A 57,384-nucleotide genomic window follows, 5' to 3' on the forward strand; every position below is an offset into this window, starting at 1 on the left:
GCGGTGTTCGGCTTCGACAGCGAGGAAGAGGCCGTGCGGCTGGCCAACGACAGCGAGTACGGCCTGGCGGCCGGGGTCTGGAGCCAGGACATCGACCGCATCATGCGGGTGTCGCGGCGCCTCGAGTCGGGGCAGGTGTTCGTCAACAACTGGGCGGGGATGGACCAGACGGTGCCGTTCGGCGGCGTCAAGCAGTCGGGCAACGGCCGCGACAAGTCGCACCACTCGCTGGAGGAGTACTCCGAGCTCAAGACGGTGTGGCTGTCGCTGACGCCCGCCCCGTGATTGCCTCGCCGCCGAGCGTCGGGTGCGAGACGTCTCATGCTGGCCGGCCGCCGGAATCGTTACCGGGGGCCGGTTTTTTGATGGGGCTTTTCAGACACGCCGCCCCGGCCGTCGCGGTTAGTATCGTGGGATCGATGGGCCGGAGGAGTCAGCCATGGGCGGGAGCAGGACGTTATCGGGGCGGTTCGGGTGGCTGACGACCCTGGCCGGGATGGCGCTGTGCGCCTGGGGTGCGGCGGACGCTGCCGGGCCGGACGCTGCGGCGTCGCGTGGCGCTGCCTCGGGGGGCATCGATCTGCTGCAATACGACTGGTCGCATCTCGACGGCGCGACGCCGAGCGTGGCGGGCGTGCGGATCGACGGGTTGGGGTGGGGCATCGTGCCGCCGGCGGACGAACCCGACGAGCCGGTGATCGACAATCCGCCCATCAACCTGCGTGGCCCGGCGCTGCAGGTCACCGGCGATTTTGCGGTGTCCGCCCGAGTGCGATTGCCGGCTGGCGCGAGCGCCTATCTTACGCTCTACGGTCGCCCGCCGCTGATCCAGGACGAGTGGCGTCAGGAGGGCGAGGCGGTGACCCTGGCGTTGAGCAAGGATCGGCTGCGCGTGGAGCTGCAGGACGGCATCGGCCGCTCGCGTCATCACGAGTATCCGGTGGCAGTGGGGGAAAAGGCACGTGTGACCCTGTCGAGGGTCGGCCGGCAGCTCGTGGTCGATGTCGACGGCCGAACGGTGGCAAGGGTCGACGATCCGGGGCTGTTCGACTCGGGCCGGGTGCTGTTCGGTGCCCATGGCGACGTGGGCGAGGACTTCTGGCTGACCGGGCTCTCGGCACAGCCGCTGACGGCGAGCGCCGACGTCAGCGTGGACGACTCGCCGCTGCCGCGTGTCTCGCCGCCTGCGGATTCGTTGCGCGCCCTGGCCGCTCGCAACGTGCCGCATCTGGCGATCGGTACTGCGGTGGCGGCGATCCCGCTGGTCAGTGACCCGAACTATGCGCGAGTGCTGGCCCGCCAGTACAGCATGGTCACCCCCGAGAACGCCATGAAGTTCCAGTTCGTTCACCCGCGCCCCGACCGCTACGCCTTCGCCGAGGCCGACGCCATCGTCGATTTCGCCGAACGCAACCACATGGCGGTGCACGGGCACACCCTGGCCTGGGGCGAGGCGCTGCCGCGCTGGCTGACCCGCGGTGATTACAGTGACGGGCAGATTCGCGAGATTCTCGCCGGCCATATCGCCACCGTGGTGGGGCGTTACAAGGGCCGCGTCGCCTCCTGGGACGTGATCAACGAACCCCTCGAGCCGTTTGGCCCCGACCTGCGTCGCGACTCGCCCTGGTATCGGGCGATGGGCGCCGACTACATCGCCTTCGCCCTGCGTGCGGCGCATCGCGCCGATCCCGACGCGAAACTCTACATCAACGAGTTTGCCTGCGAGTCGCGTAATGCCAAGTCGGACGCACTGTATCGGCTGGCCCGATCTCTGCTGGCGCGGGGCGTGCCGCTGGATGGCATCGGCTTCCAGCTCCACGAGGACATGACCGACGATTACGACCCGGTCACGGCCGCGGCCTTTCGCGACAACGTGCAGCGCTTCATCGATCTGGGGCTCGCGGTGCGTATCTCGGAGATGGACGTCAATCTGCACGACGACGATTCGCCCGAACGACTTCGCGCCCAGGCGGACTACTATCGTTCGATGCTCGAGCTGGCGCGCGACATCCCCGCCTTCACGGCGTTTTCCACCTGGGGGTTTACCGATCGCTACTCGTCGCTGCAGGAGTGGTGGGACGCCGATGGGCTGGGCAACGGGCTGATCTTCGATCCCGAGCTGCAGCCCAAGCCCGCCTACCGGGCGTTGCAGGCCGCGCTGGCCCGCTGACTAGTGGATCCGGCAGTTCCTAATGAGGTACGAGATCCTCCATAAACTCCGATGCCACATCGCCGCTGGTCACCAGTAGATAGTCTCTGGCTCGCGTACAGGCCACGTAGAGCAAGTGACGCTCAGTATTATAAACCTCTTCCAAGTCAGCACTGTCAGATACTGATTCTATCCGCTCCTGCGCCGGTAGAATCTCGTCATCACAGGCCATCACTGCGACGGCGCGGAACTCCAGGCCCTTGGCGAGATGCATGGTGCTGATTGTGACCTTGGCCTCTGCTGCAAGCATGTGCTCATCAAGTTTATGGTAGGGAAGCTCTGCCAGCGTTACGGCGTCGCAAGCACGTTCTAGTTCCGCTTCCGAGCGCACCAACACTGCCATCTCGCTGGCACTTACACCTTCGGCTTGGCAATGCCGTAACCAGTTTGCTACCCCTCTAGTCTCATCATTCTGGCTATCGAACGTCTGGATGGTCGGAATGGGGCCGTTGAATACGGAGATGGTGCCGCTGCGCTCTTCGCTGTTGCCGTCCACATCGGTGATCTCTGGGTCCAACAGCAAATCGGCCTGACAGCGGATCTGGTGCGAAGTGCGATAGTTGATACGCAGGGTACGCGAGCGTCCCTGGATATTCACGCCTAGAGTCTTCCATGAGAACGGCTGCTGGAAGATGCGTTGACCCAAGTCACCGGCAAAGAACAGGCTATTCAACCGGTTACTTCCTAGCGCCGCCAGGAACCGCAGCTGCGGCACCCGGATATCCTGCGCCTCGTCGATAATCGCGAAGTCATAGGGTGGGGTAGTGCGCTTTTGGATGGCGGTGGCCAAAGTACTGAACAGGCCGGCGTGAGTGATCAGTCCGCGTTGTTTCAGTCCCTCTCGAACCCTGTCGAAAATAGACCAAAGGGTTGCACGCTGAACCTCGGGTAGGCGTGTTCTCCTGCCAAGGCGTCGAATATCGCGATAGGCTTCCCAAGAATCCAGCTGCCAGGCATCGACGATGTCTTCCCACTCGGAGCGTAAGAATCTTGCCGAGAAGGCATGCTCTTGCTGTGCCTGAGCCGCTTCGTTCAGTAGGGTCTCGACCACCTCGCCACTGGCGAGCCGCATCGGACCATGTCGCAGTTCATACAATCGCTGACCGAGGGCATTCATCGAGTAGACATCGATGCGCTCACCCAGGCGCGGCTGTTTGCCGATCAATAGGATCAGCTTGGCCTCGAGCATTTTGGCTAACGAATCGGAGAAGGTTGCCAGTAAGATACGGGCATTGGGGTTAGACTTAGCAAGATACACGGCACGATGTAAGGCGACCACTGTCTTGCCGGTGCCGGCGGAGCCGGAAATCCTGGCCGGGCCGTTGTAGTCACGCTCTACCCATTGCCGCTGCTCCGGGTGGAGAAAGATGCTCCACTTCTCCCAGGGCGCATCCAGTGCACGCGCCAGCTCCTCGACATCGGTCATTATCCTAAAACGCCGCTGTGAATCGGGATGATCGAAGGGGCTTGTACCAGACTGTTGCTCTGCTGGCTCAGGTGTGCCACCTGTCGCCAGCTCAAGAAGAGCCTCGGCTGCCTCGGCAGGAAGGTGTTCTGCTAGGTCCAAAAGCGAGTCTTCATCTGCCTGACGAACGTCATCGAGCCAGTCGGTGGGTATGCCATAGCTCAGCAGTGTATCTTCAGCAATACCCTCGAACAGTTTGGGCTTGGAGGAGTGGTGTGACTCTGGTTGTATGTATTCAGGTACCCTAATTTCCTGTACCGTTTCTCTGACCTGTACAATCTGGGCCGCCCCGGTTCTTGGGTGTACCTCGAGTTTTCTGCTTTCGGCCCAACGGTACGCCTTATCATGATGGTCCACATAGCAAAGGAGCAGACTGTCGTGGCTCTTGTGGACAATCAACCTGATGTCACGGCTGACTCTGACGGACCAGAAATGCTTGTCTCTGGCCTTGTCAAGCTTATGGAATTTCATGCGAGGGTTGGCAGGGTTCATCTGGAGGTCGAATGCCGTTGTCTTGACGGATTTCTGTTCCTCACCTGTGAGGCGTGCTAGGCTGCTGGTGAATGTTTCAGATATAAGAAATTTCATTTTTTGACCTTTTAAAACCCTTTGATATCTATCCTCAAACATCACCTGTTGGCATCTCGGTCTTCAATTTCGACGGGGTCAGGAGGCATGATATACTCTATGTCACGCGTAGGTGTAATGGCGGCCAAGTTTCTAGGTAAAATGCTTAGGCCATAAGCTACTGAATATCTGTGAAATGATGCTGCCTTGATATCGCCAACGACATTTTTTGGCAACGGTATTTTCTTATAGGATATGCTCAAGGACTTTCTGTCTTTTATTGATGTCTTGTAAAAGGATATGTGGGAACCACCGCCACAAAGAAAGAAGGGGAATTCGTTTTGTTTTTTCCAGACTGGTGCGTTGGGGTACAGCTGATGGGTGCTTTTTAGTGCCTTGCTTAACCCCTTCTTAAGGTGCTCCTTGAAAATAGATGCTCTTTTTGAAACTTGTTCTCTAATTTCTTCCGTTCGTTCGGAAAAAAAGGAGAAAGCTTTGGAAGCGTCAGAATCCTCCCATTGGAGGGACTGACCTGCTCGGCCACTGAGTGTGGCAATAAGATAGTGAGACCCTAATGGGGCAACATTGTCGCCGAAGATAGGGATCCTGTCAGAATCCTCGACTCTGAAAATATTGAATAAGACAAAGTCTATCGTGCCTGCTCCTATGTCTATGAGCCCATGCAAGCCTTCCTGACTTTGTGAGGATTTCAGGTAAGGATGGAGCTGGGCTAGGAACTCCGGGACTACCTTGATAGGTATTGTGTGTTGTCGTGAAGAATGGCTATAAATCTTCGTGACGACAGCGCGCGAGATCTGCCCCTGATAAAAGCTTGCTGACCAAGCATTCTTCGCTATTCTGTATAGCCTTTCCTGGATCTTCTCACTCTGGAACGGTGACGCAGGTAGACCGAGATGGAGTCTCCAGCGAAGCGTTGTAGCCCCCATGTCCTTGAAGGTTCTTTCTGCCCATCCACGAATATGCCGTGTAACCAATGAGATGAAAATGGTTGCTTCAACATCGGAAGAAAAGTTGTCGTCTGTATTCTCGATAATTGATATCTTTAATCCTTTCCTCGATGTCCAGCCTACCTCACTGACGTCACCAAGCAAGACGATGCCTGAATCATGCTCACTGAAGGAGGATGGAAGAAGGTAGGGATCTTCGCTATCGATTATTTCTTTCCAGTCAACGATGTAGTGGCGGTTTCTCCAATGTATGACGGCCTTGGTGAAGGCAGTGCCAAAATCAAGTCCGATGACGGCTGGTTCTCCATCACTCGCTGTCATGTCGATGTTAGGGTCAATGGAGGGGGAGGCTATGGCATTAGCAGTGGGAAGGCGTATATCTAGGTGCTCTACGTCGGCAGAAATCTCATGGAGAGGAGGAGTCTCTGCAGGTGGGGAGACGTCGTTGCGTGATCTAGCAACCTTTCCTGGGTTATCGTAGCACCTAGTGTCAACTTTTTTGACCTCAACGTATCTTTTTTTTCCCTTGTTCCGAGGTTTGCTTTTTACAGCTGCTTCATGCTTGATGTTTTTCCGTCGCGATTGCCTATCTCTCTGTTCTTTTTTAGGTTTTGCATTTTTGTTTTTTTGACTTGAAGACTGGGGGTGGTCAAACTTGGCCTTAAGGGTGTCAAAGACCTCTGAAAATTGACTTCCGAGTGTTGGTTTGTTCTTGTGCATCATTCCACCTTCAGTATCCCGACTGCGACAGGCTCCCTGGAGTCTTTGATTTTTTTCTTTTTATTTATTTTTTCCAGTAGCATTTCTGTTTGATTTTTCAGCGACTTGAGTCGACCCCGTGTCATTTTTATATAACGAGAATTTCCAATGTTGTTGTTGATTGCCTGCTCAAGTTGCGATCGCTTTTTTTCATGGCTTTTTCTTACCGACTCTTCTTGTATCCTTATCCGATCGTTGTTTTCAGACTGCTTTTCCTTGAGTTCCTTTCTGTACTTGCGAGCCAGAAGCTTCTCAACAGTATCGATGCTTTGCCTTATTTTTTCATCGGAACCCAGTTGGGTTGGGGCTTCCAGCCAGTCTGAAGCATGAGAGCGAATGCAACCCATGATTTCACTTGCATCATTTCTTGAAACTTCATTCAGCGTGTTGCAGTTGACGAATGACGAGCGTAGGAAATCCTCTTCCTTGCTGCCTGAGAAAGACCAGTTTTCTACCTTGAAGGCATAGACTTCTCCTGTTTCTAGCACAGGAATATTCGATGCATTCACTTTAAGTGCGAGTAGCGGAGTATGTGGTTCCTCCTGCAGGGACTTCAGGCTGATGTATTTTATGAAAGGGTGGAATTGGTTGATAATCTCGTGCTTTTGCTTGCCCCCACTTGCCACTTGGTTGTTGATGATAAAGGTTTGTTCATGGCCGATTGACAGCCTTGATGGTGTTAGTTTTTCCTTTCTCGTGAAATCACCAAAATCAACGGCGATATTGGGAGGGAGCTTTATCGTGAACTGATGGTCCTTTGCCAAGTTGTTTATTGTGTGCCCAGGAGCATGTCTGTCAAGAAAGTCTGTGATGTACTCGATCAGATCTTCGTCTGATATCTTTCTGTTGGAATTATGTGCCTCGGTTACCTGAGACTGAATGTAATCACCCAGCGCAACAAGGCTGGATGAGCTTTCGTCGACGATTTCCTCATCTCGACGCCGCTGTTCTATGGCATCTGCTGTCTGTTCAATCTGGGCTTGTTGCTGCGCGGGGGTCAGTTTTCCAGATAGCAATCTCTTGCTCATCACCGAAATACTGTCACCGAGAATGTCTTCTGCGCCACCAAGTGAATTTTCAAAGAGGTTGAGACGATCGAACAGGCGACTCAATATCTTGTCGTCAATGGTGCCCTTGTAAACAAAACTGAGAATGTTGATCTTGGGTGATTTCTGTCCGATTCTGTCTACTCGGCCTATTCTCTGCTCGACTTTCATGGGATTCCATGGAAGGTCATAGTTTATGATAAATCTCATGAATTGGAGATCGACACCTTCGGATGCCACTTCCGAAGACAGCAGGACCTGTTGTGTGTTGCTGTTCCTGAACTCATCAATGATGGCTTTCTTGTCCTGGCCGCCCTGTACGATGATAGAGCGGATGCTATCCTCCTTCAGGCGTGAGTTCAGATAGCTCAGTGTTTTTTTGAAGTAGCTGAATACAATGACCTTTTCATCAGGATGTCGCTTCAGGAACTCGGACAATGCCGCGTTGAGTCTTGAATATTTAGAGTCGCTGCTCCGAAGAGCGCTCAGGTCAACTTTCCCGGCAATATGACGGCCGATATATCCGATCAGGCGAGATGATGATTCCAGAAGACCCCTGCCATCTTCCCCCGTGTCCTCATAGAACTGGCCATCATCTCCCTCGACGAGTCCACTTTTATTGAGCCAGTGATCGACCGCGGCATAGATGCAACTGGACATCTGGCGCTGAGGCATGGCCAAGAGAAAACCTTCGGGAGAATCGTTCTCTTCGGCGTATCGTGCAATCGCTTCGGTCGCGATATCATAGGCCGACTGTTCCTCTGGGCTCATCGGCACCGGGAGATGCTTAGCCTCCCGGGTGGCGCGGTTGACCATCACCTCACGCTTGCGAGTCCGCGTGATGATGTGGCTCAGCAGGTTCAATCGTTCGACGCGTTCCCTGAGCCTGATACGCTGTGAAGAGTTGGGCGTCGTTGACAGGTCATACCCTTCCAGCTCTTGGATCAGTTCCTGCAACTGCTCACTTCTCTTCAGCACCCAGTGTTGTTGTGCATCAGCAAGGTGTTCCAGCACGTTGCCATATGTCGAGGCTTGTAGCTTTAGGGCATTGGACGCCTTGACCAGTGGTCGGTTGGCTTCCAGTATCGATTGGAACTGCTCCGCAAACTGGAATTGGTCGGGGTCTGCGAGCTTGACCAGGCTATGCAGGTCACGATTGCTGGTATTGACCGGGGTGGCGGTCAGCAGGGCGATGTGGTCAGACACCCTTCTTAACAAGTTACCGAGCGTGGCAGAAGCCGTCTCCGGGTTCCTCAGGTAGTGCGCCTCATCGATAATGGTCATATCGAAGACAGGGTCTTCTATTGACAACTCATTCAAGCGGCGTGCAAGGCGTGCTGCGGGTGACGAGGTCTCCGCTTTTTCCCATTCGCTTGGTGGGCGTATTCCCTGCAGGCTGCAGATGATGCATTGGTTGTCCACCGTCACCTGATCCGGATGCTCGAGGATCTTCAATAACCCTGCGGCGTCAGTAATTGTCCCCGCCGTGCCAAAACGGTAGCGCAACTCGTATTGCCATTTTTCTGTCAGCATGGCGGGGCAGACCACCAGTAGGCGCCGTGCCTGCTTTCGGAATCTTAGTTCTGTCCAGATCAGACCTGCCTCAATGGTCTTGCCCAGGCCAACCTCATCGGCAATCAATAGGCCCTGAGAAGGGGAGTCCAGCATGGCCAGGACAGGCTTGAACTGGTGGGGCATGAACTCCGTATGGGTCGTGTCCATGCTATAGAAGATTTCAGACATCTTCCCGCCCAGCTGTATCCGGGCAAAGGCGCGCTTCAAGGTGTCAATCGTATCGGTTCTCCCCGTTCTTATGCGGGTGATGTCATCTTCGACTTCTTCCTCTAACAGCTCAAGTTGATCTGCAAGAAACCAGTCCGGACGTTTTCCATTGAAACTGACCTGTACCAGGAAGTCACCGTCGTCGTCATCGGCCTTACCTGTACATTCGCCTATCTGGCTTGGGTCGTACTTCATCCGGACCTTTGTGCCAGCCTGGCTCAAGGCTTCGTGTTGTTGAACTGTCATGGCATCCATCATCCGTTCAGCATGCGCTGAATGTTGGCTTCGATTTCCTCTGCGCTGAGCCCCTTGCCTTGATTTTCTTCCGTCACAAGCAGGATGCCATTTTCACCACCGCCCTCTGAAAACGGGAGTATGCCCTGTTGTCGGTAGGCCTCAAGCTTGCGTTCCCAGCGTTGACGATACTCGTGGTTATGCATCATGCCATTATGTTCCCAGAACCATGCTGTGCCGCTGTCGTCGTCCTTGATGGTGAAGTCGGGAAAGCGCTCAACACCGTTGAGCATCAACGGCTGCTCATACTGATAGTCAATGCCTGCACGGTGTAGCTTGTCGGCAATGATCCATTCCGACTTGGAGCGAACCAGTTCTCCCTGCTCTGTCCGGTAGACCAAGTTGTCGTCGAGAAACATGGATCGGTTTCCGATCCTGACTTCAACTGGCTTTGACGTTGAGAACAGGTTGGTCATTCGGCGATAGATTTCTGATGCCTGACTATGGCTGAACCTGTGCAGGTCTCTGAAATCGCCCTGGTGTAGAATGACTACCCTCTCTCGATGGCGAGTCAACGCCGTATAGAGCATCTCGCGCGACAGGAGGCGGCAGGGGTTGGGGATGACCAGGAAGGTCGTGCCGAATTCGCTGCCCTGGGTCTTGTGTATGGTCAGCGCGTAGGCGAGTTCCAGTGGTGACGACTTTTCCTGACCATCGAACTCCCATGGCTTATAGTGGTATGTAAAGCCGAGTTGACTGGAGAGTTCGACTTCAAGGTCTCTCGGGAATTTGTTTCTTGTTCTTGTTTTTCTGTGTCCCACAACGATGCCGATGTCTCCATTGGCTACGTACTTGTCATCCTTTGCAGGGAAGACATGGCGGTTCTTGTTGTTCTGGATGTTGATGACCTTGTCACCGTAGATGATGCCTTCCGGGCCTGCAGGGCTGGGAATAACACGCTTGTACCCGGTGGTACTTGCTTTTTCGATGAAAGCCTTGCGGAACTGTTGCTGTATGGCTCTGTTGAGGGCGAGCACCCCGACCTGGCTTTGCCGAACCGGGGACAGGATCTGCCATGCTTCGGCCTTCTCTGCTGCCCCCGGGCGATCCTTGTAGCGGTTGTTGAAGAAGACGTTGGTCTGGCCATTGAAGTCCGAGCAAACACCGCCGATGGACTCCTCGAACCCGATTTGATCATTGATGGAGTCGAGTTCATCCAGCTCTGTCACCATCTCTTCTAGCAGCCTCGCCTGCAGCTGATCCGGCTCGTTCCAGCGCACCAGTTTCACGTAGGGTGACTCGCCACCTGCGAGGGTGTGCCACACCTCATCGGCACCGGCATCCAGGGGGCGACCGCTGAAGGCATTGGCCAGGAGTAGGTCGGTGCGTACGTTTTCCGCATGGCCCTGCTGTCGCATCGTTATGGTGAGTTCGGCATAACCCGGTGCCACCCGAGGGAAGAGGCTCTCGACATTATCCGGCTTCAGGTGTTCCACGATATCCACATAGGGGCGGCCGGCACCGATAGGGGGAAGCTGCCGAGGGTCGCCGACCAGGATCAGCCTAGCCACGCCCTGTGTGGCATCGAGGAGGGCCGCCAGCTGCTCCTCGGTCAGCATCGAGCACTCATCGATCACGACGGTCCTATGCACCGAGGACTTTGGTGCCGATTTGTTGATGTAGTAGCGCCCGGTCTTGCCATCGTAGCGGTTCAGGCCATTGAGAAACTGGGCGATGGTCCTGCCCTCGCCGGCCATCCCACTGGCCTGCTCGAGCCTCACACGCGCCTTGCCAGTAGGTGCCAGCAGCAGCACGCCTTCCTGAGTGACTGATTCGATGGCGCAGAGGGCCTTCAGCAGGGTGCTCTTGCCGGTACCGGCAGAGCCCAGCAGTACCGATACGCGGGACCGATAGATCTGCTCCAGGGCGGCGGCTTTCTCCATCCTAGCTTGCTTGTCGTCATCGTCGAGCGCCGCTGCCAGCTCATCTCCGTCAATGGCCCGGTTGACCAGTCCCAGCCAGTCATGCTCGCCGCTATTGGGGGTACCCTTGCGGCGCTTGTTGATCACGCTTCTGATCAGTTGCGAGGTCTCTGTGAATCGCCGCAGTTGGTAGGCCGGCTCTTCCGCCATGGCGGTGCCGGCGATCTCCGGCGTGAGACACTCCTCGACGACCGCCAGGGTATCGGCATCCAGCGGGCAGTCAGGCTTCATCGGCTGCTGACGTACACGCCTGATCAGCCAGCTGGCGGGCAGCAGGGTATGGCCGTCGCTGGCGGCTTCCTCCAGCACATGGATCATGAGGGCACGCACTCGCCGTTCGTCGATGGCCTCGTGTACCCGGCTGGGTTCCGGTATCGGGAATGCCTGGCGCAGCGTCTCGGGCGGAAAGAGCCCGCGATCGATGACCGAGAAGGCGATGGGGTCTTCCTGCAGGCGGTCCTGTTCGTAGACGAGATAGGGGTTAGCCAGTATCTCCTTGTCCGACAGCCCGATCCCGGCGGATTCACGCTCGGTGGCCTGATACCAGCGCAGCGCCTGATCGTTGGTCAGGTTGAAGCGTGCCAGCAGCATCAGCAGATCACGGCGTTCGTTCGGCAGCTTTTCCCACTTCTGGCGCTGGGTCTTGCCGATCCCCTCGCTCAGGTAGTCCGGCAGGCTGTCGGGGTGACTCAGGGCCTCGCCGAGCAGCGGCCAGGGGTCGACCGGTCGTTCGCTGTCGCCCAGCAGGTGCCAGGCCAGCAGGTTGCCGTTGGGGAAACCGAAGGCATGCAGAGCGGCCCCCAGGCCCGGAAAGGCGCCACGCACCTGCCAGAGTCGGTTCAGCTCTCGGTCGATCCACTGCAGGTAGTCGTCCCAGGGGGCCTCCAGGAGGTGACGCATGGCCTTGATGGCCTTCTCGAGGGCCAGCAGGGAAGCGATGGCGCCATCCTGTGGGAGGAGCTCGCTGCCGAAGGAGTACTTCTCGAAGTACTCGTCAGGGGCGAAGGCGGCGCAGACCATCAGGTTGATGGTGTCATCCTGCTCCGCCAGTGCCAGCAGCTCCTGGTACGGCAGCAGAAAGCCATCGCTGCCATCCGGTCGGATGGAGTGCGTGATGTTGCGCTCCCAGAGATAGCCGGTGATACGGTCCGTTGGGCGGGACTCTCCCGTATAGCGATACTCCTTGGGTGCGCCCACGCTCTTCACCCGGCCCACGCCGACGATGACGCGGCGAGGGTCTTCCGCCAGGGGGGTGCGCTTGGCGTAGAAGAACACCAGAGACTGCTCGGGTCTGGCCGCGCTGAAGAAGGTATCCAGCAGGATTCGCTGATTGGTGCCTTCCTGTGCCCAGCTGGTGGGAAAGCCAAGTTCCGGCTCCCTTTCGCCCTCATAGCCAAGCCGCAGGGCCTCCGTCCGGCTGGCGATCCCGGTGCGGTCGTTCCCCTCCGCCTGCACCTTGAGCATCCAGTGGAAGGGAATCGCGGCGGCCGAGTAGGGCGGAATGGTGTAGGGCGTCGGGGCGAAGTGACCGTGTGTGGTTTCCGACGTCCTGGCATAGGGATGGTGCTTGAGCATCGACTGCGGAAAGGGCGCCATGATGGTGCCGTGCTCATCCACGCAGGGGGGAAACTGGTCACGCTCCAGCCCCTCGAGGCTCTCGCCGGCATGCTCGGTTTCATGGTGGTCGTCACGCCCAGTGGCGATGCGGGGCAGGATGGTGCAGCTGGTATTGCCACAGGGGTTGCGGCAGAAGGTGCCCTGCCAGCCGGTGTCGTGCCAGGGCACGCGGATGGTCAGGTGGTGGACGGGGAGCCTCCTTGCGCCTTCTATCATGTCGTCGTCTCCTTGTGCTTATACCCGGAACACCTTCATCACCTCATCGCCGAGGTGGTTGATCACCTTCACCGCGATGCGGCCCGCCTTCGGCCTGGCGAAGGGGCGCGAGGTATCGCTGTGGAGTGTCGCCCAGGCGTCCTCGTCGATCTCCGCCTTGAGGGTGGTCTTCAGCGACTTGTAGGGGTCGTTGGCACCGAGGAAGTAGGCCTGGCGGACGAAGAAGCTCTCCTCGTTGTAGTCGGTGTCGATGAACCAGCAGGCGATGCCCTCGGCGCCATCGGAGCGGACCTCGCCGGTGTTGGGGTGGAAGACGTCGACCCCGTTGACCTTGACCTGAATCTGCCCCGGCTCACCGTCATGCTCGGTGGCATCGAGGATATCGATGTCCGGCTCGCCGAAGATGACGAAGAGGTTGCCCTTGCCGGTGTTCTTGAGGTCGTCGGCCATGTGCAGGTCGGCATTCATCCGTGCCTTGAGTACCGGGATGCGACCGAGTTTCTCGAACTCGCTGGAGTGGGCGTCATAGTTGAAGGCGCAGGCGATCAGCACGTCGAAGTCCGCATCGCCTGCTTCGCGGGCGGCGGCCACCAGGTCCGGGCGGGAGACGGTGCCGAATTCGGGACCGATAAAGATGGCGGCGCGTTTCTCCTTGTCGGCTTCTTCCTCGTCTCCCTCGACGTAACGTCCTTCGGCGCAGACCAGGTCGCCCGGCCAGGGGGTGAGGGAAGTGAAGGAGATCCTGTCTTCCTTATGGGCCTGCTGGACCCCGGCGGTCTTGAGGTTCTCCAGGATGATCTTCACGAAGTCGCGCTCTTCCGCGTAGTCACCTTCGCTCTCGGCAACGACCGGGTCGATCAGCTCGTCGTTCTCGTCCACGCCCAGTACCCGATGGGGGGAGAGACTCTCCACGGTGAAGGGGCCGGCGACGCGGACCTTCTTCTTGTCCTCGTAGGGCTTGTCGTAGAGGAACTCCTGGTCGGCCTTGGCGGCGATGGAGGCGTCGATCTCCTGCTGGCGGGCGATACGCTGTTCCCACCAGCGGGCGTGAATCTTCTTGGCCTCTTCCGGCCACTCCTCATCCGCCTGCCGGGGAATTTCCCACTCCTCCCAGTTGGCCGCCACGGCGTCGTTGAGTCGCTCGCGCAGCGGTTCCAGGGCTTTCTGAAAGCTTTCCCAAATAACATCGATCTCGGTGTTGCTGGCGATATCCTTTAGGGTGATATGGGGCGCTCGCTGATAGACGAAGCCATGTCCGATATGGCCTCGGGTGGACTGGCTCGAAGGTGCGCTGCGTGTGATTTCCGCCTCTTTCAGTTGGCCGTCGCGGCTGTCGGCCAGCAGGTAGTAGGGGTAGCGCGCTCCCATGATGCGTGCACGAGCCAAGGCCAGGGCTACGCGAGAGGTATCGATGGTGATCCAGCGCCGGCCCCACTGTTCAGCAACGGTGGCAGTGGTGCCGGAACCACAAGTAGGGTCGAGCACAAGATCGCCTGGATCTGTTGCCATTAAAAGGCAGCGTTCTACAATTTTTGTATGTGTTTGAACTACATACGTCGGATCATCCTCACCACGTGTGTCATTCCAGACATGAGATCGCTCTCGATAAGGAAAATCGTCGTAGTATCTCTTGTAAATTCTTAGGCCAGACTGCTGTAGTAGTCGCCCGATACTCCAGAGTCGTTTTATACCGTCTACTTGCGTTTTCCAATGACGGTTTGGTTTGCAGGAAAGTGTGTATTTTATGCCGCGTGAAAAAACTTCAATATCTGGGTCATTGCCGCCTTTGGAAACAATGCTGTCCGTGGTTAGTAGTTTTGCATTATTGGGTAGCTCCAGTTTCCCGTTTTTTATGAAATTGCTTATTGGTAAGATTCGTCCGTCATCTAGTTCGACGCGTTTATATTCTTTTGCACCACTCTCACCTGGAGTGGTTTTCTCATAAGACTTTCTGTATTTCAGGTTTTCGATGTTTTTTGCGTAGAAAACAATATAGTCATGTGTGGTTGGTAGTGTTTTTGTTGTGGACCCACTTGTTTTTTGAACTGCTATTAGCGAGCAAAAGTTTTGCTCGCCGAAAACCTCATCCATGACAGCTCTGACTCTATGAACATTTTCATCCCCAATCTGTACAAAGATCGAGCCGGAGTCGGTCAAAAGGTCCCGTGCAACGGTCAGTCGGTCCCGTAGATAGCTCAGGTAGGTGTTTATGCCATCCCGCCAGGTGTCGCGAAACGCCTTGACCATTTCCGGCTCACGGGTGATATGGGCGGCACTCCCATCTATTACGTCGCGGCTGGTCGTGGACCACTGGAAGTTGGAGTTGAATTTGATGCCGTAGGGCGGATCGAGATATATGCACTGCACCTTGCCGCGCAAGCCCTCGCGCTCGGCGAGGCTGGCCATCACCTGCAGGCTGTCGCCTAAGATCATGCGATTGGTCCAGTGGGCATCATGCTGATAGAACTCGGTCTTGGCAGCTTCGTTGCCCACGCCATTGAAATCGGCGAAGAGGTCGGCCTGTTCGTCGCCTGCCTGTTGATCGGCTTCGCTACGCTTGCGCAGGTCGTCGATCAATACCTTGGGGTGCACCTTCTCCTGGATATAGAGCGGCGGGGCATGCACCACCAGATCGGACCAGTCCTGCTGGTCCTTGCCACGCCAGACCAGCTGCGGATCCAGATCGGGGTTGCGGTTCTCCTTTTCCTCGCGCAGCTCGCCGTTGCCACGCGGGTAGCTGACCGGGACCGGGACCTGGTCGTCCTTGCGCATCACCGACTGGTATTCGGCGGTGGGGATGTTGCGGCGCGTGGCCTCGTCGTGGGTGAGAGACTCGACGGACTTGGGGGTCGTGGATTGCGTCTTTCTAGCCATGGTAAATCCCTTACGCTGCCGGCTCGGCGGTCACGCGGCTGATCATGTGGTTAAACTCGGACTCGACCTTGCTGGCGAAGTCGTCTTGCATCTGGAACACATCGGTGAATTCGGCGAAGGCCCATCGGCCGTAGCTGCCTAGATGGTTCACCCCCGGCACCCAGTAGGTGTCCATAGTGGTCTTCTTCTCCTTGGCATCCTCGCCGCGGTAGCCCTTGATCTCGACGATGAGGTTCAGCGGATCGTCGTGGCCGTCGTCGACCTGCACGATGAAGTCGGGGCGGTAGGTACGGGTTTCCGAGGCGTAGCGGTAGGGTACGTCGAATCCGAGGTTATGGTTCTTTACGTAGGCCAGCACCTGAGGGTGGGCCTCGGCGACGCGACAGAACTCGGCTTCCCAGTCGCTGTCGAGGACTACCCAGTTGAGCTGGCAGCGGCGGCTATCGGTCTCGTAACGCTCGGTCTTGGAGGTGGTGAAGTTGACATGCACCGTGGAGCCGGTGGGGTTGTAGGGGTCGAGCACCGCCTTGATGGGGCGTTTATCTTGTTCACCAGCCTTGGTGATAGCGGCGGTGATGCGATTGCAGGCGATATCGGCCAGGGCCTGGTACATCAGCAGGCCGGGGTAGGTGTCGCCCTTGCAGACCAGGCAGGTATCCAGCCACTGCCGGGTGATGCGCTTGAGCTGGCCGAACAGGTGCAGTTTGGGCTCCTCGCCGGGGTCCCGCCACTTGGTGTAGAGCAGACGCTGGGTGAGGTGGAAGAGCAGTGAGGAGCGGCGCATGTCGCGGATATGCTCGAGGCTGAGGTCTACCGCCTCGCCTATGATGCCGGAATTTTTAGTGATGGACGGGCCGACGATGGCCGGGGTGAGCTCGAACACCGAGTCATCGTTGAAGCGCGCGGTGAGCCGCTCCTCAGGCAGTTCCACTCGATAGCCCGCCACCCGCGGAAAAGTAATCTCCAGTGTCTCTCGCTCCGGTAGCACGGCCTTGACCTGCACCGTTTCCCTCGGTAGCTGCGGCGGGGCGATTACCGGCTTGGCGGTAAAGTCAAAGGGGATACCGAGCACGTCGGCATACTCAACATTAAACTGGCCCTCTTCATTCAGTTCGTAGGACTGACGACGAAGGGCGCGACCGATAACCTGTTCACAGAGCAATTGAGTACCGAAGGCACGCACGCCCAGCACGTGGGTGACGGTGTTGGCGTCCCAGCCTTCGGTGAGCATGGACACGGAGACCACGCAGCGGATTGACTCACCGAGCTGACCTGATTTGCCGACCGTGTTCATGACCTCGCGCAGCAGTGTTGCATCATCGATCTCCTTGCCGGCACGAAGATCGTTTGCCAAGGTCCCGCCGCGCTCGAGCGCCTCGCGCTTGAAGCGTTCGATTTCATCGGCGGCCAGTGTGCGGAAGTTCTTGTCTAGCGCCTCGCCAGATTCCAGCTGCTCGCTATCGATCAGCAGAGTGTTGGGGCGAGGGAGCGGATTGCCATGCTCGTCGAAGTTGCGGAACAGCTCCAGGCGACCATTCTCGACGTTGGAACTGCCATCCTCGTTCTCGCGGATGAAACCGGAGATGTAGTCGTAGACCAGCTTGGAGGTGGCGGTGTTGTTGCAGACCACAATGAAACAGGGTGGTACTTTAATGCCGGCCTTCTGCCAGAGTTGCCAGGTCTTCTCGTAGTGGCCGTAGAGAGCCTGTAGTGCGGTCTGCAGTTCCACAGGGAGGCTGAGGGGATCGAGTGTCTTATTCTGCCCACGGCCTTTCTTGGGCATCTTTTTTCCGATGTGCTTCCACAGTTCGCGGAACATGGGCATTTCATTGCCGGGGATATTCTCGGCAACGGGAACGCGGGGTAGTTTGACAATGCCGCATTCAATGGCGTCCATCAGCGAGAAATCGCTCATGGTCCAGGGGAAGAGGGTGCCTTCCACGTAGCCAGAGCCGCTGAGGAAGAAGGGTGTAGCAGAAAGGTCAAACACACGCGCCACGCCCAGCTTGCGATTGACTGCTTCAAGCCCACTAATCCAAAGTCGCGCGGCTTCCTTGTTCTGCTCGGCTTCCTTCTTCTCTTCGCCCTTTAGGGCTTCCTCCTCTGCATCCCCCGGCTTTTCGCGGTAGCAATGGTGGGCTTCGTCGTTAATGACGAGAATGTTTTTTAGACCCATCAGCTCGGGCATGACGCGCTGGAGCATCTGGCCTTCGGTTTCGGTGGTATTTAGCTCATCTCCACCTCGGCCTTGCAACAGGAGACGTCCACCCTTGGAAAGCTCTATACGTTCACGAGGCTTGAAGGCGTGGTAGTTGGTGATGACGATCTTGGCCTTGCCTAGATCCTCCATCATATCGCTGGGTACCAGCTCGCGGCTCTTGTAATAGCTGTCAGGGTCATTGGGCATCAGAACGCGGAGACGGTCACGGATGGTGATGCCGGGGGCAACTAGGAGGAAGCCCCGGGTAAACTTCCTGCTATTGGGTCTGCGAACGGCATTCAGGGTCTGCCAGGCAATCAGCATGGCCATGACGGTGGTCTTGCCGGCACCTGTGGCGAGCTTGAGCGCCAAGCGCATCAGCTCGGGGTTGGCCTCGTTGTTAGCGTTGGCTAGGTGCTCTAGGAAACGTGCACCGTTCTTGCCGATTTGCGGGGCAACTTCAGTGAGCCATATGGCTGTCTCCACCGCTTCTACCTGACAGAAGAAGGGGCGGATGCCTGCGAAATCATGGTGACGCCAGTGCTGAAGCAGCCGAGCAGTTTCGGGGGTTACGCGCCAATCGTTGGGGTTAGGGAGGCGTCGCCATTTATCCACCTCCTCACGCACGGCATTTATGACAGCTGTATGATCGTACTGCTGGTCGTCGTTTGATAGCCCCATGCCTTCGTCGAAGGCCATGGTGGCCTGCTTGCCGCCACCCTTGCGCTTTTTGGGCTTTGGAATGGGAGTAATAAACTCCGCTCTGCGACGCTTCTCGAGGATTTTCTGGGTGGGCTGACCTTGGTTGTCCAGCTCCCAGTGGCGGCCGGGATACTCATAGGGGGAGTTGAGGATGGGCCGCTCAAAGAATGGTTCCATGTTCCCTTACCTGCATCCTGTATTGAAGGCGAAGGATGGCATTGACTCATTGTGTGGAGTAGGCAGACATCCCTGCACGAACATATAGAGCCACCTATGGATGGCCCTTTTGTTAGCTAGCGTAACAGAGCAATTAGGTACTGTCGCCGAAAATGCTAATTTGCTTTAGCTTTGTCAATTAGTCGTTATTTCAGTGACTTCAGAACGTCTTGGCCGGGGTGCAGCAGCTCACCAGTCGACATTCGCGCTTGCCGGGATTACGGAAGCGGTGGGGGATGCTGGTGTTGAAGTAATAAGCCTCGCCGGGGCCCAGGGTGCGGGTCTCGATGCCGATGGTGATCTCGATCTCGCCCTCGAGGATCACTCCGGCCTCCTCGCCCTGGTGGGCGATCATCTCGCGTCCGGTGTCGGCGCCGCCGGGGTAGGTCTCGATCATGAACGACAGGGCGCGCGTCTGATGATTGGCGCCGACCAGCTTGTAGACCACGTCGCCGCTGCCGATGTCGGTCAGGTCCTCGGGTGAATAGAAGACCTGATCGCGATTGTCCATGTCCAGCGTGAAGAAGTCGCCGACGCTGATGGGAATGGCGTCGAGTATCTTCTTCAGCGAACTCACCGACGGACTGACCTTGCCCTGTTCGATCAGCGACAGGCTGGAATGGGTGACGCCGCAGCGCTTGGCCAGCTCGCGCTGGGAAATGCCGCGCAGGGTACGCAGGGCGCGCAGGCGTGGGCCGACATCATCTGACATCCGAAGGGTCCTTGTGGCGAGGCGGCCGGCGGTTGCCCGCCGGCCACCGTCATCATGCGTTGTCGAGCTTGTCCTTGAGCAGTGCGTTGACCTGCTGCGGGTTGGCGGTGCCGCGCGAGGCCTTCATCACCTGACCGACGAAGTAGCCGATCATCTTGCCGCGCTTGTCCGGATCGGCTTCGCGGTACTGGGCGACCTGCACGGGGCTGTCGGCGATCACCTGATCGACCATCGCCTCGATGGCGCCGCTGTCGGTGACCTGCCGGAGCCCCTGGGCGTCGATGATCGCGTCGGCGGTGTCGCCCTCGCCGTCCCACAGCGCGGCGAAGACCTTCTTGGCCGCCTTGCCGTTGATGGTCTCGTCCTTGACGCGGGCCACCAGGCCACCGAGCTGGGCGGCCGAGACCGGGCTGTCGGCGATGTCGAGACCTTCCTTGTTGAGGCGGCCGGCGAGCTCGACCTGGACCCAGTTGGCGGCCAGCTTGGCATCGCCGCCGGCGTCCTTGACCGCCTCGAAGTACTCGGCCATGGCCCGGCTCGACGACAGCACGCTGGCGTCGTAGGCCGACAGGCCCAGCTCGTTCTGGAAGCGTGCGCGCTTCTCGCTGGGCAGTTCCGGCAGGCTGGCGCGCAGATGGTCGACGTAGGCCTGGTCGAGCACCACCGGCAGCAGGTCGGGGCAGGGGAAGTAACGATAGTCGTTGGCCTCCTCCTTGGTGCGCATGCTGCGGGTCTCGTCGTTCTCCGGGTCGTACAGCCGGGTCTCCTGGATCACGCTGCCGCCGTCCTCGAGCAGTTCGACCTGGCGTTCGATCTCGAAGGCGATCGCGCGCTCCACGAAACGGAAGGAGTTGACGTTCTTGACCTCGGCGCGGGTGCCCAGCGATGCCTGGCCCCGGGGGCGCACCGAGACGTTGACGTCGCAGCGCATCGAGCCCTCGGCCATGTTGCCGTCCGAGATGCCCAGGTAGGTGACGATGGCGTGGATCGCCTTGAGATAGGCGGCGGCCTCCTTGGCGGAGCGCATGTCGGGCTCGGAGACGATCTCCAGAAGCGGCGTGCCGGCGCGGTTGAGATCGATGCCGGTCATGCTGTGGTAGTCCTCGTGCAGCGACTTGCCGGCGTCTTCCTCGAGGTGGGCGTGGTGCACGCGAATGCGCTTGGCGCTGCCGTCGTCGAGGGTGATCTCGACCTCACCCGGGCCGACGATCGGCTGATACATCTGGCTGGTCTGATAGCCCTTGGGCAGGTCGGGGTAGAAGTAGTTCTTGCGATCGAAGATCGAGGTCTCGGGGATCTCGGCATCGATGCCCAGGCCGAACTTGACGGCCATCGCCACGGCGCCCTCGTTGAGCACCGGCAGCACGCCCGGCAGGCCCAGGTCGACGGCGCAGGCCTGGGTGTTGGGCTCGGCGCCGAAGGCGGTGGAGGCCCCGGAGAAGATCTTCGACTGGGTGGCGAGCTGGACGTGGACCTCCAGCCCGATCACGGCTTCCCATTGCATCAGGCGTTCTCCTTACCGAAAGCGGGCTGGCGGCGGTGCCAGTCGGTGGACTGCTGGAAGCGGTGGGCGACGTTGAGCAGCCGCGCCTCGGCGAAGTGCGGGCCGAGGATCTGCAGGCCGACCGGGCGGCCGTTCGCGAAGCCGGCCGGCACGCTGAGGCCGGGAATGCCCGCCAGGTTGATGGCGATGGTGTAGACGTCCTGCAGATACATGGCCACCGGGTCGGACTTGGCGCCCAGATCGAAGGCGGGCGTCGGCGAGGCCGGACCCATCAGCACGTCGACGTCCTCGAAGGCGTCGATGAAGTCCTGGCGGATCAGGCGGCGGACCTGCTGGGCCTTCTTGTAGTAGGCGTCGAAGAAGCCTTCCGACAGCGTATGGGTGCCGATCAGGATGCGCCGCTTGACCTCCTCGCCGAAGCCCTCGGCGCGGGAGCGCTTGTAGAGGTCGATCAGGTCGGTGGGGTTTTCGCAGCGATGGCCGAAGCGCACGCCATCGAAACGCGACAGGTTGGAGGACGCCTCGGCCGGGGCGATCACGTAATAGGCGGGAATCGCCAGATCGGTGTGCGGCAGGCTGACCTCGCGCACGCTGGCGCCCAGCGACTCGTAGACGCGGATCGCCTCGCGCACCGCGCTCTCCACGGCGGGTGACAGGCCGTCGCCGAAATACTCCTTGGGCAGGCCGATCTTGAGCCCCGACAACGAGGCCTCGAGGGTCTCGCGGTAATCGGGCACGCCGCGCGCCACGCTGGTGGAGTCGCGCAGGTCGTGACCGGCGATGGCGCCGAGCAGCAGGGCGCAGTCCTCGGCGCTGCGCGCCATGGGGCCGGCCTGGTCGAGGCTCGAGGCATAGGCGACCATGCCGTAGCGCGAGACGCGGCCATAGGTGGGCTTGAGCCCGGTGATGCCGCAGAAGGCGGCCGGCTGGCGGATCGAGCCGCCGGTGTCGGTGCCCAGCGCCGCGGGGACCAGCCCGGCGGCGACCGCCGCGGCACTGCCGCCGGAACTGCCGCCGGGCACCGCGGCGAGATCCCAGGGGTTCTTGACCGGGCCGTAGTAGCTGTTCTCGTTGGACGAGCCCATGGCGAACTCGTCCATGTTGGTCTTGCCGAGGCTCACGCTGCCGGCGGCGGCGAGCTTCTCGACCACGCTGGCGTCGTAGGGCGAGACGAAGTTGTCGAGCATCCGCGAGCCGCAGCTGGTGCGTACGCCCTGGGTGCAGAAGATGTCCTTGAGCGCCAGCGGCAGGCCGGTGAGCGGGCCGGCATTGCCCGCGGCGCGGGCCTGGTCGGCGCGGTCTGCCGCCTCGAGCGCGGCGTCTGCCGTTACGGTGATAAAGCTGTTGAGTTCGCCGTCGAGGCGGTCGATGCGCGCGAGCAGCGCCTCGGTCAGCTCACGGCTGGAAAACTCGCCGGCGGCCAGTGCCGCGGCCAGTTCGGTGAGAGTCTTGTCGTGCATGGGGCGTTGGCTCCGTGGAAAGCGGGTCCGGCGGGGCGGGCGTCGTTTACTCGACGACCCGGGGTACCAGATAGAGGCCGTTCTCGACGGCCGGCGCACAGCGCTGGAAGCGCTCGCGCTGATCGGTCTCGGTGACCTCGTCGGCGCGCAGGCGCTGGGTGGCGTCCAGCGGATGGGCGAGCGGCGCGACGCCGTCGGTTTCCACGGCCTGGAGACGGTCGACCATTTCCAGGATCCGGCTCAGGTCGTCCACGTAACCTGCGGCCTCGTGATCGTCGAGCCCCAGGCGGGCGAGGTGGGCGGCCCGCCGTACGTCTTCGGGTTCAAGCGCCATAACGTCGGCTTCCTTCAGTGCGATGGCAATGCGTGTCGACCGCGGACGGGCGGCCACGGTCGACGGGTGTCGTGAAATAGGCGAAACGGTACCACAACTCCGTGTGACGGGCATCTTGCTTGCCGCCTTGTCCCCGCGATGATACCGTTTGCGTCCGCACAGGGTTCCGGTCTGGACTAGGTGAAAGACTTCCATGTTTAAACGTTTGAGGGGGCTGTTCTCCAGCGATCTGTCGATCGATCTGGGGACCGCCAACACACTGATTTATGTTCGCGGTCGCGGCATCGTTCTCGACGAGCCCTCGGTGGTAGCGATTCGCCAGTCGGGCAACATGCGCAGCGTGGCCGCCGTGGGCGTCGACGCCAAGCGCATGCTGGGCCGCACCCCGGGCAACATCACCGCGATTCGGCCGATGAAGGATGGCGTGATCGCCGACTTCACCGTCACCGAGCAGATGCTCCAGCATTTCATCCGCAAGGTTCACCAGAGTACCTTCCTGACCCCGAGCCCGCGTGTACTGGTCTGCGTGCCCTGCATGTCGACTCAGGTCGAGCGACGCGCCATCAAGGAGTCCGCCGAGGGCGCCGGTGCCCGCGAGGTATTCCTGATCGAGGAGCCCATGGCGGCGGCGATCGGCGCCGGCCTGCCGGTCGAGGAGGCGCAGGGCTCGATGGTCGTCGACGTCGGCGGCGGCACCTCCGAGATCGCCATCATCTCGCTCAACGGCGTGGTCTATTCAGAGTCGATCCGCGTCGGCGGCGACCGCTTCGACGAGGCGATCATCGCCTATGTGCGCCGTCACTACGGCAGCCTGATCGGTGAAGCCACCGCCGAGCGCATCAAGGAAGAGATCGGTTGCGCCTATCCCGGCGGCGAGCTGCGCGAGATCGACGTGCGCGGTCGTAACCTGGCCGAGGGCATCCCGCGCAGCTTCACCCTCAACTCCCACGAGATCCTCGACGCCTTGCAGGACCCGCTGGCGTCGATCGTTGCCGCGGTCAAGAGTGCCCTCGAGCAGTCGCCCCCCGAACTCGCCTCCGACATCGCCGAGCGCGGTCTGGTGCTGACCGGCGGTGGTGCCCTGTTGCGTGACATCGACAAGCTGATCGCCGAGGAGACCGGCCTGCCGGTGATCGTCGCCGAGGATCCGCTGACCTGCGTGGCGCGCGGTGGCGGCAAGGCGCTGGAAATGATCGACCAGCACACCTTCGAGCTGCTCTCCAGCGATTGAACGGACGGCGCCGGCGCGGCGTCGTTTCGCGTTTGCAGCGCGCCGTTGCGGCGCGTCTCGGGTTCTTGGCCAGTTCGCAGGGAGTCGTTCTATCAAACCGCTGTTCTCGCAGGGTCCCGCACCCGGCTACCGCATGCTGCTGTGCGCCTTCATCGCCTTCGCGTTGATGTTCGCCGAGCATCGCCTGCCGCGCGTCGCGGAACTGCGGGCGCACCTGTCGACCGTGGTCACGCCGGTGCAGTGGCTGGTCAGCCTGCCCAGCGACGCGCTGTCCTGGGGGGCGCTGGTGGTCTCGGATCAGTCGCGCCTGGTCGACGAGAACCGGCGCCTGCGCCAGCAACTGCTGACCATGTCCCACCGGGTCCAGCGCATGGCCAGCCTGACCGCCGAGAACGTGCGCCTGCGCGAGCTGCTCGATGCCGCCCAGCGTCGTGAGGTCCCCTACATCACCGCCGAACTGTTGTCGCTGGATTCGGACCCCTTTACCCATCAGATGGTCATCGACCGCGGTCGCAGCGACGGCGCCTACGTCGGCCAGCCGGTGATGGACGCGTCGGGGCTGATCGGCCAGGTGATCGCCGTATCGGCGTATACCAGCCGGGTGCTGATGGTCGCCGATGCCAGTCACGCGGTGCCCGTGCAGGTCAACCGCAATGGCCTGCGCTTCATCGTCCAGGGCACCGGCAGCTACGATGTGCTCGACGTGCTGCACGTGCCCGATACCGCCGATATCCGCCCCGGCGACCTGCTGGTCACCTCCGGCCTGGCCGGGCGCTTTCCGGAAGGTTACCCGGTCGCGCGGGTTCGCGACGTGGTGCACGACCCGGGCGCGCCGTTCGCCCAGGTGACCGCCGAGCCGGTGGCCCAGCCGGAACGCTCCCGGCATTTCCTGCTGCTGTTTCCGCCGCCGCGACCCACGCGGATTCCCGTCAGCGATACCGCCCGTCATGCCGCCGAGCGGGTCAGCGGCATGACGGCGGGCGAGGAGGCGCCATGATCGGTTCGCTGCGCGGCCTGATGATGATCTGGACGACCCTGGTGCTGGCCCTGTGCCTGCAGGTCATGCCGTTGCCCGATGCCTGGCTGGTCTGGCGGCCCGACTGGCTGGGGCTGATGCTGGTCTACTGGTGCGTGGTGGCGCCGCAGCGCGTGGGCGTCTTCTACGGCTTCCTGTGCGGGCTGCTGCTCGATCTGCTCGAGGGCGCGCCACTGGGGCAGAACGCCCTGGTGCTGTCGTTGCTCACCTATCTGGCGCTGCTGGTCTACCAGCGGATGCGCGCCTATGCGCTGATTCAGCAGGCGGTGCTGGTGTTCATCATCCTGGGGATCGCGCAACTGCTCGAGCAGTGGCTGAGAACCATCTTCGGGCCCTTCGCCATCAACCTGGTCTTCCTGCTGCCGGCGCTGATCGGCGCCGTGCTCTGGCCCTGGCTGTTCACCATGCTGCAGATGCTGCGGCGGCGTCTCGGCGTGACCTGACACGCCGGCCTGGCGTCGGCGCATCCGCAATCCGAGGAGGGATTTCCATGCCACCCGTTCTGCGCCTGGCCTCGGCGTCCCCGCGCCGTCGCGAACTGCTCGCCTCGATCGGCGTCGACGTCGAGGTGGCGCCGGTCGACGTCGACGAGACGCCGCGGTCCGGCGAGCCGCCCGCCGACTACGTCGCCCGCCTGGCTCGTGCCAAGGCCGAGGCCGGCGGCGTCGGTACCCGACTGCCGACCCTGGGCTCGGATACCGCGGTGGTGGTGGCCGGGCGCATCCTCGGCAAGCCCCGCGATCGTCGGCATGCCGGCGAGATGCTCGCTGCTCTGAGCGGGGGTTGGCACGAGGTGCTCACCGCCGTGGCGGTCAGCGGGCCGAGCGGGATGCTCGAGGCCTGCGTGACGACGCGGGTCGCCATGCGCGCCATCGGCGAGGCGGAGATGGCCGCCTACTGGGCCACCGGGGAGCCCGCTGACAAGGCGGGGGGCTACGCCATCCAGGGTCACGCGGCGATCTTCGTCGAACGCATCGAGGGCAGCCATTCGGCGGTGGTCGGGCTGCCGCTGTTCGAGACCGCCGAGTTGCTTGAGCGTCAGGGCATCGCGTTGTGGCCGACGCCGCGCCCGGCTGTGTCATAATCGCGAGCAAAGCCTTCTTCACAAGGATCGGTGCATGAGCGGCGAGGTACTCATCAACCTGACCCCGATGGAAACCCGCGTGGCGGTGGTTGAGAACGGGGTGCTGCAGGAAGCCTTCATCGAGCGCAGCCGACGCCGCGGTATCGTCGGCAACATCTACAAGGGCCGGGTGGCGAGGGTCCTGCCCGGGATGCAGGCCGCCTTCATCGACATCGGTCTCGAGCGTGCGGCGTTCATCCACGCCAACGAGGTGATGCCGCCCAACACCCCGGCCGACGAGCAGGTCTCGATCAGCCAGTTGCTGCACCAGGGCCAGCCGCTGGTCGTGCAGGTCACCAAGGATCCGATCGGTTCCAAGGGCGCGCGCCTGACCACGCATCTCTCGGTGCCGTCGCGCTACCTGGTCTACATGCCCGATTCGCCCCACACCGGGGTCTCCCAGCGCATCGAGGACGACGCCGAGCGCGAGCGGTTGCGGGCGCTGGTCGAGACCTGTCTGGACGAATTCGATCAGGGCGTGCCGGGGGGCTTCATCATCCGCACCGCCGCCGAAGGGGTGGGGAGCGAGGAACTGCTCACCGACATGCAGTTCCTGCGGCGCCTGTGGCGCAAGGTCGAGGAGCGCAAGGTCACCGCGGCGGCACCCAGTCGCATCTACGACGACCTGCCGCTGTTCATCCGCACCCTGCGCGACGTGATGCGCGACGACATCGAGAAGGTGCGCATCGACTCCCGCGAGAACTATCACAAGTTGATCGAGTTCGCCGAGGAGTTCATGCCCGATGTCGTCGAGCGCATCGAGTACTACCCCGGCGAGCGGCCGATCTTCGATCTGTTCAGTGTCGAGGACGAGATCCACAAGGCGCTGGGGCGCAAGGTCCAGCTCAAGTCCGGCGGCTATCTGGTGATCGACCAGACCGAGGCGATGACCACCATCGACGTCAACACCGGCGGCTACGTGGGGCATCGCAACCTCGAGGAGACGATCTTCAAGACCAATCTCGAGGCGGCCACGGCGATCGCCCGGCAGCTGCGGCTGCGCAATCTCGGCGGGATCATCATCATCGACTTCATCGACATGGAGGACAGCGAGCACCAGCGCCAGGTGCTGCGCGTGCTCGAGAAGTCGCTGGAGCGCGACCATGCCAAGAACAAGCTGACCGGCGTCACCGAGCTGGGCCTGGTCCAGCTGACCCGCAAGCGTACCCGCGAGAGCCTCGAGCAGACGCTGTGCGAACCCTGCCCGACCTGCCAGGGGCGGGGCACGCTGAAGACGCCGGAGACGGTCTGCTACGAGATCTTTCGCGAGATCCTGCGCGAGGAACGCGCCTACAGTCCCGAGACCTACATGGTGCTGGCCTCCCAGGCGGTGGTCGATCGGCTGCTCGACGAGGAGTCCGCCGCGGTCGCCGACCTGGAGATCTTCATCGGCAAGACCATCCGCTTCCAGGTCGAGACGCACTACTCCCAGGAGCAGTACGACATCGTGCTGATGTAAGCCCATGAACCCGATCCGAGTCACGCTGCGCTGGGTGTTGACGCTGCTGGCGATCCTGCTGGTGATCGCCGCGCTGGGCATGAGCGGCCTGCGCCTGGCGATGACCCAGCTCGACGCCGTGCGCGACCGGGTGGAAGCCGCCCTGGCCCGCCAGTTTTCCGCCAATCTGGACCTGCGCCGTTTCACCGGCGAGATGCAGCGCCTGGATCCGCGCCTGAGCCTCGACGAGCTGCAGATCACGGTGCCGTCGGGCAAGTCGACGTTACCCCTGTTGTCGCTCGGCCACGCCGATCTGCGCCTCGATACGCTGGCCTCGCTGCGCGCCCGCCAGCCGGTCATCGGTCAGGCCCACGTCGACGAGCTCACCCTGCACCTCTATCAGAACGCCCAGGGCGACTGGGCGTGGCCGGGGCGTGCCAAGGACCCCGCCTCGATGATGCAGGGCGGGTTCGACCTGAATCGGCTCGACGCCTGGGTGGGGCTGTTGCTGCAGCAGCGGGTGGCGGTGGACGACGTGCGTCTGGTCCTGCACGGCCTCGACGACAGCCTGACGCTGGTCGCCCCGCAGTTGCTGATCGCCGGCGGGGCGCAGCGGGCCCACATCGAAGGCCAGTGGTATGTCGAAGGCCAGCCCGAGCGCGTGCTCTCGGCGGTCCTCGAGGTGCTGCCGGGCTCGCGGGGGCTCGGCGACTTCAGTGCGGCACTGCAGGCGAAGATGGATCTGTCGAGCCTCGACCGCCTCGGCCAGCTGCTCACCCGGCATCGGGCGGTGCGCCTCGACCGCATCGCGGGGGAGGCCGAGCTCTGGGCACGCTGGCGACACGCGAGGATCGCCGACGCCCGACTCGCGGTCACGGTACCGCAGCTCAGCCTCGGCGGGGACGGCGGCAGCGTCGAGCTGCACGATATCGGCGCGCGGGCCCAGTGGCTGCGCAACGACGACGGCGAGGGCTGGCGTGCCTGGGTCAATGCGCTGTCGGTCAGCGATGCGACAGGGCCCTCGCCGCTGCCGTCGCGCCTGGAACTTGCCGGGCAGGGCAGTGACTGGTGGCTGCGCAGCGGGGCGTTCTCGCTGGACGCCCTGGCCACCCTGGGCGAGCGCCTGCCGCTTCCCGAGGAGGTCGACCGGGCCCTGCAACGGGCCAACCCCCGTGGCCAGGTGAGCGGCCTGCAGGTGGGGCAGCGGGACGGTGCCTGGCAGGCGCGCGTCGCCTTGCGCGGTGCCGCCCTCGACCCCTGGCAGGATGCGCCGGGCGGTGGGCCCGTCGACGCCTGGGTCGTCGCCGACGGTCAGCAAGGGCACGTCGATTTCGTCGGCGGCGACGGGGTGTCCCTGCATTTTCCCGATATCTACGGGGATCCCATGACACTCGATGCCGCCAGCGGCCGGGTCGACTGGTCGCTGGCCGAGCGGCAGCCGCGGGTGACCGGCAAGGATCTCCACGCGCAATGGCGCGGAGCGCCGGTCGACGGCAGCTTCGAACTGACAATCCCGGGTGACAACGCCGACCGGCGACCGGGACGCTTCGTCCTCGACCTGGCGATGCGCGACGTCGACGCCCGTGACACGCCCCTGGCGCAGTGGTTGCCGATGAAGGCCTTCGATGACCCGGACCTGCGCGAATGGCTGTCCCGCGACATCACTGGCCTCGTTCCGCGCGGCACGCTGCATCTCGAGCAGACCCTCGACAAGGAGGCGATGAGCGATGACGGCGGGGGCAGCGATGACGGCAGCGACGATCTGGGCAAGCGGACCCGACTCAGGCTGTCGCTCGACATCGAGCAGGGCAAGCTGCCCTACGAGGCGGGCTGGCCGCCCCTGGAGAACCTCAGCGGGCACCTCGACATGGTCGACGACACACTCGATGCCACGGTCGATCACGCCGAAACCCGCGGGCTGGTCACCGAGGGCGCCACGGTCGCGATGGCCGACGACCGGCTGAGCATCGAGGGGCCGGTGCGGGGCTCCACCCAGGCGCTGCTGCAATTCCTGAGCGCGGCGCCCATCGACGGCACCGACGCCTTTGCCGACTGGCGCAGCGAGGGGCGCGTCGCCGGCCGGCTGTCACTCGGCGTGACGCTGGACACCCCGAAAAACGTCGAAACGCCGGTGGACGTCGATGTCACGGCGAGCGTCGAGGCGCCGAGCCTGCGCCTGCCGCAATCCGACCTCGCCCTCTACGACGTCAACGGCGATCTGCGTTATCGGCACGATCCCCAGGCTGCCGAAAGCGATACCCTGACCGGCCAGCTCGGCGCCCGGGTCTTCGACGGGCCGTTGCTTGCCGACTTCGACGTCGGCGGCAAGGGTGTGACCTTCGAGGGGCGGGCGCTGGCCCGGGGGCTGCTCGAGTGGGGCGGTGTCGGCCAGCTCAGCGGCCTGCTCAGCGGCTACTTCCCCTATTCGGCCAACCTCGACCTCACCGGCGAATCGCCGCATCTGAGCCTCGACAGCGATCTCCAGGGGCTGGGCATTCAGCTGCCGGCACCGTTCGGCAAGGCGCCGGCGGCTCGCGTGCCTTTCCATCTCGAGGCCGCGACCGGCGCGCGCAGCGTGCAGGCCCGCCTGGCCGACCGGCTGCGCCTGCGCTGGCGCTCGCTGGGCCCCGAGACCGGGCAGGGTCAGGTGTGGCTCGAGCAGTGGCCGGATCCGTTGCCGGCCTGGCCGGGGTCGAGCGGCTGGCAGGTCGCGTGGCGAACGCCGCGTCTCGCCCTGGAGGCCTGGCAGACGGCGCTGTCCGGTGTCGCGCCTGGCGGCTCGTCGGGCAAGGACGCGTCGGCCAAGCCGGCCTCCGGCTCGTCGATGGCCGAGCTGCGCCGCGTCACCCTGACGACCCCCTGCCTGGCCTTCGACGACCGTTGCCTGGGCGATCTCGTCGCCAACGCCACGCGGCTGCCCGCCGACGGCTGGCAACTGGCGCTGGCGGGGGCGCTGGTCGAGGGCCAGGCCACGTACCGGCCGCGCAGCCCTCGTCCGATCGACGTTCAACTGCAAACGCTGCATCTCGACGACCTGACCCCCGCAGCGGCCGAGCCCCAGCTCGGCAGCGAGATCGCCACGACCAGCGAACCGCGGCCGGTGGCCTTGCCCGGAGGGTTGAACCAGTTGCCCGACGGGCATGTCAGAGTCGATACGATCACCCGCCACGGGCAGCGCCTGGGACCCCTCGAGGCCAGCTGGGAGGCGACGCCGGAGCGGTTGCGGGTCGCGCCGCTGTCGATGACGCTGGGCGAGATCACCGGCCAGGGCGAGGTGGTCTGGGAGGCGTCGGGCGCCGGTTCCAGCCTGACCCGCTCGCGGTTGACGATCGAGGGCGGTGATCTGGGCAGCGCCCTCGAGCGTCTCGATCAGCCGGTGGCGGTGCGCTCGACGCGGACCCGGGTGCAGTCGCAGCTCGCCTGGCCGGGGGCGCCCTGGCAGTTCGCCCTGGAGCGCTCGCGGGGCAGCATCCAGGCGAGGCTCGACGACGGGCGTTTCGTCACCCTGGATTCCCCCTCGGCGCGCCTGGTCGGCCTGCTCAACGTCGACAACCTGCTGCGTCGGCTGCGCCTGGATTTCTCCGACGTGACCGAGCAGGGCACGGCCTTCGACAGTGTCAAGGGCGATGCCACACTGTATGGTGGACGCCTGGAAACGCGCGGGCCGGTGGCGATCGATGGCGCCTCCACGCAGTTCAGCCTCGACGGCAGCGTCGACCTGATGGCCCGCGAGCTGGACCTCAAGCTGGGCGTCACCGTGCCGGTCAGCCAGAACCTGCCGCTGGCCGCGGTACTCGCCGGGGCCCCCTATGTCGGCGGCGCGCTGTTCCTGGCCGACAAGCTGTTCGGTGGCTGGCTCGACAAGGTCACGAGAATTTACTATCGCGTGCAGGGTCCCTGGACCTCGCCGCGCATCACTCTGGAAGACGCCGAATGACGCAACTGTCCCATTCGCCTCTCGACGAGGCCATCACCACCCTGCTCGCCCCCGGCGGACTCGATGCCCAGGCACTCGAACCCGGCTTGGAGCATGCGCTCGGGCCCGGTGTCGACTATGCCGATCTCTACTTCCAGCGCAGCTGGCAGGAAAGCTGGGTGCTCGAGGATGGCGAGGTCAAGGACGCCAGCTTCAACATCGACGGCGGTGTGGGGGTGCGCGCCCTGGCCGGCGAGAAGACCGGCTTCGCCTTCTCCAACCAGATCACCGCGGAAGCCCTGGCCGAGGCCGGGCGCACCGCGGCCGGGATCGCCCGCGGCGGTTCGCGGCTCGAGCGGGTGGCGGTGAGCTCGACGTCGGCGTCGGCGCGTTATGCCGGCGTCGACCCGCTCACCGGGCTGACCCCCGAGGAGAAGATCGCCCTGCTCAAGCAGGCCGATCGCGTGGCGCGTGCCGCCGACCCCAGCGTGGCGCAGGTCAGTGCCTCGCTCAGCGGGGTGCACGAAGTCGTGCTGGTGCGGGCCAGCGACGGCACCCTGGCGGCGGACATCCGCCCGTTGGTGCGCTTCAACGTCAGCGTCATCGCCATCCGCAATGGCCGCCGCGAGCGCGGCAGCGCCGGTGGCGGCGGACGTTACGCGATGTCGCGGCTGCGCGACGACAACGTCGCCGAGCGCTACGCCAAGGAGGCCGTGCGCCAGGCGCTGGTCAATCTCGACGCCGTGGATGCCCCGGCCGGGCAGATGCCGGTGGTGCTGGGCGCCGGCTGGCCGGGCATCCTGCTCCACGAGGCGGTGGGCCACGGTCTCGAGGGCGACTTCAATCGCAAGGGCAGTTCGGCCTTCGCGGGACGCATCGGCGAGCGCGTCGCGGCGCCGGGCGTCACGGTGGTCGACGACGCCACGCTCGCCGATCGGCGCGGTTCGCTGTCGATCGACGACGAGGGCACGCCCGGCGCCTACACGCCGCTGATCGAGGACGGCATCCTCACCGGCTACATGCAGGACAAGCTCAACGCCCGCTTGATGGGCATGGCCCCGACCGGCAATGCCCGGCGCGAGTCCTACGCCCACATGCCCATGCCGCGCATGACCAACACCTACATGCTGGCCGGCCGCGACGAGCCCGACGAGATCATCAAGAGCGTCAAGCGCGGGCTCTACGCGGTGAGTTTCGGCGGCGGACAGGTCGACATCACGTCCGGCAAGTTCGTGTTCTCGGCCAGCGAGGCCTATCTGATCGAGGATGGCCGGATCACCGCCCCGGTGAAGGGCGCGACGTTGATCGGCAACGGCCCCGAGGCGATGGGCCGGGTATCGATGGTCGGCCACGACATGGCGCTGGATACCGGCATCGGGGTCTGCGGCAAGGAAGGGCAGGGCGTGCCGGTGGGCGTGGGCCAGCCGACGCTCAAGCTGGATGAGCTGACCGTCGGCGGCACGCAATCATGAACTGGACGTGCCTGCGCGTCGCCCATCCGGCGTTGGAAATCGACTCGGCCTGCTCATTTACGGCCTGTAAACTCCGCGGCCTCGTCGATTTCCGCCTTGCCTGGGCGCCGCTCGGCGACGTCTCTGCGACAGAGTGAGAGTGAAAAGACCGGGGACGCCGGGTGAGCCTACATCCCAGCCGTCTCGCGAATCAGCTTGAAGAGCTTGCGGGCGCTGGTCGGCGGCTTGTCGCGCTGGCGTTCGCTGCGGGCGTTGCGGATCAGCTGGCGCAGCGCCTGGCGGTCGACGTCGGGATACTCGGCGATGAACGCCTCGAGGTCGTCGCTGTCGCCCTCGATCAACTGGTCGCGCCAGCGTTCCAGGCGGTGGAAGGCGTGATCGCGGCGCAGCGCTTCCCGGTCGATGGCGTCGAAGGTGGCCTGGATGCCGTCGAGGTCCTCGCGGCGCATCAGCTTGCCGACGTACTGCATGTGGCGGCGGCGACCTTCGTGAGAGCGGATGCGGGCGGTCTCCTCGACCGCGGCGAGCATGTCCTCGGACAGCGGCAGGCGGTCGCGCTGGCCCTCCGGCAGGGCGATGATCCGTTCGCCGAGTTCCTGCAGCGCCTGCATCTCGCGCTTGCGCTGGGACTTGCTCGGCCGTTGTGGTGAGTCGTCGGGCGACTCGATCGAATCGAAAGACATGCCATTTCCATCAGCATTGAAAGGTTGGCGCAGTATACCAGCCAACCCGGTAACAAGGAGATCAGGATGACTCAGGCCTTCGATGCCGCAGCGCAGCAGACGCTGCTGGAGTCTCGCGTGGCCGACGCCCTCGACCAGGCCCGGCAGGCGGGCGCCGACGCCTGCGAGGTGGGCGCCAGCGTCGATCAGGGCGTCGAGATCAGCGTGCGGTTGGGCGATGTCGAGTCCGTGGAGCTGTCACGCGACCAGGGGTTCGCCGTCACCGTCTATCTGGGGCAGCGCAAGGGCAGCGCCTCGTCGTCCGACGCCTCCGAGGAGTCGATCCGCGCGGCGGTCGAGAAGGCGATGGCCATCGCCCGGCATACCGGCGAGGACCCGGCATCGGGGCTGGCCGATGCCGAGCTGATGGCCCGCGAGTTGCCGGATCTCGAGGTCCACCACCCCTGGAATCTGTCCACCGAGGAGGCGATCGAGCTGGCGCTGGCCTGCGAGAGCGCGGGGCGTGACGTCGAGGGGATCGAGAACTCCGAGGGGGCGAGCTTCTCCAGCGGCGAGGGCGTGCGGGTCTACGGCAACAGCCATGGTTTCCTGGGCAGCCAGCGCGGCAGCCGTCATTCGCTGTCCTGCGTGCTGATCGCCCGCGACGCGCGCGGCATGCAGCGCGACTACGACTACACCAGCGAGCGCGACCCGGCGCGCCTGGCATCGCCCGAGACGGTCGGCCGGCGTGCCGCCGAACGCACCCTGCGTCGGCTGGGGGCCGGTCGCCCGCTTACCGGGCGGTTGCCGGTACTGTTCGCGCCCGAGGTCGCCGGGGGCCTGATCGGGCACTTCCTCAACGCCATTGCCGGTGGCGCGCTGTACCGCGATGCGTCCTTCCTGTGCGACAGCCTGGGCGAGCCGCTGTTTCCCGAGTGGTTCACGCTGGTGGAGCGTCCCCGCGAAGTGGGCGGCATGGCGAGCAGCGCCTTCGACAACGACGGGGTCTATACCCGCGACAACGTCTTCGTCGATCGCGGCAAGGTGGCCAGCTACATGCTCTCGGCCTACAGCGCGCGGCGGCTGGGCATGACTACCACCGGCAACGCCGGCGGGGCGCGCAACATTCGTCTCGAGGCGCCGCTGACCGCCCATGACGACCTGCTCGCCCGGATGGGCACCGGCGTGCTGGTCACCGAGCTGATGGGGCAGGGCGTCAATGGCGTCACCGGCGATTATTCACGCGGCGCGGCGGGGTTCTGGGTCGAGAACGGGCGTATCCAGCACCCGGTGGAGGAGTTCACCATCGCCGGCAACCTGCGCGACATGTTCGCCAGCCTGCAGGGACTGGGCGACGACATCGACACCCGCGGCAGCGTGCATACCGGGAGCTGGTTGATCGGCGAGATGACCGTCGCCGGCGATTGAACCGCCGGGCCACGGCCGCGGGCGTCATGCTGATGGCTCGTGGCTCAGAGGGCGTTTACAAATTAGGCGAGCGAAGGCAAGACAAGGCAAAATCGACCGAAAAAAGGACCGGGCTGGCGTGCCAGTTCACACGGGGTAAATGAGCATTTTGACCGGGCTCGCGTACGAGGCCGATTTTAACGCCGTATTGCCGAGCGCAGGCATTTTGTAAACACCCTCTCAGAGATAGAACAGCGTCGCCAGCCCTAGAAAGGCCATGAAGCCGACCACATCGGTGACGGTGGTGAGGATCACATTGCCGGAGAGTGCCGGATCGATGTTGAGTTTCTTCAGCACCACCGGCAGCAGGGTGCCGATCAGCGCGGCGATCAGCAGGTTGATGACGATCGCCGCGGCGATGATGCCGCCCAGCGCCAGGTCGTCGAACCAGACCACGGCGACGGCGGCGATCACCAGGGCCCAGAGCAGGCCGTTGAGCACGGCGACCACCAGTTCGCGATTCAGCAGCCACTTGACGTTGCCGCCGGAGACGTGGCCCAGGGCGATGCCGCGGATCAGCACGGTGAGTGTCTGGGAGCCCGCGATGCCGCCCATGCTGGCGACGATCGGCATCAACACGGCCAGCGCCGTGACGCGCTGGATGGTGTCCTCGAACAGGCCGATCACCGCCGCCGCCATGAAGGCGGTGATCAGGTTCACCCCCAGCCATACCGCGCGCCGCCGGCTGGTCCGCCAGGCCGGGGCGAAGGTGTCTTCCTCCTCGTCGAGGCCGGCCATGCTCATCACCTGATGCTCGGCGTTCTCGCGGATCACGTCGACCACGTCGTCGATGGTGATCCGCCCCAGCAGGTGCTGGTCGCCGCCGACCACCGGCGCGGAGACCAGGTCGAACTTCTCGAACAGCTTGGCGACCTCGGCATCGGGCGTCATCGCCGGGATGCTCACCATGTCGGTGTCCATCACCTCGCGGACCAGCATCGCGGTATCCGACACCAGCAGGCGGTTGATCGGCAGGCTGCCGATCAGCTTGTCGCTGCGGGTCACCACCAGCAGGGTGTCGGTGGTGTCGGGGAGGCGCTCGTGACGACGCAGGTAGCGCAGCACCACGTCGAGGGTGATGTCGGGACGAATGGTCACCGCATCGGTGTTCATCAGCCCGCCGGCGGTATCCTCGGGGTAGGAGAGCACCGTCTCCAGGCGCTGGCGTTCCTGGGCCTCCATCGAGGCGAGCACTTCCAGGGTGACGGTGTTGGGCAGGCGTTGCAGCAGGTCGGCGAGGTCGTCGACGTCGAGCCCCTCGGTCGCCGAGACCAGCTGCTGGGCGTCCATGCGATTGAGGAAGACGGTCTGGATGTCCTCGTTGAGGTACTGGAGGACGTCGCCCTGCAGTTCGGGCTCGACCAGCTCCCAGAGGACCTCGCGCTCCCGCGGCGGCGTGGATTCCAGCAGATGGGCGACGTCGACCGGGGCCAGACCGCGATTGAGCATGCGCCGTGCCTGATCGAGCGCACCGCTTTCCAGTGCCTCGTTGAGACGTTCCAGACGGGGCTGCAGCCTTTCGGGATTCTTGCTCATGGCGCTCGGCGTCCTCGATCGTCCTGGCGGGTGGGGCGCCATTCTAGCATCGCCGACTGACAGCGGCGCGCTTGCCGGGCGTTCCCGGCGGCGGGTCAATGTTCCTCGTCGAAACGCGCCGCGAAGAGCGCCTCGAGGGCCTCCAGGGCGTCCTCGGCCTGGGGGCCTTCGGCCTCGACGGTCAGTCGAGTGCCGCAGGGCGCGGCGAGCATCAAGAGCGACATGATGTTGGCGGCGTCGGCGCTGCGTCCCTGGTGGGCCACGCTGACCCTGGCGTCGTATCCCTGGCAACACTGGACGAGCTTGGTGGCGGCCCGGGCATGCAGGCCGCGCTTGTTGATCAGGGTGAGTTCACGCTGGGGCACGGGCCTCTCCCACTGCCGTCTGGATCCCCAGTTCGCGATGGCGGATGCGAACCTGGAAACGCTCGGTGAAGTGGCGGGCGAGACGCTCCACCATATACACTGAGCGGTGCTGACCGCCGGTACAGCCGATGGCCACCGTCAGGTAACTGCGGTTGCTGGCGCGGTAGGCGGGCAGCCAGCGTTCCAGCCAGCCGCGGATGTCGTCGACCATGGCGGTGACATCGGGGTAGCTCTCGAGGAATTCGACGACCTCGCGGTCGCGGCCGCTGAACGGCCTCAGGCGCGGGTCCCAGAAGGGGTTGGGCAGGCAGCGTGCGTCGAACACCGTGTCGGCGTCGAGGGGCACGCCACGCTTGAAGCCGAAGGATTCGAAGGTCAGGGTGAGCCGGTCGCTGCGGTGATGGGCCACCTGTTCGGCGATACGCCCGCGCAGTTCGTGAACCGAGAGTTGCGAGGTGTCGATCACCAGATCGGCGAGATCGCGAATCCGCGACAGGGCGTCCTCCTCGGATTCGATCGCCTCGGCGAGCGTCATCTCGCTGTCGCGGGTCAGCGGGTGGCGGCGGCGAGTCGCCGAATAGCGCTCGAGGAGGATCTTGTCCTCGGCGGTGAGGTAGACCACCTGACAGTCGATACCGCGGCTGCGTACCGTGTCGAGCTGGTCGGGAAAACGCGCGAGGGCGACGGGCAGATTGCGGGCGTCGATGCTCACGGCGATGCTCGAGCGGTCGGTGTCGTCCTGCTGGAGCTCGTCGATCAGGGCGTCGAGGAGCATGGCCGGCAGGTTGTCGATGGCGTAGAAGCCGAGGTCTTCCAGGGCCTGCAGGGCGATCGACTTGCCCGACCCGGAACGACCGCTGATGATCACGAGCTGCATCGAGCGGCTCTCCCTGGTGGCGATGAGTAAGGCGGGGCGACGCGGCGCCCCGGGGAATGTTGACACGTTTCGCGCGTGGCGCGAAGCGGTGTCCGGCCGTCAGGGAGCCTGTCGCGCACTGGCCGACGGGTCGCCCTGGTGGCGGATCGCGTCGAGCAGGATGTCGTAGAGGTCGCGCTGGCTCTCGCTGTGGCGCAGACGACTGCGCGTGTCGGCATCGTTCATGATGCCGGCGACCTGGCCGAGCAGCGCCAGGTGCGTGTCATCCGCTTCCTCGGGAACCAGCAGGACGAAGATCAGATCGACCGGCTCGCCGTCGACCGCATCGAAGTCGATGGGCTCCTGGAGCTTCAGAAAGCCGGCGATCGGGGCCTTGCAGTGCGGATTGCGCGCATGCGGAATGGCGACACCGTTGCCGATGCCGGTACTGCCCAGGCGTTCCCGTCCGATCAGCCGGCTGAAGACTTCCTGGCTGTCGAGGCTGGGCGTGTTCTGCGCGATGAAGGTACTGAAGAACTCCAGTACGCGTTTCTTGCTCCCCCCGGGCACCGCGAACAGGGTGCGCTCGGGGGGAAGGATGGCTTCCAGTGTCATGATGGAGGGGTCAGCGGGCGCCGGCGCCTTGCGCGCGGGCCTGGGCCTTCTCCTTGTGCTTGACGAGCTGGCGGTCGAGCTTGTCGGCCAGCGCGTCGATGGCGGCGTACATGTCCGCATTCTCGGCTTCGGCGTGCAGATCGGCACCGGCGGCGTGCAGGGTACAGGCGGCCTGTTGACGCTCCTTCTCGATCGACAGCGTCACCTGGGCCGTGGTGATGTTGTCGTAATGGCGTTCCAGCCGCATGAGTTTCTCGTTGACGTAGTCACGCAGAGCATCCGTCAGTTCGACGTGATGGCCGGTGATGTTGGCTTGCATGGGCACGCTCCTGTTACCGCGGGTGGTGGCTCGATTGTAACCCTTTTTGCAGCTTAGCAAACCCCCGCGGGATTACCCGAGAGGCAGGCGTGAAATTTGTCGTTCGCGGGCGGGCGTGTCGGCGGGGTGACGGGGAGCGGCACCTTCCCTGTGCCGGGCGGGACGCGGTGTTCAGGCGAGGCGCTTGCGCTCGCTGGAGGAGGGGATGCCCATGGCCTCGCGATACTTGGCCACGGTGCGTCGCGCGACCTGGATGCCGTCCTCGGCGAGCAGGTCGACCAGCTTGCTGTCGGAAAGCGGCTTGCGCGGCGGCTCCTCGCCGATCAGTTTCTTGAGCCGGGCGCGGATGGCGGTGCTGGAGTGCGCGTCGCCTTCGCCGCCGACGTGGCTCGAAAAGAAGTACTTGAGTTCGAAGACGCCGCGCGGGGTATGGATGAACTTCTGGGTGGTCACCCGCGAGATGGTCGATTCGTGCATCTCCACGGCCTGGGCGATGTCGGCGAGGATCAGGGGCTTCATGGCTTCCTCGCCGCGCTCGAGGAAGTCGAGCTGGCGCGTCATGATCTCGCGGCCGACCTTGAGCAGGGTGTCGTTGCGGCTCGACAGGCTCTTGATCAGCCAGCGGGCCTCCTGCAGGTGCTGCTTCATGAAGGTATTGTCGTCGCTCTTGTCGGCGCGGCGGATCAGGGCGGCGTAGTCGGGCTGGATGCGCAGCCGTGGCAGCGCCTCCGGATTGAGCTCGATGCGCCAGCCGTCGCGTACGCGACGGGCGAGCAGGTCGGGGATCACGTAGTCGCTGGCACTGTCGTCGAAGGCCTGGCCCGGGCGCGGGTCGAGCGCGCGGATCAGGGCGATCACCGAATCCAGCTGGTCGTCCTCGAGGCGCAGGCGCCGCTTGAGCAGCTTGCGATCGTCACCGGCGAGCGCTTCGAGGAACTGGCGAACCAGGCGCTTGGCCTGGGGCAGCAGCGGCGTGTCGTCGGGCAGGGTACCGAGCTGGAGCAGCAGGCACTCGCGCAGGTCGCGGGCGAACACCCCGGTCGGGTCGAACTGTTGCAGACGGTAGAGGACCTGCTCGACGTCGCTGGCGCGGAGTCCGGCGAGGCCCTGGGCGCGAAGTCCTTCGGCGAGGGTGTCGAGCTCGCCGTCGAGATAGCCGTCGGCGGTGATCGCGTCGATCAGGGTCTCGGCGATCAGCCGCTCGCGGGTGTCGAGATCGGCCATGTCGAGCTGCCAGAGCAGGTGGTCCTGAAGGCTCTCGCCGGCGGCGTTGCGGTCGAAGTCGGGGCCATCCTCGCTGCGACTGCCGGCCGGCGCGAGGTCCTGATAGGTATCGGACCAGTCGCTGTCGACGCTCAGTTCGTCGGGGATGTCCTGGCTCCAGTCATCCTCGGCCGGTTCGCTGGACGTGGTCTCGCCGAACTCTTCCTCCATCTCGAGCATGGGATTGGACTCGAGCGCCTGCTGGATCTCCTGGCGCAGGTCCAGCGTCGACAGCTGCAGCAACTGGATGGCCTGCTGCAGCTGTGGCGTCATGGTCAACTGGGTGCCGACCCGAAGCTGCAACGTGGGTTTCATAGCCATGGCGAAGAAGCGTCATCGAGAGAATTTGTCGACACGTTATCCTGACGCCGAAAGGCTTGCAAGCCTTAAAGCAATAACCGTGCCACTATTCCGGCGGCCGGCTAGCGGCGATGCCTTGCAGGACGCGGCGCCGAGGCAGGAGGGGCGGGACGGCGCCGGTCGCGACTACAGGCGGAATTCGTTGCCCAGGTAGACCTCGCGGACCTTCTTGCTGGCGAGGATCGCCTCGGCGCCGCCCTCGGCGATGATCTGGCCGTCGCCGACGATGTAGGCCTTGTCGCAGATATCCAGTGTCTCGCGGACGTTGTGATCGGTGATCAGGATGCCGATGCCCCGGTCGCGAAGCTGGCGGATGATGCCCTTGATCTCGCCCACCGAGATCGGATCGACGCCGGCGAACGGCTCGTCGAGCAGGATGAAGGCCGGTTCGGTGGCCAGCGAGCGGGCGATCTCCACGCGGCGGCGTTCGCCGCCGGACAGGCTCATGCCCATGTTGTCGCGAATGTGGTCGATGTGGAACTCCTCGAGCAGGTGCTCGAGCTGCGTCCGGCGGGCGGCCTTGTCGAGATCCCGGCGGGTCTCGAGGATCGCCATGATGTTGTCGGCCACCGAGAGCTTGCGGAAGATCGAGGCCTCCTGAGGGAGGTAGCCGATCCCCGCGCGAGCCCGGTGATGCATGGGCGCCCGGCTGAGGTCCTGGTCGTCGATCGCCACTTCGCCGGCGTCGGCGCGCACCAGCCCCACGATCATGTAGAACGAGGTGGTCTTGCCGGCGCCGTTGGGGCCCAGCAGGCCGACGATGCTGCCCTGACCGATGGTCAGGCTGATGTCCTGGACCACCCGGCGATTCTTGTAGCTCTTGGCCAGATGGCTGGCGGTGAGCGTCTTCATCGCGGACGATTCTCCTCGGTTGTCGGCGCTCGTCATTGCGACGACTTGGGGGTGAGGGTCATGCGCACGCGCTGGTCCTGGCTGCCCTGGGCGTTGGAGCGGGCCTGGACCTTGCGACTGTCGAGATAGTATTCGACATAGGCGCCGTTGAAGGTGTCCTTGGCCTGATGCAGCTCGGCGTGGCCGATCAGTTCGACGCGGCGCGCCCCGGCATGGTAGACGACGGTGTCGCCCCAGCCCTTGACCAGTTCGTCATCGGGGGCCGGGCGCTGCTCGAGGTAGGCGCGCTGCTGCTGGCCGGTGGCGGTGACCCGGGTCACTTCGCCCTGGTCGTTGCGTTCGATCTCGACCCGGTGGGCCTTGAGCACCATGCTGCCCTGCTGCATGTCGACGTTGCCGGTGTAGACGGCGGTGCCGGCGCGGTCGTCGAGCTCGAGGCGATCGGCGGCGACGTTGATGGGTTGGCTGGCATCGCTCTCCAGCGCCATGGCCGATGGCGCGAGCAGGGTCAGCGCGGTCAGGCCGAGTCCGGCGAGGTAGGCTCGCATGGGTATCCTCACTGTTGACTGATCGGCGGGTGAAAACCGTGGACGTCGCCGGCCAGGCGCAGTTGGCCGGTGTCGATCCAGGCGTCGAAGCGCTCGCCGCGGACCCGCTGGCGGTGCTTGTGAAGCACCGTCTCGGTGTCGCTCCAGGCGTGGCGCTGGTCGGCATCGTAGATCAGGGTCTGGCTGTTGATCCGCCACCCTTCACCGGGCGTCTGGAGCTGGGCGTCGCCGGTCAGGATCAGCGGGTTGCCGCCGGTTTCCAGCCTACCCTTGTCGGCGGTGGCGAACCAGACCCGGCCCTTGGCGTCGACGAGCCGCCCATCCGGGGTGTCGAGGCGGGTCACGTCGTCACCCGGGGTGTGCTCGAGACGCGGTGTGGCGAGGCGCTGGTAGGCCTGGCCCTGGCTGTCGAAGCGCGTCAGCTCGGCGTCTTCGAGGTAGTAGTCGGGCTCGCCGGTCTCGCCCTCGGGGACCGGGCCGGGCGGCGCGCTGCCGCGCTGTTCGATGACCGAGAGCACCCCGCCCAGCGCGATCAGCAGCACCACGAGCCACCACTTGGCCGACAGGCGCGGGAGACGCATCGCCATGTCAGGCCTGGCCGTGCAGGTAGGTGTCGAGCACCGACGCCCAGTGGCCCTGGAGCTCGAGCAGGCCGTCGCAGATCTCGCGGACGGCACCGTGGCCGCCGGCGCGATCGGTCACCCAGAGCGCATGCTCGCGGATATAACGCGGGGCGTTGGGTACGCTGATGCCCAGGCCGGCGCGCTTGATGGGCGCCAGGTCGGGCAGGTCGTCGCCGCAGTAGGCGACCTGATGCATCGCCAGACCGAGCCGCTGGATCAGGCGGCGCAGCAGGTCGAGCTTGGCGTCGCTGCCCTGGAAGACGTGCTCGATGCCCAGCGCCGCGGCGCGCCGGGTGACCATCGGCGAGTCGCGCCCGGTGATCAGCGCGACCTCGACACCGGCCTGACGCAGCAGCTTGATGCCCTGGCCGTCCTGGGTCGAGAAGGCCTTGGTCTCCTGACCGTCGGCCTGGAAATAGAGCTGGCCGTCGGTCATCACGCCGTCCACGTCGAGCGCCAGCAGGCGCACGTGGCGGGCGCGCTCCACGAGGGCGGGATGGTTGAGGCGCGGGTCGAGAACCATGAGTGTCTCCTTGAATTGCGTGACGACGCGACTGGCCTCGCGTGGCGGATGGCTAGATGACGCCGCTGGTCAGCAGGTCGTGCATGTGCAGGGCACCGACCGGGCGGTCCTCGGCGTCGACCACCGCCAGCGCGGTGATGCGGTTGTCCTCCATGAGCTTGACCGCCTGGGCGGCGAGCACGTCGGGACGAATGCGCTTGCCACCTGGCGTCATCACGTCGTCGACGCGCAGGGCATGCAGGTCGCTGTATTGATCGAGGGTGCGGCGCAGGTCGCCATCGGTGTAGACGCCGCACAACCGGCCCCGGGCGTCGACCACGCAGGTGAAGCCCAGCCCCTTGCGGGTGATCTCGAGCAGCGCGTCGCGCAGCGGGCTGCCGAGCGTCACGCTGGGCAGGCGCTGGCCAGTATGCATGAGGTCCTCGACCTTGAGTAGCAGGCGGCGCCCCAGGCTGCCACCGGGATGCGACAGCGCGAAATCCTCGGCGGTGAAACCGCGGGCCTCGAGCAGGGCCACGGCGAGCGCGTCGCCGAGGGCCAGGGCGGCGGTGGTCGAGGCGGTGGGAGCCAGGTCCAGCGGACAGGCCTCGCGCTCGACGCCGGCGTCCAGATGGGCCTCGGCATGGCGGGCCAGCGCCGAGGCCGGGCGCCCGGTCATGCTGATCAGGGGGGCGCCCATGCGCTTGAGCAGCGGCAGCAGGGCGGTGATCTCCTGGGTCTCGCCGGAATTCGACAGCGCCAGTACCACGTCGCGGGCGGTGATCATGCCCAGGTCGCCGTGGCTGGCCTCGCCGGGGTGGACGTAGAAGGCCGGGGTGCCGGTGCTGGCCAGGGTGGCGGCGATCTTGCGCGCGATGTGCCCCGACTTGCCCATCCCGGTGACCACCACGCGGCCTTCGCAGGCGAGTATCAGCCGGCAGGCGCGGTCGAAGTCCTCCGACAGCTTGGCGTCGAGGGCGGCGATCGCCTGCTGTTCCAGGTGCAGGGTGCGTCGCGCGCTGTCGCGAAAGGCGAACTCGGGATCGATGGTCATGACGGGATCGTGGTTGATGGCGCGCTCGATGGGGCGCGGGCAGTGAATGGCCGACGTGGTGTCGCGACTGGACGCTCATTAAACGGGCTGCAGGGCGACCATGCAAGCGCCGACGCTCTCGGGCTGGTTGTGCCGTCAATGGTTAGGATACAATGTTCGATAATTTTCGGCCATTGGGTTGCCCAGATGAACGAATCGTTGCTCGTCGAGGTGGAGGGTCTGCACTTCTCTCGCGGCGAGAAGGACATCTTTCGCGGCGTCGATCTGCAGGTACCCGAGGGTAAGATCACGGCGATCATGGGCCCGAGCGGCACCGGCAAGACCACGCTGCTCAAGCTGATCGGCGGGCAGCTGTATCCCGATGCCGGGTCGGTGCGCATCGCCGGCGAGGACGTGCACCGGCTCTCGCGGCGCGCGCTGTTCCGGCTGCGCCGCCGGATGGGCATGCTGTTCCAGAGCGGGGCGCTGTTCTCCGATCTGTCGGTGTTCGAGAACGTGGCCTTTCCGCTGCGCGTGCACACCGACCTGCCCGAGGCGATGATCCGCGACATCGTGCTGATGAAGCTCGAGGCGGTGGGCTTGCGCGGGGCACACAAGCTGATGCCGTCGGAGCTCTCCGGGGGTATGCTGCGCCGTGTCGCGCTGGCCCGGGCGATCGCCCTCGATCCGGATCTGATCCTCTACGACGAGCCCTTCGTCGGCCAGGATCCGATCTCCAAGGGCGTGCTGGTCGAGTTGATCAGGACGGTCAATCAGGCGCTGGGCCTCACCGCCGTGGTCGTGTCCCACGACATCAAGGAGACCCTGTCGATCGCCGACTATGTCTACGTGATCTCCGATGGACAGGTCATGGCGCATGGCACTCCCTCGACGCTCAACGTCGACCAGGACGCGCGCGTGCGCCAGTTCATCCATGGCGAGCCGGACGGGCCGGTACCGTTCCACTATCCGGCCCCGGACTATTTCACCGACATCATGACAGGGAGGGCGACCTCGTGAGTCGTGAACGCGGTGGGCGCCGCTGGCGCCCGCGCAATCCATTGGTCCGCCAGGTCGTCGCGCTGGGGCGCGGGACGCTGAACGTGATCGATGCCCTGGGTCGGGCGGGGATGTTCCTGTTCCTGTCCTGTGTCGGCATTCCTTCGCGGGAGGGCTGGCGGCTGTGGTTGCGTCAGATGCACTTCGTGGGCGTGATGTCGCTGGCCATCGTGCTGGTCTCGGGGCTATTCATCGGCATGGTGCTGGCCTTGCAGGGCTACACCATCCTGGTCGACTTCGGCGCCGAGGACGCGCTGGGGCAGATGGTCGCGCTGTCGCTGTTGCGTGAGCTGGCGCCGGTGGTCGCGGCGCTGCTATTTGCCGGGCGTGCCGGTTCGGCGCTGACCGCCGAGATCGGCCTGATGAAGGCGACCGAGCAGCTCACCAGCATGGAGATGATCGGCGTCGATCCGCTGCGCCGGGTGATCGCGCCCCGGTTGTGGGCGGGGTTCGTCTCGTTGCCGCTGTTGACCATCGGCTTCAGTGTGGTGGGCATCTGGGGCGGTTATCTGGTGGGCGTGAAGTGGCTGGGCGTCTTCGACGGATCCTACTGGAGCAACATGCAGGACAGCGTGGGCTTCGTCACCGATGTCGGCAACGGCCTGGTCAAGAGCCTGGTCTTCGCGCTGGTGGTGACCTGGATCGCGGTCTTCCAGGGCTACGACCTGGTGCCCACCTCCGAGGGCATCTCCCGGGCGACCACCCGCACGGTGGTGTATGCCTCGCTGGCGATACTCGGGCTCGACTTCGTGCTCACGGCGATCATGTTTGGAGAGATCGGATGAAACGCAGCAAGATCATGGAATTCGGGGTCGGTCTGTTCATGCTGGCCGGTATCCTGGGGCTGGTGTTCCTGGGGCTGCGTGTCAGTGGCCTGGGGACCGGGGTGAGCGGCGATACCTTCACGCTGCACGCGAATTTCGCCAATATCGGCGGGCTCAAGGTGCGCTCCAAGGTGACCTTGGCCGGTGTCGATGTGGGCCGGGTGACGGACATCGAGCTCGACCCCAAGTGGTTCGATGCCCGGGTCACCATGGCGATCGACGACAAGCTCGAGGACAAGGTCCCCCGCGACAGCACGGCGGCGATACTCACCGCCGGGCTGCTCGGCGAGCAGTACGTCGGGCTGTCGCTCGGCGGCGACCCGGACACCCTCAAGGACGGCGACACGATCCGCGACACCCAGCAGGCGCTGGTGCTCGAGGAGCTGATTCAGCAGTTCGTGTCGAACATGGTGAAGAAATGATGCGCGGAGGCCATCGATGATGACAGTCAAACGCTTTTCCGGGATGGGGCGCTTTCTGGCCATGAGCCTGTTGCTGCTGAGTCTGCTGGCGTCGGGTGTGACGTTGGCCGCGCAGACGCCCCAGCAGAGCCCCGAGCAGTTGATCCGCAACAGCGTCAACGAGCTGATGGGCAAGATCGAGGGGCGCAAGGACTACTACGCCCAGCATCCCGGCGAGCTGGAATCGCTGGTCGACAACAGTCTCAAGGACATCGCCGACTTCCACTACATCGCCGCCAGCGTGATGGGGCGCTATTTCCGCGCTGCCACCCCGGCGCAGCGCTCGCGGTTCGCCGATACCTTCCGCCAGACGCTGATCGATACCTACGCCAAGGGGCTGGTGACCTTCGACTATCGCGACCTGCGCGTGCTCGATGGCTCGGGCGGCCGCTACGACGATCAGGCGAGCGTCGACATGGAAGTGGTCGCCGAGGATGGCAAGGTCTATCCGGTGAGCTACACGCTGCGGCTCGACGACGGTCAGTGGAAGGTCGTCAACGTGATCGTCAACGGCATCAACCTGGGGCTGACGTTCCGCAACCAGTTCGATCAGGCGATGCGCGATAACAACCGCGATTACGACGCGGTGATCGACGGCTGGTCGCCGAACGTGGGGACCGAGGAGCTGGAAAAGGGGAGTCAGGGGTGAAACGGCTCCTCGACCAGCCCGAGGCGCGCCTCGAGGTCGACGAGGAGAGCGCCACCCTGGCCGCCAGCGGCGATGCCGACTTCGAGGTCGCCGCGGCGCTCGCCGCCCGGGGCTGCGAGTGGCTGGAGACGCGCCCGTCGGGCAGTGCGGTGTGCTTCGATCTGTGCGGCGTCAGCCGGGTCAGCAGCGCGGCGATCAGTGTCGTTCTCGAGTGGCTGCGCTGTGCCAGGCGACAGCAGCTCGAGGTGACGACGGTGCGGCTCTCGGTGCCACTGGCGAGGCTGACCGACATGGCCGGCCTGGATCTGCTCTTTCCCCACCTCGAGAAGCCCACCTGACGGCTTTCCCATCGCCATCGACGGCGCTTTTCATTACCATGGGCGGTCATTGATCCTGAGCCCGTTGCCGGCATCCGGTGACGGGCCCCATTCTTTCGACAGGAGTCGTCACGACCCATGCAACCCAACGACGTCAAGGAGCTGCTCGAAGCGCGCATCGACGGTTGCGAGTTCCATATCCAGGGCGAAGGCTGCAACTTCCAGGTCGTCGCCGTGGGCGATGTCTTCGACGGACTCGGCCCGGTCAAGCGTCAGCAACTGATCTACTCGGCGCTCTCCGAGGAGATCGCCAGCGGCGCGTTGCACGCCGTGAGCATCAAGACCTACACGCCGACGCAATGGCAGGCGGCGCCCGAGAACCCCCGCACTGAGTGACCTCCACGCATGGACAAGCTGATCATCACCGGCAATGGCCCGCTCGAGGGTGAGGTCTGGGCGAGCGGGGCCAAGAACTCGGCATTGCCGATCCTGGCGGCCACGCTGCTCGCCGACGAGCCCGTCACCATCGGCAACCTGCCGCACCTGCAGGACATCACCACCACGCTGGAGTTGCTCGCCCACATGGGCGTCGAGCCGGTGATGGGTGAAAAGATGACCATCCAGCTGGATGGTTCCCAGGTTCGCGACAGCCATGCGCCCTACGAGCTGGTCAAGAAGATGCGCGCCTCGATCCTGGTGCTCGGTCCGCTGCTGGCGCACTTCGGCAAGGCCGATGTCTCGCTGCCCGGCGGCTGCGCCATCGGCACCCGCCCCGTCGACCTGCACATTCAGGGGCTCAAGGCGATGGGCGCCGACATTCGCGTCGAGAATGGCTACATTCGCGCGCGGGTGGATGGCCGCCTGACGGGCGCGACGATCATCTTCGATACCGTGACGGTGACCGGCACCGAAAACCTGCTGATGGCGGCGGCGCTGGCCGAGGGCACGACGCTGCTCGAGAATGCCGCCCGCGAGCCCGAGGTGGTGGATCTGGCCGAGTGCCTGATCAAGATGGGCGCCAGGATTCGCGGACACGGCACCGACACCATCGTCGTCGAGGGCGTCGAGCGGTTGCACGGTTGTCACTACGAGGTGATGCCCGACCGCATCGAGACCGGCACCTTCCTGGTCGCCGCGGCGGCCACCGGCGGCCACGTGCGGGTGCGCAACACCCGTGCCGATATCCTCGAGGCGGTACTCGCCAAGCTCGAGGAGGCCGGCGGCATGGTTCGCCATGAAGCGGACTGGATCGAGCTCGACATGCAGGGGCGCCGGCCGCGCGCGGTCAGCGTGCGCACCGCGCCCTATCCGGCGTTCCCCACCGACATGCAGGCCCAGTTCGTGGCGCTCAACAGCGTCGCCCAGGGCACCGGTCGCGTCGTCGAGACGATCTTCGAGAACCGCTTCATGCACGTCCAGGAGCTCAAGCGGATGGGGGCGGACATCGCCCTGGAGGGCAACACCGCGGTGGTGACCGGCGTCGAGCGGCTGTCGGGGGCGCCGGTGATGGCCACCGACCTGCGCGCCTCGGCCAGCCTGGTGGTGGCGGCGATGATCGCCGAGGGCGAGACGCTGGTCGATCGTATCTATCACATCGATCGCGGCTACGAGTGCATCGAGGAGAAGCTCCAGCTCCTGGGTGCCCGGATCCGGCGCGTGCCCGGCCACTGAGGCAGCGGGGCGGCCCGGCTGACGTCCGATGACGCCAGCCGGGTCAGAACTTCCCAACAAACGCGGTTGTCGCAATGTCGAAGCAATTGATCGTCGCCCTGTCGAAGGGCCGAATTCTCGAGGAAACCCTGCCGCTGCTCGCCGACGCCGGCATCGAGCCGGTCGAGGACCTGGGCAAGAGCCGCAAGCTGTTGTTCGATACCAATCTGGCCAACGTCAAGCTGGTGGTGATCCGGGCCACCGACGTGCCCACCTATGTGCAGATGGGCGCCGCCGACCTGGGCGTGGCCGGCAAGGACGTGCTGCTCGAGCACGGGGCCGAGGGGCTCTACGAGCCGCTGGACCTGGAGATCGCTCGCTGCCGGCTGATGACCGCCGGCGTGGTCGGCGCGCCGCCGGTACAGGCACGGCGCCGGGTGGCGACCAAGTTCGTCAATGTCGCGCGGCGCTACTATGCCGAGCAGGGCATCCAGGCCGAGGTGATCAAGCTCTATGGCGCCATGGAGCTGGCCCCGCTGATGAACCTGGCCGATGAGATCGTCGACATCGTCGATACCGGCAACACCCTGCGGGCCAACGGCATGGAACCCCGTGAGTTGATCGCCGAGATCAGCACCCGGCTGGTGGTCAACAAGGCCGCGATGACCATGAAGCACGAGCACCTGAAGCCGTTGATCGAGCGCCTGCGCAGTGCCGTGACGGCGCGCAGCGCCACGCCCGCCGGTTGAGCCAGCGCCGCCAACGGTTCGTCATGAGAGGACCCGCCACGATGGCCGAGAGTGCAGTACCGAATTTCACCATGCCACGCCTGGACACCCGCGATGCCGACTTCGAGGCGTTGCTGGGGGCGCTGCTGGACTGGGAGGGCGTCTCCGATGCCGAGGTCCAGCAGCGGGTGGCGGAGATCATCGCCGCCGTGCGCGAACGCGGCGATGCCGCGCTGGTCGAGCTGACCGGCCGCCTGGACCGTCTGTCGGTGAGCGACATGGCGGCGCTGACCCTCAGCGCCGAACGCCTGGCCGAGGCCTATGCCGGGCTGCCCGACGAGCAGCGCGAGGCGCTGAGCCATGCCGCCGAGCGCATCCGCACCTACCATCAGCATCAGAAGCCCGAATCGTGGCGCTACACCGAGGCCGACGGCAGCGTGCTGGGCCAGCAGATCACGCCGCTGGACCGCGCCGGCATCTATGTGCCGGGCGGCAAGGCCGCCTATCCCTCGTCGGTGCTGATGAACGCGATCCCGGCGCATGTCGCCGGGGTGCGCGAGATCGTCATGGTGGTACCGACGCCGGATGGCGTGGTCAACGAACTGGTTCTCGCCGCGGCGCACCTGGCCGGGGTCGACAAGGTCTTCACCCTGGGCGGCGCCCAGGCGGTGGCGGCGCTGGCCTACGGCACCGAGAGCGTGCCGCGGGTCGACAAGATCGTCGGTCCGGGCAACATCTACGTCGCCACCGCCAAGCGGGCGGTATTCGGCCAGGTGGGCATCGACATGATCGCCGGGCCGTCCGAGATCCTGGTGGTCTCCGACGGCGGCACCGATCCCGAGTGGCTGGCGATGGACCTGTTTTCCCAGGCCGAACACGACGAGGACGCCCAGGCGATACTGCTGAGCTGGGACGACGCCCACCTGGATGCCGTCGAGGCGGCGATCGAGCGGCTGTTGCCGACCCTGGAGCGTGCGCCGATCGTGCGTGCCTCGCTGGAGTCGCGCGGCGCCTTGATCCGCTGCCGGGATCGCGACGAGGCCCTGGCGCTGGTCAATCGCATCGCCCCGGAACACCTCGAGCTGTCGGTCGAGGATCCCGACGCGTTGCTGCCGCAGGTGCGTCACGCCGGGGCGATATTCATGGGACGCTACACCGCCGAGGCGCTGGGCGATTACTGCGCCGGCCCCAATCACGTGCTGCCCACCTCCGGCACCGCGCGTTTCTCGTCGCCGCTGGGCGTCTACGACTTCCAGAAGCGCTCGTCGATCATCCACTGTTCCGCCGAGGGGGCGTCGGCGCTGGGGCGCACGGCCTCGGTGCTGGCACGCGGCGAATCGCTGACCGCCCACGCGCGCTCCGCGGAGAACCGCATCGCGCCGAAGACCTGATCGGCAGGCAGGGTGTGTGGTGATCGCAACGCCGGGCCCGGGCCCGGCGTTTTCGTGTCAGGCGGGATTGCCGGGGCTGCCCGGCGTCGGCCGTTCGCCGACCTGGATATCGACCTGCTTGCGTTCGCCACCGCGGATGATCGTCACCGGCAGGCTGGCGCCGGGCTTGACCTCGGCGATGTCGGCCATGGCCGCACGGGGATCGATGATCGGCTTGCCGTCGATGGAGGTCATCACGTCGCCGGGTTGCAGGCCCGCCTTGTCCCCCGGCCCACCGGGAAACACGCTGGAGATCACCACGCCCTGGGCTGCCTTGAGACCGAACGAGGTGGCCAGATTGGCGGTGATCTCCTGCACCTCGATGCCCAGCCAGCCGCGGATCACCCGGCCATGCTGGATGATCTGCTTGAGAATCTCCCGGGCGAGATTGGTGGGGATGGCGAAGCCGATACCCTGGGAGCCTCCCGAACGCGAGAAGATCGCGGTGTTGATGCCCTCCAGGGCACCGTCGGCATTGACCAGGGCGCCACCGGAATTGCCGGGGTTGATCGCCGCGTCGGTCTGGATGAAATCCTCGTAGGCGGACAGGCCCAGGTGGTTGCGGCCGGTGGCGCTGATGATGCCCATGGTCACGGTCTGGCCAACCCCGAAGGGATTGCCGATCGCCAGACTGATGTCGCCCACCGCGATGCGCTCGGAGTCGGCCATGCGGATCACCGGCAGGTCGTCGAGGTCGATCTTGAGCACCGCCAGGTCGCTTTCGGGGTCGGTGCCGATCAGCGTGGCCAGGGTTTCACGGCCGTCGCGCAGCGCGACCTGGATCTGATCGGCGCCCTGGATGACATGGTTGTTGGTCAGTACGTAGCCCTCTTCGCTGACGATCACCCCGGAGCCGAGGCTCGACAGCAGGCGCTGGCGCCGTGGCATGTTCTCGCCGAAGAACTGCCGGAAGAAGGGGTCGGACATCAGCGGGTGCTGTTCGCGTTCGACGACCCGCGAGGAGTAGACGTTGACCACTGCCGGAGCGGCCCGCTCGACGGCGTCGGCATAGCTGACCGGGCCGTCGCCGCGCTGCAGGGGGGCGGCCTCGCGCAGTTGCGGGGCGGGGCGCGAGACGTCGACGTCGGCGACCGGCGCGGCGGCGGGATCGCGCGTGTCGCTCTTGGTCTCTTTCGTCGCGGATGGCGAGGACGACGGGGTGCCGAGCAGTTGCGGAAACTCGTGGAGCAGGACGATGGCCAGCAGCACACCGGTGATCACCGGCCAGACGAGGGGCATCACGAAGCGACGCATGAAGAATCCTTGAAACAGGGGCCGCCAGCGCCGCGTTTCTCGAAGCCGACGGGTGCAGCCATTACAATGGCGGCATTGTATCACTGCCACTGGCCGAATGCCTGGAGGAACCATGATCGCACGTGACCGGCTGGTCGAGGCCTGTACGCAACTGCTCCACCCGGATCGCTTCAAGGACTACACCCTCAACGGGCTACAGGTCGCCGGGCGCGAGCGGGTGCAGCGCGTGCTCAGCGGGGTCACGGCCTGTCAGGCGCTGCTCGACGAGGCGGTGGCCTGGGAGGCCGACCTGATCCTCGTCCACCACGGCTACTTCTGGAAGAACGAGCCGGTGGCGATCACCGGCATGAAACAGCGTCGCCTGGCCACGCTCCTCAGGCACGACATCAATCTGCTGGCCTATCATCTGCCGCTCGACGCCCACGCCACGCTGGGCAACAACGCCTGTCTCGGCGACAGGCTGGGGCTGCGGGCGACGGCCTGTGCCGACGGCGAACTCGGCGAGGGCCTGCTCTGGCTGGGCGAGCCCGCCGAACCGCGGGACACGCCAGCCATGGCGCGGCATCTGGAGGCCGTGCTGGGACGGGCGCCGACCACCGTGCAGGGCCACGAGCGGGCGATCCGGCGAATCGCCTGGTGCACGGGGGGCGCCCAGGACATGATCGCCTCGGCCGCCGAGGCCGGCGCGGACGCCTTCATCTCCGGCGAGATCTCCGAGCGGACCACGCATCAGGCCCGCGAGATGGGCATCAGCTACTTCGCGGCCGGCCACCACGCCACCGAGCGTTACGGCGTTCAGGCGCTGGGGGCGAGGCTCGCCGAGGAGCTGGGCATTGAGCACCGCTTCGTGGACATCGACAATCCGGCATGAGCCGGCGCCCACGGGGCGCCGGGATCAGTAGCGAACCGGGGGCTCGGTGGTGGTGGTCTCGTGCTTGCGCTGCAGGCCGAAATCCTCGGAGAGGGTGCCGCGGCCGTCGTCCGCATAGTCGCGTGGGGTGGCGGGCGACGACTCGTCGTCGCTGGTGGTGTCGCCCTGACCGGCGAGGCGGCGCTTGAGCTGCTGATCGTCGCAGAGACGCTCGGCGCCCTGGGCGAGTTGCTGCTCGAGCTCGTGGCTCTGGCGCTGGATGCTGGTGACGAGATCGGCGGCCCGGGCGAAATGGTCGTTGAGGCTGCCCTTCATCTGGTTGAGTTCCAGTTCGGTCTCGGCCAGGCGCTGGCGCGTCTTCTGATTGCGCGCGACGTTGGCGTTGAGCAGATGGTAGCCCAGTGCGCCGACGCCGATGCCGGCTAGAAAGCTGGCGATGGCCAGGATCCAGTCGATGTTACCTTGGTACACGTCGTTCCCCTTGTTTGCTCTCACTGCCACGCCGGCGACGATGGCAACCCTCGGGCGCGGCTGGGCGCCCGGGCGGGTTCATTATACGGGGCAGGGCTGGATCGCGGTCAACGCATGCGACCCGGGCCCATGCGAGAAACGCCCCCGGTGCGTATAATGGCCGGCTCATCGATCGCAGCCCGAGGATCTTTCGACGCTCATGTCAGCGCCCACATCGACTTCATCCGCCGGCCAGGCTGCCGGGACGCGCACGCCGCTCGAGCGCTATCGTGCCGACCTGCAGCGCGAGGGTTTCCAGTACGATGCCGCGCAGGAGCGCGCCGTCGAGCATCTCCAGCGCCTGCATGACGAGCTGATCAACACCCCGCGCCGCGCGCTGGCGCCGGCGAGTGCGGACCACGGCCTGAAATCGCGGGTCGCGCGGTTGTTCGGCAAGCGGGAGGAAACGCCGCCGCGGGCCGAGGTGCCCGATGTTCGGGGGCTCTACTTCTGGGGTGGGGTGGGGCGCGGCAAGACCTACCTGGTCGACACCTTCTACGAGACACTGCCGTTCCCGGACAAGATGCGCACGCATTTCCATCGCTTCATGCAGCGCGTCCACAACGAACTCGAGCACTACAAGGGCGAGAAGAATCCGCTGACCCTGATCGCCGGCAAGTTCGCCAGCGAGGCCCGGGTCATCTGCTTCGACGAGTTCTTCGTCAAGGACATCACCGATGCGATGATTCTCGCCAATCTTCTCGAGGCGCTGTTCGCCCGGGGCGTGGTGCTGGTCGCCACCTCCAACATCGTCCCCGGGGAGCTGTACAAGGATGGCCTGCAGCGGGCCCGATTCCTGCCGGCGATCGATCTGCTCGAGCGTCACTGCGAGGTGGTCAACGTCGATTCGGGGATCGACTACCGGCTGCGCGCGCTCGAGCACGTGACCCTCTTCCATACGCCGCTGGGCGACGAGGCCGAACGCCATCTGGCGCGCAGCTTTCGCGAGGTCGCCGGGGCCGAGGGCGAAAGTGACGTGCCCATCGAGATCAATCACCGCGTGCTCACCGCGCGGCGGCTGTACGAGGACGTCGTGTGGTTCGATTTTGCCACGCTCTGTGACGGGCCGCGCAGCCAGAACGACTACATCGAGCTGGCCCGCGAATTCCACACCGTGCTGTTGGCCGACGTGCCGCAGATGGGGCGGACCAGCGAGGACCAGGCGCGGCGCTTCATCAATCTGGTCGACGAGTTCTACGACCGGGGGGTGAAGCTGCTGATGTCGGCGGCGGTGCCCATCGAGTCGCTGTACCCGGAAGGCAGCCTGACCTTCGAGTTCGAACGCACCCTGTCGCGGCTCCAGGAGATGCAGTCGCGGGAGTACCTGGCGCTGGCCCACAAACCGTGATAATGGCTCTTAACCTGAGCGGGCAGAGCATGTACAATGCGCGCTCGCTCGAACGTTGTCGCGCCCGTGGGCGACGGCAACCAAGAAAAATAGGGATGGTCGAGCGCTCACGCGCGAGGCCCAATACAGCAATTGGTGATTCAATCCATGAAGACGTTCAGTGCTAAGCCGCAGTCCGTCAAGCGCGACTGGTATGTCGTCGACGCCGCGGACAAGACGCTCGGCCGACTGGCCACCGAAATCGCTCGCCGCCTGCGTGGCAAGCACAAGCCCGAATACACGCCGCACGTCGACACCGGCGACTACATCGTCGTGGTCAACGCCGAGAAGGTTCGCGTGACCGGCAACAAGGCCCAGGCGAAGAACTACTACCGCCACACCGGTTATCCGGGCGGCCTGCGCTCCATGAACTTCGAGCAGATGATCGACTACGCGCCGGAGCGTGTCATCGAAGCCGCCGTCAAGGGCATGCTGCCGAAGGGTCCGCTGGGTCGTGCCATGTACACCAAGCTCAAGGTCTATGCCGGTGCCGAGCATCCGCACGCCGCGCAGCAGCCGCAAGAACTGAACATCTAAGGGATATTACGCCATGTCACAGCAGTATTACGGTACCGGTCGTCGCAAGACCTCCACGGCCCGCGTATTCCTCAAGCCGGGCACCGGCAAGATCACCGTCAACAACCGCGAGCTGGGCGAGTACTTCGGTCGCGTCACCGCACAGATGGTGGTGCGTCAGCCGCTCGAGCTGACCCAGACCGGCGAGCAGTTCGACGCCTACATCACGGTCGCCGGCGGCGGCGGTTCGGCCCAGGCCGGCGCGATTCGCCACGGTATCACCCGGGCGCTGATCAGCTACAACGAAGAATTCCGCAAGCCGCTGCGTGAAGCCGGCTATGTGACCCGCGACGCGCGCGAAGTCGAGCGCAAGAAGGTGGGTCTGCGCAAGGCACGTCGTCGTCCGCAGTTCTCCAAGCGTTAACGCGACGCCGGCTCCTGCCGCGAAACGCCCAGGCTCGTCGAGCCTGGGCGTTTTTCGTTGTCGGGGTAGAATGGGGCGAGGCACACGGGTTGTGCATGACCTGGCCGTGCCGTTCACTTGTCCCGGGGGCGCATGGTGCCAGTGATCGGGGAGGCAACAGGGGAAGGAGTCGACAATGACGGAGCGGCGGGTGAACCGGGGGCGGCGACGCTTTCTGGTCGGCGCGACCGGCGTGATGGGGGCGGTGGGGGCCATGGGCGCGGCGGTGCCTTTCGTGGCCTCCTGGCAGCCCAGCGCCCGGGCCCTGGCGGCGGGTGCCCCGGTGCGGGTCGACATCACCAAGCTGGCGCCCGGCCAGCAGGTCACCGTGGCGTGGCGCGGGCGTCCGGTGTGGCTCGTTCACCGCACGCCGGCGATGATCGAGCGCACGCGTGGCTTCGATCCCGACCGCTTGCGTGACCCCGAGTCACGGGCGCCTCAACAGCCGCCCTACGCCGACGGGCCGCTGCGCGCGATCAAGCCCGAGATCGGGGTGCTGGTGGGGATCTGCACGCACCTGGGCTGCTCGCCGGTCTACCGTCCCGAGCCTGGCCAGCCGGCCTTCGGCAGCGACTGGCCGGGCGGGTATTTCTGCCCCTGTCATGGTTCCAAGTTCGACCTCGCCGGGCGGGTCTTCACCAACGTCCCGGCGCCCTTGAACCTGGAGGTGCCGCCGCACCGTTACGAGCGCGACAGCGTCGTCGTGATCGGCGAGGACCCGGAGGTGGCCGATGGCTGATCCCGATCGCGCCAGGTCGCGGCGCGCGCTGATGCGCTGGGTGGATAAGCGCTTCCCGGCGTCGCGGCTGTGGCAGCATCATCTCAGTCGCTATTACGTGCCGAAGAACCTCAACGTCTGGTACGTCTTCGGCTCGCTGGCACTGCTGGTGCTGGCCAATCAGCTGCTCACCGGCATCTGGCTGACCATGAGCTATACGCCGACGGCGGAGGGGGCGTTCGCGTCGATCGAGTACATCATGCGCGACGTGGACTACGGCTGGTTGATCCGCTACCTGCACTCCACCGGGGCCTCGGCGTTCTTCGTGGTGATCTATCTGCACATGTTTCGCGGGTTGCTCTACGGCTCCTACAAGGCGCCGCGGGAACTGATCTGGCTGTTCGGCATGGCCCTCTACCTGGCGCTGATGGCGGAGGCCTTCATGGGCTATCTGTTGCCCTGGGGGCAGATGTCGTACTGGGG

At 64.4% G+C, this 57,384-nt stretch carries 49 protein-coding genes (1 of these 49 running past the window's edge); 25 read left to right on the forward strand and 24 right to left on the reverse strand.

Annotated features, from left to right (window positions below; translation table 11 throughout):
• Both KGR00_RS05040 and KGR00_RS05045 read left to right on the forward strand, forming a co-directional pair.
• On the forward strand, positions 1-285 hold a 285-nt coding region (locus tag KGR00_RS05040), incomplete at its 5' end, for an aldehyde dehydrogenase family protein (RefSeq protein WP_224424163.1).
• A 154-nt stretch (positions 286-439) separates the two neighbouring features.
• Positions 440-2,170 (forward strand): endo-1,4-beta-xylanase, encoded by a 1,731-nt coding sequence (locus tag KGR00_RS05045; protein WP_224417416.1) that lies wholly within the window; start codon positions 440-442, stop codon positions 2,168-2,170.
• Between the two features lie 19 nt (positions 2,171-2,189).
• Here KGR00_RS05045 and KGR00_RS05050 read toward each other — a convergent pair whose 3' ends face one another.
• The 10 genes from KGR00_RS05050 to gatC all read right to left on the reverse strand — a co-directional run bounded on the left by KGR00_RS05050 (position 2,190) and on the right by gatC (position 22,847).
• Positions 2,190-4,262, reverse strand: coding sequence for a 3'-5' exonuclease (locus KGR00_RS05050; RefSeq protein ID WP_239031349.1), 2,073 nt, complete (start codon positions 4,260-4,262; stop codon positions 2,190-2,192).
• A 41-nt stretch (positions 4,263-4,303) separates the two neighbouring features.
• Positions 4,304-5,929, reverse strand: a complete 1,626-nt coding sequence (locus KGR00_RS05060; protein ID WP_224417414.1) for a hypothetical protein — start codon at positions 5,927-5,929, stop codon at positions 4,304-4,306.
• Positions 5,929-9,042, reverse strand: coding sequence for an SNF2-related protein (locus tag KGR00_RS05065; RefSeq protein ID WP_224417413.1), 3,114 nt, complete (start codon positions 9,040-9,042; stop codon positions 5,929-5,931). Before KGR00_RS05065 ends, KGR00_RS05060 begins: the two co-directional genes overlap by 1 nt.
• 8 nt (positions 9,043-9,050) lie before the next feature.
• Positions 9,051-12,845: an AAA family ATPase gene (locus KGR00_RS05070; RefSeq protein ID WP_224417412.1), complete on the reverse strand. Its 3,795-nt coding sequence runs from the start codon at positions 12,843-12,845 to the stop codon at positions 9,051-9,053.
• Between the two features lie 18 nt (positions 12,846-12,863).
• Positions 12,864-15,719 carry a site-specific DNA-methyltransferase gene (locus tag KGR00_RS05075; protein ID WP_224417411.1) on the reverse strand — a complete coding sequence of 952 codons (2,856 nt, stop codon included), beginning with the start codon at positions 15,717-15,719 and terminating at the stop codon, positions 12,864-12,866.
• A gap of 10 nt (positions 15,720-15,729) precedes the next feature.
• On the reverse strand, positions 15,730-18,798 hold the full coding sequence (locus KGR00_RS05080; protein WP_224417410.1) for a DEAD/DEAH box helicase family protein: 3,069 nt from the start codon (positions 18,796-18,798) through the stop codon (positions 15,730-15,732).
• 199 nt (positions 18,799-18,997) lie between these two features.
• Positions 18,998-19,549: a cupin domain-containing protein gene (locus KGR00_RS05085; protein ID WP_224417409.1), complete on the reverse strand. Its 552-nt coding sequence runs from the start codon at positions 19,547-19,549 to the stop codon at positions 18,998-19,000.
• Between the two features lie 52 nt (positions 19,550-19,601).
• Positions 19,602-21,053, reverse strand: coding sequence for an Asp-tRNA(Asn)/Glu-tRNA(Gln) amidotransferase subunit GatB (gene gatB / locus KGR00_RS05090; RefSeq protein ID WP_224417408.1), 1,452 nt, complete (start codon positions 21,051-21,053; stop codon positions 19,602-19,604).
• Complete coding sequence (gene gatA / locus KGR00_RS05095; protein ID WP_224417407.1) at positions 21,053-22,513, reverse strand: Asp-tRNA(Asn)/Glu-tRNA(Gln) amidotransferase subunit GatA; 1,461 nt, start codon at positions 22,511-22,513, stop codon at positions 21,053-21,055. Before gatA ends, gatB begins: the two co-directional genes overlap by 1 nt.
• A 46-nt stretch (positions 22,514-22,559) precedes the next feature.
• Positions 22,560-22,847 (reverse strand): Asp-tRNA(Asn)/Glu-tRNA(Gln) amidotransferase subunit GatC, encoded by a 288-nt coding sequence (gene gatC / locus KGR00_RS05100; protein ID WP_129141879.1) that lies wholly within the window; start codon positions 22,845-22,847, stop codon positions 22,560-22,562.
• A 193-nt stretch (positions 22,848-23,040) separates the two neighbouring features.
• On the opposite strand from gatC, the gene KGR00_RS05105 reads away from it, so the two are divergent.
• The 7 genes from KGR00_RS05105 to tldD all read left to right on the forward strand — a co-directional run bounded on the left by KGR00_RS05105 (position 23,041) and on the right by tldD (position 33,063).
• A complete protein-coding gene (locus tag KGR00_RS05105; protein WP_129141880.1) occupies positions 23,041-24,078 on the forward strand; it encodes a rod shape-determining protein in 1,038 nt (345 codons plus the stop codon).
• A gap of 91 nt (positions 24,079-24,169) precedes the next feature.
• Positions 24,170-25,075 (forward strand): rod shape-determining protein MreC, encoded by a 906-nt coding sequence (gene mreC, locus KGR00_RS05110; RefSeq protein ID WP_224419807.1) that lies wholly within the window; start codon positions 24,170-24,172, stop codon positions 25,073-25,075.
• The gene (gene mreD / locus KGR00_RS05115; RefSeq protein WP_224417406.1) at positions 25,072-25,557 is read left to right on the forward strand and encodes a rod shape-determining protein MreD; all 486 of its coding nucleotides are present in this window, start codon (positions 25,072-25,074) and stop codon (positions 25,555-25,557) included. Before mreC ends, mreD begins: the two co-directional genes overlap by 4 nt.
• A gap of 47 nt (positions 25,558-25,604) precedes the next feature.
• A complete protein-coding gene (locus KGR00_RS05120; RefSeq protein ID WP_224417405.1) occupies positions 25,605-26,198 on the forward strand; it encodes a Maf family protein in 594 nt (197 codons plus the stop codon).
• A 34-nt stretch (positions 26,199-26,232) separates the two neighbouring features.
• Positions 26,233-27,696 (forward strand): ribonuclease G, encoded by a 1,464-nt coding sequence (gene rng, locus KGR00_RS05125; RefSeq protein WP_224417404.1) that lies wholly within the window; start codon positions 26,233-26,235, stop codon positions 27,694-27,696.
• A 4-nt stretch (positions 27,697-27,700) separates the two neighbouring features.
• Positions 27,701-31,612 carry an AsmA-like C-terminal region-containing protein gene (locus tag KGR00_RS05130; RefSeq protein ID WP_224417403.1) on the forward strand — a complete coding sequence of 1,304 codons (3,912 nt, stop codon included), beginning with the start codon at positions 27,701-27,703 and terminating at the stop codon, positions 31,610-31,612.
• Positions 31,609-33,063 (forward strand): metalloprotease TldD, encoded by a 1,455-nt coding sequence (tldD, locus tag KGR00_RS05135; RefSeq protein WP_224417402.1) that lies wholly within the window; start codon positions 31,609-31,611, stop codon positions 33,061-33,063. Before KGR00_RS05130 ends, tldD begins: the two co-directional genes overlap by 4 nt.
• A 167-nt stretch (positions 33,064-33,230) precedes the next feature.
• Here tldD and yjgA read toward each other — a convergent pair whose 3' ends face one another.
• Positions 33,231-33,746 carry a ribosome biogenesis factor YjgA gene (gene yjgA, locus KGR00_RS05140; protein ID WP_129141887.1) on the reverse strand — a complete coding sequence of 172 codons (516 nt, stop codon included), beginning with the start codon at positions 33,744-33,746 and terminating at the stop codon, positions 33,231-33,233.
• Between the two features lie 66 nt (positions 33,747-33,812).
• Here yjgA and pmbA point away from each other — a divergent pair, with 66 nt between their 5' ends.
• Positions 33,813-35,153: a metalloprotease PmbA gene (gene pmbA, locus KGR00_RS05145; protein ID WP_224417401.1), complete on the forward strand. Its 1,341-nt coding sequence runs from the start codon at positions 33,813-33,815 to the stop codon at positions 35,151-35,153.
• Between the two features lie 219 nt (positions 35,154-35,372).
• On the opposite strand, the gene mgtE is transcribed toward pmbA, so the two are convergent.
• The 11 genes from mgtE to KGR00_RS05200 all read right to left on the reverse strand — a co-directional run bounded on the left by mgtE (position 35,373) and on the right by KGR00_RS05200 (position 44,085).
• Positions 35,373-36,728, reverse strand: coding sequence for a magnesium transporter (gene mgtE, locus KGR00_RS05150; protein WP_129141889.1), 1,356 nt, complete (start codon positions 36,726-36,728; stop codon positions 35,373-35,375).
• A gap of 95 nt (positions 36,729-36,823) precedes the next feature.
• The gene (locus KGR00_RS05155; protein WP_129141890.1) at positions 36,824-37,093 is read right to left on the reverse strand and encodes an HPr family phosphocarrier protein; all 270 of its coding nucleotides are present in this window, start codon (positions 37,091-37,093) and stop codon (positions 36,824-36,826) included.
• Positions 37,080-37,970, reverse strand: coding sequence for an RNase adapter RapZ (gene rapZ / locus KGR00_RS05160; RefSeq protein WP_129141891.1), 891 nt, complete (start codon positions 37,968-37,970; stop codon positions 37,080-37,082). The genes KGR00_RS05155 and rapZ overlap by 14 nt, the downstream gene beginning before the upstream one ends.
• Before the next feature lie 99 nt (positions 37,971-38,069).
• On the reverse strand, positions 38,070-38,564 hold the full coding sequence (gene ptsN, locus KGR00_RS05165) for a PTS IIA-like nitrogen regulatory protein PtsN (RefSeq protein ID WP_129141892.1): 495 nt from the start codon (positions 38,562-38,564) through the stop codon (positions 38,070-38,072).
• A gap of 10 nt (positions 38,565-38,574) precedes the next feature.
• On the reverse strand, positions 38,575-38,883 hold the full coding sequence (gene raiA, locus KGR00_RS05170) for a ribosome-associated translation inhibitor RaiA (RefSeq protein WP_129141893.1): 309 nt from the start codon (positions 38,881-38,883) through the stop codon (positions 38,575-38,577).
• Between the two features lie 171 nt (positions 38,884-39,054).
• Positions 39,055-40,467 carry an RNA polymerase factor sigma-54 gene (locus KGR00_RS05175; protein ID WP_224417400.1) on the reverse strand — a complete coding sequence of 471 codons (1,413 nt, stop codon included), beginning with the start codon at positions 40,465-40,467 and terminating at the stop codon, positions 39,055-39,057.
• 165 nt (positions 40,468-40,632) lie between these two features.
• Positions 40,633-41,358 carry an LPS export ABC transporter ATP-binding protein gene (gene lptB, locus KGR00_RS05180; protein ID WP_129141895.1) on the reverse strand — a complete coding sequence of 242 codons (726 nt, stop codon included), beginning with the start codon at positions 41,356-41,358 and terminating at the stop codon, positions 40,633-40,635.
• A 32-nt stretch (positions 41,359-41,390) separates the two neighbouring features.
• On the reverse strand, positions 41,391-41,906 hold the full coding sequence (gene lptA, locus KGR00_RS05185) for a lipopolysaccharide transport periplasmic protein LptA (protein WP_129141896.1): 516 nt from the start codon (positions 41,904-41,906) through the stop codon (positions 41,391-41,393).
• 8 nt (positions 41,907-41,914) lie between these two features.
• Entirely contained in the window at positions 41,915-42,493 is a 579-nt protein-coding gene (lptC, locus tag KGR00_RS05190; RefSeq protein ID WP_129141897.1) for an LPS export ABC transporter periplasmic protein LptC, read from the reverse strand.
• Position 42,494: 1 nt separating this feature from the next.
• On the reverse strand, positions 42,495-43,052 hold the full coding sequence (locus KGR00_RS05195; protein ID WP_224417399.1) for an HAD family hydrolase: 558 nt from the start codon (positions 43,050-43,052) through the stop codon (positions 42,495-42,497).
• 52 nt (positions 43,053-43,104) lie between these two features.
• Positions 43,105-44,085 carry a KpsF/GutQ family sugar-phosphate isomerase gene (locus tag KGR00_RS05200; RefSeq protein ID WP_129141899.1) on the reverse strand — a complete coding sequence of 327 codons (981 nt, stop codon included), beginning with the start codon at positions 44,083-44,085 and terminating at the stop codon, positions 43,105-43,107.
• A gap of 186 nt (positions 44,086-44,271) precedes the next feature.
• On the opposite strand from KGR00_RS05200, the gene KGR00_RS05205 reads away from it, so the two are divergent.
• The 9 genes from KGR00_RS05205 (at position 44,272) to hisD (ending at position 51,143) form a co-directional block, all read left to right on the forward strand.
• Positions 44,272-45,084 carry an ATP-binding cassette domain-containing protein gene (locus KGR00_RS05205; RefSeq protein ID WP_129141900.1) on the forward strand — a complete coding sequence of 271 codons (813 nt, stop codon included), beginning with the start codon at positions 44,272-44,274 and terminating at the stop codon, positions 45,082-45,084.
• Between the two features lie 41 nt (positions 45,085-45,125).
• Positions 45,126-45,908, forward strand: a complete 783-nt coding sequence (gene mlaE / locus KGR00_RS05210; RefSeq protein ID WP_224419806.1) for a lipid asymmetry maintenance ABC transporter permease subunit MlaE — start codon at positions 45,126-45,128, stop codon at positions 45,906-45,908.
• Positions 45,905-46,369, forward strand: coding sequence for an outer membrane lipid asymmetry maintenance protein MlaD (gene mlaD, locus KGR00_RS05215; protein WP_224417398.1), 465 nt, complete (start codon positions 45,905-45,907; stop codon positions 46,367-46,369). The genes mlaE and mlaD overlap by 4 nt, the downstream gene beginning before the upstream one ends.
• Before the next feature lie 16 nt (positions 46,370-46,385).
• Complete coding sequence (locus KGR00_RS05220; RefSeq protein WP_224417397.1) at positions 46,386-47,057, forward strand: ABC transporter substrate-binding protein; 672 nt, start codon at positions 46,386-46,388, stop codon at positions 47,055-47,057.
• Positions 47,054-47,395 (forward strand): STAS domain-containing protein, encoded by a 342-nt coding sequence (locus tag KGR00_RS05225; protein ID WP_224417396.1) that lies wholly within the window; start codon positions 47,054-47,056, stop codon positions 47,393-47,395. The genes KGR00_RS05220 and KGR00_RS05225 overlap by 4 nt, the downstream gene beginning before the upstream one ends.
• 117 nt (positions 47,396-47,512) lie before the next feature.
• Positions 47,513-47,770 carry a BolA family protein gene (locus KGR00_RS05230; protein ID WP_224417395.1) on the forward strand — a complete coding sequence of 86 codons (258 nt, stop codon included), beginning with the start codon at positions 47,513-47,515 and terminating at the stop codon, positions 47,768-47,770.
• A 9-nt stretch (positions 47,771-47,779) separates the two neighbouring features.
• Positions 47,780-49,045, forward strand: a complete 1,266-nt coding sequence (murA, locus tag KGR00_RS05235) for a UDP-N-acetylglucosamine 1-carboxyvinyltransferase (RefSeq protein ID WP_129141905.1) — start codon at positions 47,780-47,782, stop codon at positions 49,043-49,045.
• Between the two features lie 74 nt (positions 49,046-49,119).
• Positions 49,120-49,773, forward strand: a complete 654-nt coding sequence (gene hisG / locus KGR00_RS05240; protein ID WP_129141906.1) for an ATP phosphoribosyltransferase — start codon at positions 49,120-49,122, stop codon at positions 49,771-49,773.
• Positions 49,774-49,814: 41 nt separating this feature from the next.
• Positions 49,815-51,143 carry a histidinol dehydrogenase gene (hisD, locus tag KGR00_RS05245; protein ID WP_224417394.1) on the forward strand — a complete coding sequence of 443 codons (1,329 nt, stop codon included), beginning with the start codon at positions 49,815-49,817 and terminating at the stop codon, positions 51,141-51,143.
• A gap of 57 nt (positions 51,144-51,200) precedes the next feature.
• Here hisD and KGR00_RS05250 read toward each other — a convergent pair whose 3' ends face one another.
• On the reverse strand, positions 51,201-52,436 hold the full coding sequence (locus KGR00_RS05250) for a Do family serine endopeptidase (protein WP_224417393.1): 1,236 nt from the start codon (positions 52,434-52,436) through the stop codon (positions 51,201-51,203).
• A gap of 112 nt (positions 52,437-52,548) precedes the next feature.
• Between KGR00_RS05250 and KGR00_RS05255 the strand changes: the two genes are divergently transcribed.
• Complete coding sequence (locus tag KGR00_RS05255) at positions 52,549-53,307, forward strand: Nif3-like dinuclear metal center hexameric protein (RefSeq protein WP_224417392.1); 759 nt, start codon at positions 52,549-52,551, stop codon at positions 53,305-53,307.
• Positions 53,308-53,331: 24 nt separating this feature from the next.
• Here the strand turns inward: KGR00_RS05255 and KGR00_RS05260 are convergent, their stop codons facing one another.
• A complete protein-coding gene (locus tag KGR00_RS05260; RefSeq protein WP_224417391.1) occupies positions 53,332-53,778 on the reverse strand; it encodes a DUF1043 family protein in 447 nt (148 codons plus the stop codon).
• Positions 53,779-53,977: 199 nt separating this feature from the next.
• On the opposite strand from KGR00_RS05260, the gene zapE reads away from it, so the two are divergent.
• The 5 genes from zapE to KGR00_RS05285 all read left to right on the forward strand — a co-directional run.
• Positions 53,978-55,165: a cell division protein ZapE gene (gene zapE, locus KGR00_RS05265; protein WP_224417390.1), complete on the forward strand. Its 1,188-nt coding sequence runs from the start codon at positions 53,978-53,980 to the stop codon at positions 55,163-55,165.
• A gap of 147 nt (positions 55,166-55,312) precedes the next feature.
• The gene (gene rplM / locus KGR00_RS05270; RefSeq protein ID WP_129141913.1) at positions 55,313-55,741 is read left to right on the forward strand and encodes a 50S ribosomal protein L13; all 429 of its coding nucleotides are present in this window, start codon (positions 55,313-55,315) and stop codon (positions 55,739-55,741) included.
• Positions 55,742-55,754: 13 nt separating this feature from the next.
• Positions 55,755-56,144, forward strand: a complete 390-nt coding sequence (gene rpsI / locus KGR00_RS05275) for a 30S ribosomal protein S9 (protein WP_129141914.1) — start codon at positions 55,755-55,757, stop codon at positions 56,142-56,144.
• 175 nt (positions 56,145-56,319) lie between these two features.
• Positions 56,320-56,922, forward strand: coding sequence for a ubiquinol-cytochrome c reductase iron-sulfur subunit (gene petA, locus KGR00_RS05280; protein ID WP_224417389.1), 603 nt, complete (start codon positions 56,320-56,322; stop codon positions 56,920-56,922).
• Positions 56,915-57,384, forward strand: the 5' portion of a protein-coding gene (locus tag KGR00_RS05285; protein WP_224417388.1) for a cytochrome bc complex cytochrome b subunit. It continues 793 nt past the right edge of the window; only the first 470 of its 1,263 coding nucleotides appear in the window; the start codon lies at positions 56,915-56,917; its stop codon lies beyond the right edge, outside the window. Before petA ends, KGR00_RS05285 begins: the two co-directional genes overlap by 8 nt.

This window comes from Modicisalibacter sp. MOD 31.J (assembly GCF_020147985.1).
GTDB lineage: Bacteria > Pseudomonadota > Gammaproteobacteria > Pseudomonadales > Halomonadaceae > Modicisalibacter > Modicisalibacter coralii.

Bases quoted from the DNA above. Each gene is read 5' to 3' on its own strand.
- lptA (WP_129141896.1), bottom strand. From the start codon at position 41,906: ATGCGAGCCTACCTCGCCGGACTCGGCCTGACCGCGCTGACCCTGCTC.
- pmbA (WP_224417401.1), top strand. From the start codon at position 33,813: ATGACTCAGGCCTTCGATGCCGCAGCGCAGCAGACGCTGCTGGAGTCT.
- KGR00_RS05105 (WP_129141880.1), top strand. From the start codon at position 23,041: ATGTTTAAACGTTTGAGGGGGCTGTTCTCCAGCGATCTGTCGATCGAT.
- KGR00_RS05220 (WP_224417397.1), top strand. From the start codon at position 46,386: ATGATGACAGTCAAACGCTTTTCCGGGATGGGGCGCTTTCTGGCCATG.
- murA (WP_129141905.1), top strand. From the start codon at position 47,780: ATGGACAAGCTGATCATCACCGGCAATGGCCCGCTCGAGGGTGAGGTC.
- KGR00_RS05075 (WP_224417411.1), bottom strand. From the start codon at position 15,719: ATGGCTAGAAAGACGCAATCCACGACCCCCAAGTCCGTCGAGTCTCTC.
- KGR00_RS05175 (WP_224417400.1), bottom strand. From the start codon at position 40,467: ATGGCTATGAAACCCACGTTGCAGCTTCGGGTCGGCACCCAGTTGACC.
- petA (WP_224417389.1), top strand. From the start codon at position 56,320: ATGACGGAGCGGCGGGTGAACCGGGGGCGGCGACGCTTTCTGGTCGGC.
- KGR00_RS05255 (WP_224417392.1), top strand. From the start codon at position 52,549: ATGATCGCACGTGACCGGCTGGTCGAGGCCTGTACGCAACTGCTCCAC.
- yjgA (WP_129141887.1), bottom strand. From the start codon at position 33,746: ATGTCTTTCGATTCGATCGAGTCGCCCGACGACTCACCACAACGGCCG.
- hisD (WP_224417394.1), top strand. From the start codon at position 49,815: ATGGCCGAGAGTGCAGTACCGAATTTCACCATGCCACGCCTGGACACC.
- mlaD (WP_224417398.1), top strand. From the start codon at position 45,905: ATGAAACGCAGCAAGATCATGGAATTCGGGGTCGGTCTGTTCATGCTG.
- gatA (WP_224417407.1), bottom strand. From the start codon at position 22,513: ATGCACGACAAGACTCTCACCGAACTGGCCGCGGCACTGGCCGCCGGC.
- KGR00_RS05080 (WP_224417410.1), bottom strand. From the start codon at position 18,798: ATGGAACCATTCTTTGAGCGGCCCATCCTCAACTCCCCCTATGAGTAT.
- zapE (WP_224417390.1), top strand. From the start codon at position 53,978: ATGTCAGCGCCCACATCGACTTCATCCGCCGGCCAGGCTGCCGGGACG.
- ptsN (WP_129141892.1), bottom strand. From the start codon at position 38,564: ATGACACTGGAAGCCATCCTTCCCCCCGAGCGCACCCTGTTCGCGGTG.
- KGR00_RS05050 (WP_239031349.1), bottom strand. From the start codon at position 4,262: ATGAAATTTCTTATATCTGAAACATTCACCAGCAGCCTAGCACGCCTC.
- KGR00_RS05085 (WP_224417409.1), bottom strand. From the start codon at position 19,549: ATGTCAGATGATGTCGGCCCACGCCTGCGCGCCCTGCGTACCCTGCGC.
- rng (WP_224417404.1), top strand. From the start codon at position 26,233: ATGAGCGGCGAGGTACTCATCAACCTGACCCCGATGGAAACCCGCGTG.
- KGR00_RS05045 (WP_224417416.1), top strand. From the start codon at position 440: ATGGGCGGGAGCAGGACGTTATCGGGGCGGTTCGGGTGGCTGACGACC.
- raiA (WP_129141893.1), bottom strand. From the start codon at position 38,883: ATGCAAGCCAACATCACCGGCCATCACGTCGAACTGACGGATGCTCTG.
- rpsI (WP_129141914.1), top strand. From the start codon at position 55,755: ATGTCACAGCAGTATTACGGTACCGGTCGTCGCAAGACCTCCACGGCC.
- gatC (WP_129141879.1), bottom strand. From the start codon at position 22,847: ATGGCGCTTGAACCCGAAGACGTACGGCGGGCCGCCCACCTCGCCCGC.
- hisG (WP_129141906.1), top strand. From the start codon at position 49,120: ATGTCGAAGCAATTGATCGTCGCCCTGTCGAAGGGCCGAATTCTCGAG.
- tldD (WP_224417402.1), top strand. From the start codon at position 31,609: ATGACGCAACTGTCCCATTCGCCTCTCGACGAGGCCATCACCACCCTG.
- KGR00_RS05230 (WP_224417395.1), top strand. From the start codon at position 47,513: ATGCAACCCAACGACGTCAAGGAGCTGCTCGAAGCGCGCATCGACGGT.
- rplM (WP_129141913.1), top strand. From the start codon at position 55,313: ATGAAGACGTTCAGTGCTAAGCCGCAGTCCGTCAAGCGCGACTGGTAT.
- KGR00_RS05195 (WP_224417399.1), bottom strand. From the start codon at position 43,052: ATGGTTCTCGACCCGCGCCTCAACCATCCCGCCCTCGTGGAGCGCGCC.
- KGR00_RS05065 (WP_224417413.1), bottom strand. From the start codon at position 9,042: ATGACAGTTCAACAACACGAAGCCTTGAGCCAGGCTGGCACAAAGGTC.
- KGR00_RS05060 (WP_224417414.1), bottom strand. From the start codon at position 5,929: ATGCACAAGAACAAACCAACACTCGGAAGTCAATTTTCAGAGGTCTTT.
- lptB (WP_129141895.1), bottom strand. From the start codon at position 41,358: ATGAAGACGCTCACCGCCAGCCATCTGGCCAAGAGCTACAAGAATCGC.
- gatB (WP_224417408.1), bottom strand. From the start codon at position 21,053: ATGCAATGGGAAGCCGTGATCGGGCTGGAGGTCCACGTCCAGCTCGCC.
- mreD (WP_224417406.1), top strand. From the start codon at position 25,072: ATGATCGGTTCGCTGCGCGGCCTGATGATGATCTGGACGACCCTGGTG.
- mgtE (WP_129141889.1), bottom strand. From the start codon at position 36,728: ATGAGCAAGAATCCCGAAAGGCTGCAGCCCCGTCTGGAACGTCTCAAC.
- rapZ (WP_129141891.1), bottom strand. From the start codon at position 37,970: ATGCAGCTCGTGATCATCAGCGGTCGTTCCGGGTCGGGCAAGTCGATC.
- KGR00_RS05200 (WP_129141899.1), bottom strand. From the start codon at position 44,085: ATGACCATCGATCCCGAGTTCGCCTTTCGCGACAGCGCGCGACGCACC.
- KGR00_RS05250 (WP_224417393.1), bottom strand. From the start codon at position 52,436: ATGCGTCGCTTCGTGATGCCCCTCGTCTGGCCGGTGATCACCGGTGTG.
- lptC (WP_129141897.1), bottom strand. From the start codon at position 42,493: ATGGCGATGCGTCTCCCGCGCCTGTCGGCCAAGTGGTGGCTCGTGGTG.
- KGR00_RS05205 (WP_129141900.1), top strand. From the start codon at position 44,272: ATGAACGAATCGTTGCTCGTCGAGGTGGAGGGTCTGCACTTCTCTCGC.
- KGR00_RS05120 (WP_224417405.1), top strand. From the start codon at position 25,605: ATGCCACCCGTTCTGCGCCTGGCCTCGGCGTCCCCGCGCCGTCGCGAA.
- KGR00_RS05130 (WP_224417403.1), top strand. From the start codon at position 27,701: ATGAACCCGATCCGAGTCACGCTGCGCTGGGTGTTGACGCTGCTGGCG.
- KGR00_RS05070 (WP_224417412.1), bottom strand. From the start codon at position 12,845: ATGATAGAAGGCGCAAGGAGGCTCCCCGTCCACCACCTGACCATCCGC.